This is a genomic window from Achromobacter aloeverae, assembly GCF_004121055.1.
GTDB lineage: Bacteria > Pseudomonadota > Gammaproteobacteria > Burkholderiales > Burkholderiaceae_B > Bordetella_C > Bordetella_C aloeverae.
The window spans coordinates 1-56,531 of the sequence record NZ_PYAL01000010.1 but is presented as its reverse complement, the minus strand read 5'-3'; the positions used below and the strand labels follow the sequence as shown (position 1 = coordinate 56,531).

General features: G+C 66.8%; 54 protein-coding genes (1 of these 54 running past the window's edge). 22 read left to right on the top strand and 32 right to left on the bottom strand.

Going from position 1 to position 56,531, the window contains the following annotated elements; translation table 11 throughout:
* The 5 genes from C7R54_RS27575 to C7R54_RS27555 all read left to right on the top strand — a co-directional run.
* Positions 1–155 carry the 3' end of an autotransporter outer membrane beta-barrel domain-containing protein gene (locus tag C7R54_RS27575; protein ID WP_158021289.1) on the top strand. The gene continues 3,034 nt to the left of window position 1, outside the view, so only the last 155 of its 3,189 coding nucleotides appear in the window; its start codon lies beyond the left edge, outside the window; its stop codon occupies positions 153–155.
* Between the two features lie 198 nt (positions 156–353).
* The gene (locus tag C7R54_RS27570) at positions 354–3,545 is read left to right on the top strand and encodes an autotransporter outer membrane beta-barrel domain-containing protein (RefSeq protein WP_129154129.1); all 3,192 of its coding nucleotides are present in this window, start codon (positions 354–356) and stop codon (positions 3,543–3,545) included.
* 117 nt (positions 3,546–3,662) lie between these two features.
* Positions 3,663–4,769: a hypothetical protein gene (locus C7R54_RS27565; protein WP_129154128.1), complete on the top strand. Its 1,107-nt coding sequence runs from the start codon at positions 3,663–3,665 to the stop codon at positions 4,767–4,769.
* A gap of 158 nt (positions 4,770–4,927) precedes the next feature.
* The gene (locus C7R54_RS27560) at positions 4,928–8,146 is read left to right on the top strand and encodes an autotransporter outer membrane beta-barrel domain-containing protein (protein WP_129154127.1); all 3,219 of its coding nucleotides are present in this window, start codon (positions 4,928–4,930) and stop codon (positions 8,144–8,146) included.
* 14 nt (positions 8,147–8,160) lie between these two features.
* On the top strand, positions 8,161–11,583 hold the full coding sequence (locus C7R54_RS27555) for an autotransporter outer membrane beta-barrel domain-containing protein (RefSeq protein ID WP_129154126.1): 3,423 nt from the start codon (positions 8,161–8,163) through the stop codon (positions 11,581–11,583).
* Positions 11,584–11,608: 25 nt separating this feature from the next.
* Here C7R54_RS27555 and C7R54_RS27550 read toward each other — a convergent pair whose 3' ends face one another.
* The 10 genes from C7R54_RS27550 to fba form a co-directional block, all read right to left on the bottom strand.
* Positions 11,609–12,610: a hypothetical protein gene (locus C7R54_RS27550; protein ID WP_129154125.1), complete on the bottom strand. Its 1,002-nt coding sequence runs from the start codon at positions 12,608–12,610 to the stop codon at positions 11,609–11,611.
* A 14-nt stretch (positions 12,611–12,624) separates the two neighbouring features.
* Positions 12,625–13,074 carry a MaoC family dehydratase gene (locus tag C7R54_RS27545; RefSeq protein WP_129154124.1) on the bottom strand — a complete coding sequence of 150 codons (450 nt, stop codon included), beginning with the start codon at positions 13,072–13,074 and terminating at the stop codon, positions 12,625–12,627.
* 80 nt (positions 13,075–13,154) lie between these two features.
* Positions 13,155–14,177 (bottom strand): amino acid ABC transporter substrate-binding protein, encoded by a 1,023-nt coding sequence (locus C7R54_RS27540; RefSeq protein WP_129154123.1) that lies wholly within the window; start codon positions 14,175–14,177, stop codon positions 13,155–13,157.
* 242 nt (positions 14,178–14,419) lie between these two features.
* A complete protein-coding gene (locus C7R54_RS27535; protein WP_129154122.1) occupies positions 14,420–15,454 on the bottom strand; it encodes an L-threonylcarbamoyladenylate synthase in 1,035 nt (344 codons plus the stop codon).
* A gap of 20 nt (positions 15,455–15,474) precedes the next feature.
* Complete coding sequence (locus C7R54_RS27530; protein ID WP_129154121.1) at positions 15,475–16,695, bottom strand: 5-(carboxyamino)imidazole ribonucleotide synthase; 1,221 nt, start codon at positions 16,693–16,695, stop codon at positions 15,475–15,477.
* Entirely contained in the window at positions 16,692–17,222 is a 531-nt protein-coding gene (gene purE, locus C7R54_RS27525) for a 5-(carboxyamino)imidazole ribonucleotide mutase (RefSeq protein ID WP_129154120.1), read from the bottom strand. The genes C7R54_RS27530 and purE overlap by 4 nt, the downstream gene beginning before the upstream one ends.
* A 63-nt stretch (positions 17,223–17,285) precedes the next feature.
* Positions 17,286–17,921 (bottom strand): disulfide bond formation protein B, encoded by a 636-nt coding sequence (locus tag C7R54_RS27520; RefSeq protein ID WP_240039749.1) that lies wholly within the window; start codon positions 17,919–17,921, stop codon positions 17,286–17,288.
* Between the two features lie 2 nt (positions 17,922–17,923).
* Positions 17,924–18,082, bottom strand: coding sequence for a DUF5993 family protein (locus C7R54_RS29010; protein WP_192903765.1), 159 nt, complete (start codon positions 18,080–18,082; stop codon positions 17,924–17,926).
* 252 nt (positions 18,083–18,334) lie between these two features.
* Complete coding sequence (locus C7R54_RS27515) at positions 18,335–19,216, bottom strand: phosphoribosylaminoimidazolesuccinocarboxamide synthase (RefSeq protein ID WP_129154119.1); 882 nt, start codon at positions 19,214–19,216, stop codon at positions 18,335–18,337.
* 12 nt (positions 19,217–19,228) lie between these two features.
* Positions 19,229–20,293 (bottom strand): class II fructose-bisphosphate aldolase, encoded by a 1,065-nt coding sequence (fba, locus tag C7R54_RS27510; protein WP_129154118.1) that lies wholly within the window; start codon positions 20,291–20,293, stop codon positions 19,229–19,231.
* 235 nt (positions 20,294–20,528) lie between these two features.
* Between fba and C7R54_RS27505 the strand changes: the two genes are divergently transcribed.
* Both C7R54_RS27505 and C7R54_RS27500 read left to right on the top strand, forming a co-directional pair.
* Positions 20,529–20,885 carry a hypothetical protein gene (locus tag C7R54_RS27505; protein WP_129154117.1) on the top strand — a complete coding sequence of 119 codons (357 nt, stop codon included), beginning with the start codon at positions 20,529–20,531 and terminating at the stop codon, positions 20,883–20,885.
* Between the two features lie 124 nt (positions 20,886–21,009).
* On the top strand, positions 21,010–21,543 hold the full coding sequence (locus tag C7R54_RS27500) for a hypothetical protein (RefSeq protein WP_129154116.1): 534 nt from the start codon (positions 21,010–21,012) through the stop codon (positions 21,541–21,543).
* A gap of 24 nt (positions 21,544–21,567) precedes the next feature.
* Here C7R54_RS27500 and C7R54_RS27495 read toward each other — a convergent pair whose 3' ends face one another.
* Positions 21,568–22,002: a hypothetical protein gene (locus C7R54_RS27495; RefSeq protein WP_129154115.1), complete on the bottom strand. Its 435-nt coding sequence runs from the start codon at positions 22,000–22,002 to the stop codon at positions 21,568–21,570.
* 274 nt (positions 22,003–22,276) lie between these two features.
* Between C7R54_RS27495 and yfiR the strand changes: the two genes are divergently transcribed.
* Genes yfiR through yfiB form a run of 3 tightly spaced genes read left to right on the top strand, consistent with a single transcriptional unit; the run spans position 22,277 to position 24,659 of the window.
* Entirely contained in the window at positions 22,277–22,876 is a 600-nt protein-coding gene (gene yfiR, locus C7R54_RS27490) for a regulatory sequestration protein YfiR (protein WP_192903755.1), read from the top strand.
* Positions 22,873–24,159 carry a diguanylate cyclase DgcN/YfiN gene (dgcN, locus tag C7R54_RS27485; RefSeq protein WP_129154113.1) on the top strand — a complete coding sequence of 429 codons (1,287 nt, stop codon included), beginning with the start codon at positions 22,873–22,875 and terminating at the stop codon, positions 24,157–24,159. Before yfiR ends, dgcN begins: the two co-directional genes overlap by 4 nt.
* Positions 24,156–24,659, top strand: coding sequence for an outer membrane lipoprotein YfiB (yfiB, locus tag C7R54_RS27480; protein ID WP_240039748.1), 504 nt, complete (start codon positions 24,156–24,158; stop codon positions 24,657–24,659). The genes dgcN and yfiB overlap by 4 nt, the downstream gene beginning before the upstream one ends.
* A gap of 116 nt (positions 24,660–24,775) precedes the next feature.
* Here yfiB and C7R54_RS27475 read toward each other — a convergent pair whose 3' ends face one another.
* Genes C7R54_RS27475 through phnG form a run of 7 tightly spaced genes read right to left on the bottom strand, consistent with a single transcriptional unit; the run spans position 24,776 to position 30,714 of the window.
* Complete coding sequence (locus tag C7R54_RS27475; protein WP_129154112.1) at positions 24,776–25,975, bottom strand: alpha-D-ribose 1-methylphosphonate 5-triphosphate diphosphatase; 1,200 nt, start codon at positions 25,973–25,975, stop codon at positions 24,776–24,778.
* A 3-nt stretch (positions 25,976–25,978) separates the two neighbouring features.
* On the bottom strand, positions 25,979–26,740 hold the full coding sequence (phnL, locus tag C7R54_RS27470) for a phosphonate C-P lyase system protein PhnL (protein WP_129154111.1): 762 nt from the start codon (positions 26,738–26,740) through the stop codon (positions 25,979–25,981).
* A gap of 2 nt (positions 26,741–26,742) precedes the next feature.
* Positions 26,743–27,531, bottom strand: coding sequence for a phosphonate C-P lyase system protein PhnK (phnK, locus tag C7R54_RS27465; protein WP_129154110.1), 789 nt, complete (start codon positions 27,529–27,531; stop codon positions 26,743–26,745).
* Positions 27,528–28,403 (bottom strand): alpha-D-ribose 1-methylphosphonate 5-phosphate C-P-lyase PhnJ, encoded by an 876-nt coding sequence (locus C7R54_RS27460; RefSeq protein WP_129154109.1) that lies wholly within the window; start codon positions 28,401–28,403, stop codon positions 27,528–27,530. Before C7R54_RS27460 ends, phnK begins: the two co-directional genes overlap by 4 nt.
* Positions 28,404–28,435: 32 nt before the next feature.
* A complete protein-coding gene (locus tag C7R54_RS27455) occupies positions 28,436–29,614 on the bottom strand; it encodes a carbon-phosphorus lyase complex subunit (protein ID WP_129154108.1) in 1,179 nt (392 codons plus the stop codon).
* Between the two features lies 1 nt (position 29,615).
* The gene (phnH, locus tag C7R54_RS27450; protein ID WP_129154107.1) at positions 29,616–30,233 is read right to left on the bottom strand and encodes a phosphonate C-P lyase system protein PhnH; all 618 of its coding nucleotides are present in this window, start codon (positions 30,231–30,233) and stop codon (positions 29,616–29,618) included.
* A gap of 13 nt (positions 30,234–30,246) precedes the next feature.
* The gene (gene phnG, locus C7R54_RS27445) at positions 30,247–30,714 is read right to left on the bottom strand and encodes a phosphonate C-P lyase system protein PhnG (RefSeq protein WP_129154106.1); all 468 of its coding nucleotides are present in this window, start codon (positions 30,712–30,714) and stop codon (positions 30,247–30,249) included.
* Positions 30,715–30,905: 191 nt separating this feature from the next.
* Between phnG and phnF the strand changes: the two genes are divergently transcribed.
* The 4 genes from phnF to phnN all read left to right on the top strand — a co-directional run bounded on the left by phnF (position 30,906) and on the right by phnN (position 34,434).
* Positions 30,906–31,628 (top strand): phosphonate metabolism transcriptional regulator PhnF, encoded by a 723-nt coding sequence (phnF, locus tag C7R54_RS27440; protein ID WP_129154105.1) that lies wholly within the window; start codon positions 30,906–30,908, stop codon positions 31,626–31,628.
* 123 nt (positions 31,629–31,751) lie between these two features.
* Complete coding sequence (locus C7R54_RS27435) at positions 31,752–32,942, top strand: alpha-D-ribose 1-methylphosphonate 5-triphosphate diphosphatase (RefSeq protein WP_129154104.1); 1,191 nt, start codon at positions 31,752–31,754, stop codon at positions 32,940–32,942.
* Positions 32,943–32,956: 14 nt separating this feature from the next.
* Positions 32,957–33,826, top strand: a complete 870-nt coding sequence (locus C7R54_RS27430; protein ID WP_240039747.1) for a DUF1045 domain-containing protein — start codon at positions 32,957–32,959, stop codon at positions 33,824–33,826.
* Positions 33,823–34,434, top strand: coding sequence for a phosphonate metabolism protein/1,5-bisphosphokinase (PRPP-forming) PhnN (phnN, locus tag C7R54_RS27425; protein ID WP_129154299.1), 612 nt, complete (start codon positions 33,823–33,825; stop codon positions 34,432–34,434). The genes C7R54_RS27430 and phnN overlap by 4 nt, the downstream gene beginning before the upstream one ends.
* Before the next feature lie 111 nt (positions 34,435–34,545).
* Here phnN and C7R54_RS27420 read toward each other — a convergent pair whose 3' ends face one another.
* From C7R54_RS27420 to phnC, 4 genes are all read right to left on the bottom strand, one after another.
* Positions 34,546–35,127, bottom strand: a complete 582-nt coding sequence (locus tag C7R54_RS27420; protein WP_129154103.1) for a phosphonate degradation HD-domain oxygenase — start codon at positions 35,125–35,127, stop codon at positions 34,546–34,548.
* 49 nt (positions 35,128–35,176) lie between these two features.
* Positions 35,177–35,974, bottom strand: coding sequence for a phosphonate ABC transporter, permease protein PhnE (phnE, locus tag C7R54_RS27415; RefSeq protein WP_129154102.1), 798 nt, complete (start codon positions 35,972–35,974; stop codon positions 35,177–35,179).
* A 13-nt stretch (positions 35,975–35,987) separates the two neighbouring features.
* Positions 35,988–36,962 (bottom strand): phosphonate ABC transporter substrate-binding protein, encoded by a 975-nt coding sequence (gene phnD, locus C7R54_RS27410; protein WP_129154101.1) that lies wholly within the window; start codon positions 36,960–36,962, stop codon positions 35,988–35,990.
* A gap of 83 nt (positions 36,963–37,045) precedes the next feature.
* Positions 37,046–37,888, bottom strand: a complete 843-nt coding sequence (phnC, locus tag C7R54_RS27405) for a phosphonate ABC transporter ATP-binding protein (RefSeq protein ID WP_129154100.1) — start codon at positions 37,886–37,888, stop codon at positions 37,046–37,048.
* Between the two features lie 325 nt (positions 37,889–38,213).
* On the opposite strand from phnC, the gene C7R54_RS27400 reads away from it, so the two are divergent.
* Positions 38,214–39,329: an acyltransferase family protein gene (locus tag C7R54_RS27400; RefSeq protein WP_240039746.1), complete on the top strand. Its 1,116-nt coding sequence runs from the start codon at positions 38,214–38,216 to the stop codon at positions 39,327–39,329.
* Here the strand turns inward: C7R54_RS27400 and mctP are convergent.
* Together mctP and C7R54_RS27390 are read right to left on the bottom strand one after the other, a co-directional pair.
* Positions 39,297–40,808 (bottom strand): monocarboxylate uptake permease MctP, encoded by a 1,512-nt coding sequence (gene mctP / locus C7R54_RS27395; RefSeq protein ID WP_377812837.1) that lies wholly within the window; start codon positions 40,806–40,808, stop codon positions 39,297–39,299. The genes C7R54_RS27400 and mctP overlap by 33 nt on opposite strands.
* Positions 40,805–40,984, bottom strand: coding sequence for a DUF3311 domain-containing protein (locus tag C7R54_RS27390; RefSeq protein WP_129154099.1), 180 nt, complete (start codon positions 40,982–40,984; stop codon positions 40,805–40,807). Before C7R54_RS27390 ends, mctP begins: the two co-directional genes overlap by 4 nt.
* A 572-nt stretch (positions 40,985–41,556) precedes the next feature.
* On the opposite strand from C7R54_RS27390, the gene infA reads away from it, so the two are divergent.
* Positions 41,557–41,829 carry a translation initiation factor IF-1 gene (infA, locus tag C7R54_RS27385; RefSeq protein WP_057653575.1) on the top strand — a complete coding sequence of 91 codons (273 nt, stop codon included), beginning with the start codon at positions 41,557–41,559 and terminating at the stop codon, positions 41,827–41,829.
* Positions 41,830–41,952: 123 nt separating this feature from the next.
* Positions 41,953–42,276 carry a hypothetical protein gene (locus C7R54_RS27380; protein WP_129154098.1) on the top strand — a complete coding sequence of 108 codons (324 nt, stop codon included), beginning with the start codon at positions 41,953–41,955 and terminating at the stop codon, positions 42,274–42,276.
* 36 nt (positions 42,277–42,312) lie between these two features.
* Here the strand turns inward: C7R54_RS27380 and C7R54_RS27375 are convergent, their stop codons facing one another.
* The 3 genes from C7R54_RS27375 to C7R54_RS27365 all read right to left on the bottom strand — a co-directional run bounded on the left by C7R54_RS27375 (position 42,313) and on the right by C7R54_RS27365 (position 44,351).
* Positions 42,313–42,651 carry a hypothetical protein gene (locus C7R54_RS27375; RefSeq protein WP_129154097.1) on the bottom strand — a complete coding sequence of 113 codons (339 nt, stop codon included), beginning with the start codon at positions 42,649–42,651 and terminating at the stop codon, positions 42,313–42,315.
* Between the two features lie 95 nt (positions 42,652–42,746).
* A complete protein-coding gene (gene mog, locus C7R54_RS27370; protein WP_129154096.1) occupies positions 42,747–43,391 on the bottom strand; it encodes a molybdopterin adenylyltransferase in 645 nt (214 codons plus the stop codon).
* A 21-nt stretch (positions 43,392–43,412) separates the two neighbouring features.
* Complete coding sequence (locus C7R54_RS27365; protein WP_129154095.1) at positions 43,413–44,351, bottom strand: DnaJ C-terminal domain-containing protein; 939 nt, start codon at positions 44,349–44,351, stop codon at positions 43,413–43,415.
* Between the two features lie 352 nt (positions 44,352–44,703).
* On the opposite strand from C7R54_RS27365, the gene C7R54_RS27360 reads away from it, so the two are divergent.
* The 4 genes from C7R54_RS27360 to yfcF all read left to right on the top strand — a co-directional run bounded on the left by C7R54_RS27360 (position 44,704) and on the right by yfcF (position 48,125).
* Positions 44,704–45,135, top strand: a complete 432-nt coding sequence (locus C7R54_RS27360; RefSeq protein WP_129154094.1) for an Hsp20/alpha crystallin family protein — start codon at positions 44,704–44,706, stop codon at positions 45,133–45,135.
* A gap of 25 nt (positions 45,136–45,160) precedes the next feature.
* Entirely contained in the window at positions 45,161–45,553 is a 393-nt protein-coding gene (locus tag C7R54_RS27355) for an Hsp20/alpha crystallin family protein (RefSeq protein WP_129154093.1), read from the top strand.
* 157 nt (positions 45,554–45,710) lie between these two features.
* Complete coding sequence (locus tag C7R54_RS27350) at positions 45,711–47,375, top strand: sensor domain-containing diguanylate cyclase (protein WP_129154092.1); 1,665 nt, start codon at positions 45,711–45,713, stop codon at positions 47,373–47,375.
* Between the two features lie 117 nt (positions 47,376–47,492).
* Entirely contained in the window at positions 47,493–48,125 is a 633-nt protein-coding gene (yfcF, locus tag C7R54_RS27345; protein ID WP_129154091.1) for a glutathione transferase, read from the top strand.
* A 230-nt stretch (positions 48,126–48,355) separates the two neighbouring features.
* Here yfcF and C7R54_RS27340 read toward each other — a convergent pair whose 3' ends face one another.
* The 3 genes from C7R54_RS27340 to tkt all read right to left on the bottom strand — a co-directional run bounded on the left by C7R54_RS27340 (position 48,356) and on the right by tkt (position 52,763).
* On the bottom strand, positions 48,356–49,549 hold the full coding sequence (locus C7R54_RS27340) for a phosphoglycerate kinase (protein WP_129154090.1): 1,194 nt from the start codon (positions 49,547–49,549) through the stop codon (positions 48,356–48,358).
* A gap of 143 nt (positions 49,550–49,692) precedes the next feature.
* Complete coding sequence (gap, locus tag C7R54_RS27335) at positions 49,693–50,703, bottom strand: type I glyceraldehyde-3-phosphate dehydrogenase (RefSeq protein ID WP_129154089.1); 1,011 nt, start codon at positions 50,701–50,703, stop codon at positions 49,693–49,695.
* A 14-nt stretch (positions 50,704–50,717) separates the two neighbouring features.
* The gene (gene tkt, locus C7R54_RS27330) at positions 50,718–52,763 is read right to left on the bottom strand and encodes a transketolase (protein ID WP_129154088.1); all 2,046 of its coding nucleotides are present in this window, start codon (positions 52,761–52,763) and stop codon (positions 50,718–50,720) included.
* A 242-nt stretch (positions 52,764–53,005) separates the two neighbouring features.
* Here tkt and C7R54_RS27325 point away from each other — a divergent pair, with 242 nt between their 5' ends.
* A complete protein-coding gene (locus C7R54_RS27325; RefSeq protein ID WP_129154087.1) occupies positions 53,006–53,740 on the top strand; it encodes a 16S rRNA (uracil(1498)-N(3))-methyltransferase in 735 nt (244 codons plus the stop codon).
* A gap of 75 nt (positions 53,741–53,815) precedes the next feature.
* Here C7R54_RS27325 and C7R54_RS27320 read toward each other — a convergent pair whose 3' ends face one another.
* Positions 53,816–54,283, bottom strand: a complete 468-nt coding sequence (locus C7R54_RS27320) for a barstar family protein (RefSeq protein WP_129154086.1) — start codon at positions 54,281–54,283, stop codon at positions 53,816–53,818.
* Positions 54,284–54,587: 304 nt separating this feature from the next.
* Positions 54,588–56,531, bottom strand: a 1,944-nt coding sequence (locus C7R54_RS27315) for an NADP-dependent malic enzyme (protein WP_129154085.1), incomplete at its 5' end; no start/stop codon positions are given.

Here is a 56,531-nt window from a genome sequence, read left to right as displayed (position 1 = left end):
TCGACGATCTCTCGGGTAATCGCATGCTGGTCGGCGCGGGCGTGGCCACGCAGATCAAGCAGAACCTGCAAGTGCATCTCGATGTCGACTATACGACAGGCGGCCCGGTCAACAATTCCGTGAACGTGAATCTGGGCGTGCGCTACGCCTTCTGACCGTATCGGCCGCGCGACTGCCGGGGAGTCGCATCGGCGCGGCCATCGATCAGATTTTTCCAATATGAACGCACGCGGGCAGCGATGAAAATCCGGCCTTTACGCCTCTTGAACCGCTCTCCCCACTGAAGCACCCAGGCACGATCCGGCCATCCCAGGACCGGTCGTGCCGGCACAGGGAGTCGTGTCATCCTCCCTATGCCTATCAAATCTTTCCGCCTGAAGGCCAGCGCCTGCCTGCTGGGAACGTCGTCCCTGCTGCTCGGCGGCGCCGCGCACGCCGTGCAGGACACATGCAGTCCCCAGTTGAACACCGGCGCCAAGATGGACAAGGCCGACCGTGTGGTGCCTCTCGGCGGCCAGACCCAGACGAGGCCTCAGGGTTGCCAGACTTGGGAAGCCGATGGCAATAACACCGACATCACCATCCGCAACGGCGGCCAGCTCGGCAACGTCATCCTGGACCTCGGCGCCGGCCTGTACGTCAGCGGCACCAGCGCCGGCGCGGGCGGTAGCGTCATCGGCTTTGTCGAGGCCGGTGGAGACTATAGCCCCGTCGCCGGCCCCTCGGGTCGCAAGGGCGGCAAGGGACAAATCTCGATCGAGTCCGGCGGGGCCATCGGCTACGTGCTCCTGGGGCCCGACTCGACGCTGAGATCCCTCAATACCGGCACCGACCCGGCCCGGATAGGCGTTGTCCAGACCGAAGGCACGGTCAACCTGGACAATGTGCGCCTGGACTATGCCCTGGTGCCGACCTATGCCGACACCAAGACCCGCGACTATGGCGTCATATTCCAACAGGGCGGCACGGTCACGCTCGCCAATTCGGTCGTCTCTGGCAACCACGGCGACGTCTTTGGCATGGGAATCTCCGCGAGCATGCCTCAGACGAACAAGCTGCTCACGACGAACGTGTCCAACACCACGTTCGTCGATCTCAACGACTCCGCCTTCTGGATCTTCGAGGCCGGGGGCTATGTCGATTACCAGCTGAACCTCGTCAACAACACCGTCAACGCCGGCCCCGGCGACGCGGCGATACACATCTACCAGGCCGGCACCGCCAACCCCGGGCAACTTGGCAGCATTACCGCCGACATCAGCGGCGGCGCCTACACGGGACCGCAGGGCGCGGCCATCTACGCCAACGGGAAGAAACCCGTCACCCTCACGCTCAGGGACAATGTCGTGCTGCGCGGCGTTGCCGGCGGCCCGTCACAGGATAACGGCACCGGCCTGCTCATCGCCGGCCACGCCAACGTATCCGCTACGCATAGCACCATCGACGGCGACACCTATGGGTTGAAAATCACCTCCAATCCAAACGCCCTCGTGGGCGCCACCGTGACGCTTTCCGACACGACATTGACGGGCCGGGGCAACGCCGCCATCTATCTCACCAAGAATGCCAACGACACCGCCAGGCGCGCCAACATCACCATCGGACAGGGCACGACGCTAAGCGGCGGAGATGGCAACATCATCAAGATGGACAACGGCGCCCTCGCCGATGTCACGATCGGCGGCGGCAATGCCAAGGTCGACCTCGCCGGCAATATCGACGTCGCCGGCGCCGGCACCGACCTGCAACTGGCCGTTGGGGATCGCGCCACCGTGGCCGGCGGCCTGTCCGTCAGCGACAACGGCTCCGTCACCGCCACCTTCGGCGGCGGCGGCGCCACCCTGGCCAACGCCAACGGCGCGGCCATCGCGGTCGACAACGGCAAGGCCGCGGTCACCCTGGACAACGGCGCGACGCTGGCCGGCAAGGACAGGCTGCTCGTCGATGTCCGCCATGCGGGAGAGGCCGCGGTGATCCTGGACAACACCGTGCAGGCCGGCGACATGCGCCGCGACGCGGACAGCACGCTGAACGTCACGCTGCAAAACGGCGCCCGCTACACCGGCAACGTCACGGCCAACGCCATGGCCGTGAACACCGGCGCCACCTGGTTGCTGGGCGATCCCCATGCCACCGTCATCGGCGGCCTGTCGCTAAACGGCGGTATCGTCGACTTCAACGCCGGCACGGGTCCCTTCAACACCGGTCCCTTCAAGACCCTGGCCACGCCCACGCTGGACGGCAAGGGCGGCCGCTTCAACATGGGCGTGGACTTCAACCCCGGCGCCGGCAACGACCTGCTGGTCGTCAATGGCAAGGTCGAGAACGGCAACCGCCTGCATATCAATGCCCAGGACCAAAGCGTGGCGGCCCCCCGCAATAACATCACCGTGGTCGAGTCCGGCGGCGGCAGCGGCCAGTTCGCGCTCGTGGCTGGCGAACAGGTCGACGCCGGCATCTATGTCTATACCCTGCAGCGCGACGGCGACAACTGGGTGCTGGTGAGGCAGGAACCCGATCCGGGTCCCGACCCCGGCCCTGACCCTGGGCCTGACCCCGGTCCGGAACCGGAACCCGAACCGGACCCCACCCATCCGGTCGACCCGCCGCAACCGATACCCGACGCCCATCACCTGTCGCCCGCGGCCAAGACGGCGCTGAACGTCGCCAGCGCCCTGCCCTTCGAGTTCTACGGCGAAATGGACACCCTGCGCCAACGCCAGGGCGACCTGCGCATGAACAAGACCGACAGCGGCGTCTGGGTGCGCAACTTCACCAACCTCAACGAGATCGGACAGGCCGCCGCCCCCGGCTACAGCCTGAACCAGTACGGCGGCGCCTTCGGCGCGGACAAACGCTTCGCCCTGCCCGCCGGCGACCTCTACGTCGGCGGCTTCGGCTCCTACAGCTACAACACCATAGGCGTGGACGGCGGCTCCTCAGGCCGCACCAACAGCTACGGACTCGGCGGCTACACCACCTGGATGTGCAACGACGGCTGGTATGTCGACGGCATCATCAAGGCCAACTCCTTCCAGAGCGACCTGCGCGTGGTCGGCAGCAACGGCGTGCCCGCCCGCGGACACTACAACACCCCCGGCTACGGGACCTCCCTCGAAGTCGGCAAGCACATCGACCTCGGCAGGAAGCGCTTCGTCGAACCCTATGGCGAAGTCGAGGGCTTCATCGCCAGCGGCGCCAACGACAAGCTCGACAGCGGCTTCAAGATCCATAACGGCGCCACCAAGTCCACCCAGGGCGAAATCGGCGTACTGGCCGGCACCCACTTCGAACTGGGCAAGGGCTACGAAGTCCAGCCCTACCTGAAGACCGCTGTCGTGCGCGAGTTCGTCAACGACAACAACGTCACCCTCAACGGCACCCGCATCAAGGACGATCTCTCCGGCAACCACGTCCTGGTCGGCACCGGCGTCGCCGTGCAGCTCAAGCAAAACCTCCAGGCCCACCTCGATGTCGACTACACCAGCGGCGGACCCATCAAGCACACCACCGACATCAACCTCGGCGTGCGGTACGTGTTCTGAGCCTGCGTCGAATTCTGTTGCATGAGTGCCTGTGAGCGGCAGGGGTCCTGTTCCAAACTGTGACCCGGCGGCACGCCCGTGGCCGCGGCATTTCACTTTCGTGCGACGAGAATCACCATGGCGACCTGGACCGTAAGTACACAGCCCGGCACTCGTAACATCATCTACACCGACGGGGACAACGGCAGCGGCATCCGGCTGGCGCTGGGCGGCGCCGGCGTCGCCTGGCGCGATGCCTCCAACATCAGCGCCACCCTCCCCCTGGACAGCGCCGGAATGGTGCCGCTGCCCTACAACCGGTACAAGATCACGCCCAGTACCTTCTCGTCCAACTTCGATGGGCACATCACCGACCTGATACGCATTGCCATCGATCCGGCCTCCCTTGCCACCGAGCCCTACCTGCAACTGGAAAATGGCGCCAGCCGAGGGACTTTTCAACTGAACGTCCAATTCGTCACGCAGGCCAGGATCGACAGCTCTCCCCAGAGAGTCACGGATGCCCAGCATCCCACACCCATCGTCGTCACGGCGACAGCGCTGGCGGACCCCGCCGGCGGCCCCCTGCCGGCGGGTATCCCACTGATCTGGACCACGGACTCGAGCAGCTATCCGACGATACTGCCGAGCCGGTCCGAGCCGGAGCAAACGAACGGCGCCGCAACGACGTTTTCGATGACCACCACGGCAATCACGGAAGCCGAACTCGCAAGGCGCGGACCGGGCGCGATCAGCTGCGCCCTCTACCTGGGCTATATGAACCAAGGCACCCTGCCCGTGGGCAGCGTCGTCACCCGCGTCATCCCTGGCCTGCTGGCGCCGGTCTATGCGGTGGAGGAGATTACCGGCACCAATCTCATCGACGACAAGATCTACCAGGAGGTCGGCGATGTCGGCCATCCTTTCCGCGTTCCCGTGAACAAGGACGACACTCCTGGAGACGGCATCGTGCTTTACGCCTGCGCGGCCGACGACAGCGCGCGCACAACCAAGCATATTCTCGGCCGGCACACGGTGGCGGACCACGACCTCGGTACCGACCTGGCCATCGCGCTGAATTTCACCGGCACGGTGACTCCCATGGCCGGAGACAGGATACAACCCATGCTGCACCTGGTCGGTTATACCGTTGCGAACTGGAATCGCGTGTATGACATCGCCGGCCCCGTGTATGAAATCACCCAGGCCGACATCGTGGATGTCGTACCGCCCTATTCCGCTTGAACCAGCGGACCAGATTTTTCCGATATGCCCTGGGGTAAGTCCGGATGAGAATCGCGTTTTTCACCTGAAAACCAGCGCCCAGCCTACCGTCAGTACCAAACGCGACCCGGTCTTCCAAGGACCGATCGTGCCGGCACAGGGGGCGTGTCATCCTCCCTATGCCTATCAAATCCTTCCGCCTCAAGGCCAGCGCCTGCCTGCTGGGAACGTCGTCCCTGCTGCTCGGCGGCGCCGCGTACGCCGTGCAAGACACATGCAACCCCCCGTTGAACACCGGCGCCAAGATGGACAAGGCCGACCATGTGGTGCCGATCAGCGGCCAGACCCAGGCGATGTCTCAGGGTTGCCAGACTTGGGAAGCCAGCGGCAACACCACCGATATCACCATCCGCAACGGCGGCCAGCTCGGCAATGTCATCCTGGACCTCGGCGCCGGCCTGTACGTCAGCGGCACCAGCGCCGGCGCGGGCGGCAGCGTCATCGGCTTTGTCGAAGCCGGTGGAGACTATAGCCCCGCCGGCGGTACGTCGGGCCTCAAGGGCAGCAATGGACACATCGCGATCGAGTCCGGCGGGGCCATCGGCTACGTCCTTCTCGGAAAGGGCTCGACGCTGGCATCCATCAATACCGGCACCGACCAGGCCCGGATCGGCGTTGTCCAGACCGCAGGCACGGTCAACCTGGACAATGTGCGCCTGGACCATGCCCTGGTGCCGATCTCCGCCGGCAGCAGCCCCGACCTTGCGGTCATATATCAGCAGGACGGCACGGTCACGCTCACCAATTCGGTCGTCTCCGGCAACCACGACGACGTCTTTGGCGTTTTCATGTCCGTGAGAGATCCCCAAGCGAACAAGCTGGTCACGCTGAACGTGTCCAACACCACGTTCGTCGATCTCAAGGATGCCGCCTTCTGGATCACCGAGGCCGCGGGCTACGCCGACTACCAGCTGAACCTCGTCAACAACACCGTCAACGCCGGCCCTGGCGACGCGGCGATATACATCGCCCAGCGCGGCACCGCCGACCCCGGCGAACTTGGCAGCATTACCGCCGACGTCAGCGGCGGCACCTACACGGGACCGCAGGGCGCGGCCATCTACGCCAACGGAAAGAAACCCGTCACCCTTACGCTCAAGGATGATGTCGTGCTGCGCGGCGTTGCCGGCGGCCCGTCACAGGATAACGGCACCGGCCTGCTCATCGCCGGCCACGCCAACGTATCCGCTACGCATAGCACCATCGACGGCGACACCTATGGATTGAAAATCACCTCCAATCCAAACGCCCTCGTGGGCGCCACCGTGACGCTTTCCGACACGGCGTTGACGGGCCGCGGCAACGCCGCCATCTATCTCACCAAGGAAGGCAACGACACCGCCAGGCGCGCCAGCATCACCATCGGACAGGGCACGACGCTAAGCGGCGGCGACGGCAACATCATCAAGATGGACAACGGCGCCCTCGCCAATGTCCTGGTCGGCGGCGGCAACGCCAAGGTCAATCTCGCCGGCAACATCGACGTCGCCGGCGCCGGCACCGACCTGCAACTGGCCCTGGGCGATCGCGCCACCGTGGCCGGCGGCCTGTCCGTCAGCGACAGCGGCTCCGTCACCGCCAGCCTCGGCGGCGCCGGCGCTACCCTGGCCAACACCAGCGGCGCTGCCATCGCGATCGACAACGGCAAGGCCGCGGTCACCCTGACCAACGGCGCCACCCTGGCCGGCAAGGACAAGCTGCTCGTCGATGTCCGCAATGCGGGAGAGGCCGCGGTGACCCTGGACAACACCGTGCAGGCCGGCGACATGCGCCGCGACGCGGACAGCACGCTGAACGTCACGCTGCAAAACGGCGCCCGCTACACCGGCAACGTCACGGCCAACGCCATGGCCGTGAACACCGGCGCCACCTGGTTGCTGGGCGATCCCCATGCCACCGTCATCGGCGGCCTGTCGCTAAACGGCGGCACCGTCGATTTCAACGCCGGCACGGGTCCCTTCAAGACCCTGGCCACGCCCACGCTGGACGGCAAGGGCGGCCGCTTCAACATGGGCGTGGACTTCAATCCCGGCGCCGGCAACGACCTGCTGGCCGTCAATGGCAAGGTCGAGAACGACAACCGCCTGCATATCAACGCCCAGGACCAAAGCGTGGCGGCCCCCCGCAATAACATCACCGTGGTCGAGTCCGGCGGCGGCAGCGGCCAGTTCGCGCTCGTGGCCGGCGAACAGGTCGACGCCGGCATCTATGTCTATACCCTCAAGCGCGACGGCGACAACTGGCTGCTCGTGCGGGACGAAACGAACACCAACCCGACGGATCCCACCAACCCGACAGATCCCACCAATCCGACGGATCCCACCAATCCGACGGACCCAACAAATCCGACGGATCCAACAAATCCGACCAATCCCACCGATCCGACAAATCCGACCGATCCGCATTCGATCCCCGACGCCCATCACCTGTCGCCCGCGGCCAAGACGGCGCTGAACGTCGCCAGCGCCCTGCCCTTCGAGTTCTACGGCGAAATGGACACCCTGCGCCAACGCCAGGGCGACCTGCGCATGAACAAGACCGACAGCGGCGTCTGGGTGCGCAACTTCACCAACCTCAACGAGATCGGACAGGCCGCCGCCCCCGGCTACAGCCTGAACCAGTACGGCGGCGCCTTCGGCGCGGACAAGCGCTTCACCCTGCCCGCCGGCGACCTCTACGTCGGCGGCTTCGGCTCCTACAGCTACAACACCATAGGCGTGGACGGCGGCTCCTCAGGCCGCACCAACAGCTACGGACTCGGCGGCTACACCACCTGGATGCGCAACGACGGCTGGTATGTCGACGGCATCATCAAGGCCAACTCCTTCCAGAGCGACCTGCGCGTGGTCGGCAGCAACGGCGTGCCCGCCCGCGGACACTACAACACCCCCGGCTACGGCACCTCCCTCGAAGTCGGCAAGCACATCGACCTCGGCAGGAAGCGCTTCGTCGAACCCTATGGCGAAGTCGAGGGCTTCATCGCCAGCGGCGCCAACGACAAGCTCGACAGCGGCTTCAGGATCCATAACGGCGCCACCAAGTCCACCCAGGGCGAAATCGGCGTACTGGCCGGCACCCACTTCGAACTGGGCAAGGGCTACGAAGTCCAGCCCTACCTGAAGACCGCTGTCGTGCGCGAGTTCGTCAACGACAACAACGTCACCCTCAACGGCACCCGCATCAAGGACGATCTCTCCGGCAACCACTTCCTGGTCGGCACCGGCGTCGCCGTGCAGCTCAAGCAAAACCTCCAGGCCCACCTCGATGTCGACTACACCAGCGGCGGACCCATCAAGCACACCACCGATATCAACCTCGGCGTGCGGTACGTGTTCTGAGCAGGAGGCGCACCATGTCGAATCGATTCAATCGGCGCGAACTCGCGCTCCTCGCGTCCCTGCTGGGCACGGGTCTCGTGTGCGCCGCGCCCGCGGCCCATGCCGCGACGGAGTGTCCCGGCGGGCAAAGCCAATTCTCCGCCGATGCGCTGGATCCGTCCAAGGTGCCTGCCGCGCGGCAAGCCACCGGCGGCCAGCCCGTCAGCGTGGCCGACGACGAAAGCTGCAACACCTACCTGTCCGACAACGGGCAGTTGACCGTCGAGCTCGGTGGCACCACGGGCAACATCCTGGTGCAGCAAGGCGGCAAGGTTGACGTCCAGGGCGTGGGCACGGTCGACGGCATCATCGCGGCCGGCAATAGCATGCAGCCCGAAACGGGAGCGCCATCGGCGATCCATGGGGGCAGCGGCGACGTCACGCTGGAAGTCTACGCCAACGCAGCGGGCGTGCTGGTCGGAGACCAGTCCACCCTGACCGCGACAGGCGCCGACATCGGCTGGGTCAAGTCGGCCGGCACGACCATGATATCCAACTCGCGGATCAATCCCACCGACTTCGGCCTGGGTACGCCCGGGCTCCAGTATGTAGCGGGGGTAGAAGTCAATGGCGGCCTCACCACGATACGGAACCACAGCTCCATCTATCTGTATGACCAGGCCATGATCGATCCGGACATCATGGGGGTCGACGTCCATAGCGACAACGCCTACAACATCGAAAATACGGTCTATGCCGAAATAGATGACTCGACCATCACCGCCGGCACCGCGCTAAGCGTTACGCGCACCGCCGATGAGCCCGACCATGAATACGGTGTCCTGGTCAGGAATTCCAAACTCAGTGCGGTTGGAGACGGCCCCAGCGGACCTGCCGCCTATGTGTCGGTGACGGGCGGAACCCAACCCGTCGTCGTCACCTCCTCGAGCAATATCTTCGAAGGGTCGAGCGGCCTGCAGTTCATCGCGCAGGATGACCAGACCCGGTTCATCGACACGGACAGCAGGTTCCAGGCCGACAATACACAGTCCACGCAAAGCGCCTACGGCGCCGGCGCCGGCATTTATGCAAGCGGCGGCGGCCAGGTGTCGCTGAGCGGATCCGACGTCCACGGGATGAACGACGGCATACTTCTCGACACGCTGGCAAACGGCAATGGCACGACCCTGTCCTTGACCGACGGGACCATCGCCTATGCCGGCAGGGGCGGGGCGGCCTTGCATATCGTCAACCACGGCGCCAACGCCGATGCGGTCGCGCACGTGCTGATCGCGTCCAAATCTGAGCTGGACGTCACCAAGGGCAATGGCGACATCATCCAGGCCGACGGCGGCGGCAAGGCGGACGTAACGGCCGACAATGTCATATTGGCCGGCAACATCGCGGCGGCGGACAACGGCACCGTGCTCAACGTCCATGCGCAGGACGACGCCTCCATCACCGGGGCGTTCACCGCCAGCAACGGCGCCACCCTGGGCATGGGCGCGGGCAACGCAACCTTGAACGGCAACGTCAGCGCTACCGGCGCGGGCGCGCAAGCGAACGTACAGCTCGACGCCAAGGGTATTCTCAACGGCGGCATGGTCCTGAGCGACAAGGCCACCGGCACGGTGAGCGTGGCCGGCGACGGTGCGCTGCTCGCGCGCGCGGACGGCGCCGCGGTCGACCTGGACGACAGCTCCGCGACGATAGCCGTGCACGATGGCGGTCACTTGCAGGGGCAGGGCGGCATGCTGGTGAACGTCGTCAATGGCGGCAGCGCCAAGGTATTCCTGTCCGACACGACGCAGCACGGCGACATGACGGCCTCCGCCGACAGCAACCTGGATCTTACGCTGGCGGGCAGCGCGGTGCTGGACGGCAACGTATCCGGCAAGAACGGCAATGTGGTCGTGCAGGACAAGGCCGTCTTCAACGGCGACGTGAGCGGCGCCTCCGTGGTCGTGGCCGGCGCGGCCACCCTGAACGGCAATCTGGACGTCGACTCGGTAACCACCGCTGGCGCGGGCGCCTGGAAACTGGGCAGCGCGCCCACGGAGACGGTGGGTACGCTGGTCATGAACGGTGGCAGCGTCGACTTCAACTCCGGGCCGGGCAACTTCAAGGTCCTGAACGCGGCCTCGCTGGGCGGTTCCGGCGGCACGCTTGCCATGAATGTCGATTTCAACCCGGGCGGCGGCAATGACGTGGTCAACGTCAATACCCTGGATGGCGCCCATGGCATCCATGTGAATGCCGACCAGGGCGTGGCGCATCCCCGCAATGACATTACCCTGGTGCAGACCGGCGGCGGAGGCACGGGCAGCCTGGGACTGGTGGGCGACGGCAAGACCGACGCCGGCATCTATGTGTATGAGGTCAAGCAGGAAGGCGATCAGTGGCAGCTGGTGCAGACCGGGACCGACACGCCCACGGATCCCACGAATCCCACCAACCCGACCGATCCGACGAATCCCACCGACCCGACCCATCCGTCCGATCCCGCCGGCCCGCATGGCGATCCCATCCCCGGGCCCAGGGATTTGTCTCCCGCGGCCAAGACGGCGTTGAGCATGGCAACGTCCCTGCCCTACGCCTTCTACGGCGAACTGGATACGCTACGCCAACGGGAGGGCGATCTGCGCATGAACAAGGCCGGCAGCGGCCTCTGGGTGCGCAGTTTCACCACCTCCAGCAGGATGGCTCAATCGGCGGCCCCCGCCTACGGCCTGGACCAGTATGGTGGCGCCTTCGGCGCGGACAAGCGTTTCGCCCTGCCTTCCGGCAGCGATGTCCATGTCGGCGGCTTCGGCAGCTACAGCTACAACACCTCCGATATCGACGGCGGCTCCAGCGGCCGTAACAACAGCGTCGGCGCGGGCGCTTACGCCACCTGGATGTCCCAAGGCGGGTGGTATGCGGACGGGACGCTCAAGGTCAACAGCTTCGGCAACGAATTGCACGTGGTCGGCAGCGATGGCAGTCGCAGCCGCGGCAAGTACGACAACGCGGGGTTCGGCGGGTCGATCGAAGTGGGCAGGCACATCGACCTGCCCCAAGGGGGCTATGTCGAACCCTACTCCCAGGTCGCCGCCTTCCAGGCCACCAGCGCCGACAAGACGCTGGACAACGGCTTCAGGATCCACGACGCCCCCACCCGCTCCGTGCGCGGACAGCTCGGCTTCCAGGTCGGCGCTTCCTTCGACACGGCCAAGGGGTATCTGGTGCAACCGTACATGAAGGCCGCCGTGCTGCGCGAATTCGTCAACACCAACCATGTCAGCCTGAACGGCACGACGTTCTCGGACAACCTGAACGGCAACCGCGCCCTGGTGGGATTGGGCGTGCAGGCGCAACTCAAGCGGAACCTGCAGGTGTACGCCGATGTCGACTACACCAGCGGCGGTCCTGTCGACCACAGCGTCGACGGAGACATCGGCCTGCGCTACGTGTTCTGAAGATGGCCCTCCCCCGCCGCCTGCCTCAACTGGGCGGCGGCGATGTGGGTTTCTGCACCGGTGCCGGTCCCACGCCGCGCAGCAGGAAGCGGCGGTAGACCGGTCCTTTCCCTTGGTCGACCACCACGGCGCCGCCGATATTCATGCGCGGCTCGGGCTTGCAGGAAGGGTCCAGCGTCCATAAGGCGGGCACGCTGCCGCGCGGCGGCACATCCGCCCACTGCGCGGGCAGGAAGCCTGCCGCCATGGGAATGTTCAACGCGTCAATGCGGGTGCACAAGCCCGCGAAGGACTGGGACGCCAGGAACGCCGCGCGCAGCGGCGTGGCGCCCTCATTGCTCACCAGCACCTGGACAGCGACGCGGTCGAGATTGCGCTGCCAGCCCATGATGGTGATGCGCACGGGCCGCTCCAACGCGGCCTGGCGCGGCCAGGTCCGGTCGGCGGGCGCCTCGCCCGCCAACACCTGGGCCGAGGTATCGGCCAGCCACTGGGCGCCGGCCCGCCATTGCGCCAGCGCCGGACTGTCGCAGCCGCCTGCGTTGGCCACGATGCGCCGCGCCTGCGCCGCCGTCATGAATATTGGCGGCTGTTGCTCGGCCTGGGCGCGCCAGACGTCCCGCGCCGATACCTTCAGGCGCGTCCGGGCGATGTTCTCCAGTTGCGTCGCGCGCGCGTCCTCGCGGCCAAAGCGTGGGCAGACCACAGCCACCTTCTCGAGCATGTCCAGGCCGGTGATGGCCTGGTTCAACACGTAGTTGCCGGAGTAGTTGCCGGAGTCGTTGCCGGAGTCGTTGCCAGGCCCGGCCGACGTGGCGGGAACACGTGTAACGGCAGGCATCGTGACAGGGTCGGCCGACCTTGTGCCAGGCAAGGCCGGCCCTTCGTCCTCCCACTGTTCCGCGGCATGCACCGCGGACCCGAAAAACGGGGAGAGTACGAGGGCGAACGCGACGGCCATGCCCGCGCCGGCGCCGCGCGCGGGAATCAGCGCAAGTACGGGCGCCGGCACGCCCCTGGACAGCATGGCGCGCGCCCCCATCACCCCGACTTGTCTTCGCTGAGATCGAACAGGATGGTCGCGTCCAGCTCCAGCACACCCTCGTCGTGCTGGTTCAGCACCACCCAGGTCCAGGAAGTGATGCCAAGATCCGGCCGGGATGACGAGGTGCGAACCGCCTGCACGCGGGCCTCCAGGCGCAACTGGTCGCCGGGACGGACGGGAACGCGCCAACGCACCTCGCCCAGGCCGGGCGAACCGAAGGATTCCGAATCATGGAGCGCGGCATCCACGGCCATGCGCATGGCCAGCGCGCAGGTATGCCAGCCGCTGGCGATGAGTCCGCCCCAGCGCCCCTGCGCGGCGCGGGCGGGATCGGCATGAAACCATTGCGGATCGTACTGGCGGGCAAAGGCCAGAATTTCGGCCTCCGTCACGGTGACCGGCCCTCCCTTGATCACCATGCCCTGCTTGAACTCGGCGAACTTCATCTGACGTCATCCTCCGGCAGCGGCCGCGCCCAACCGGCGCGGCTGCCTCCTAGGATAGTCCAAAGTCACATCGCCGGTGCTCAGCGTATCGGCCACGGATACATCGCGCCGCCATGGCTCCACAACGCGTTCGTTCCACGCGCCAGTTTCAGCTTGCTTTGCTGGCCGACATTGCGCTCGAAGATCTCGCCGTAGTTGCCCACCGCCTTGATGGCGTTATAGGCCCATTTTTCGTCCACGCCCATGTTCTTGCCCGCGCCCGGCGTGACGCCGAGGATGCGCTGGATGTTGGGATTGGGGCTCTTGAGCATGTCATCGACATTCTTCTGCGTGATGCCGTATTCCTCGGCCTCCATCAGCGCGAACAGCGTCCAGCGCACGACGCCCTGCCATTGGTCGTCCCCCTGCCGCACCATCAGGCCCAGCGGCTCCTTGGAGAAACGTTCGGGCAGGATCTCGTAATCGTCCGGCTTGGCGAGTTGCGTGGCGCGCACGGCGGCCAGTTGCGAGGCGTCGTCGGTGAAAGCGTCGCAGCGGCCCGATTCGAAGGCCCGCACGACTTCGGTGACCTTGTCGATGACCACCGGCGTGAACTTGATGCCGTGGGTGCGGAACCAGTCGGCCAGGTTCAGCTCCGTGGTGGTGCCCGGCTGCACGCAGACCGTGGCGCCGTCCAGTTCCTTGGCGCTCTTCACGTTCTGCGACTTGCGCACCATGATGCCCTGGCCATCGTAGAAGCTGGCCGCCACGGCCGCCAGCCCCAGCGAGGTATCGCGCGTCTGCGTCAGCGTGACGGTGCGCATCAGCACGTCGACTTCGCCGGACTGCAAGGCGGTGAAGCGTTGTTGCGTCGACAGCGCGGTGCCCTTGTACTTGGAAGCGTCGCCGAACATCGCCGCCGCGATCGCCCGGCAGATGTCGACGTCCATGCCTTCCCATTCGCCCTTGCTGTTGGTGGCGCTGAAACCGGATACGCCGTCGCTGAGGCCGCATTGCACATAGCCCTTTTTCTTGACCGCGTCGAACACCGTGCCAGCCATGGTGCTGGCGGACGCGCAGGCCAACGCCACGGCGGCGGCCAGAACGGACAAGCGTTTCTTCATGATGAGTCTCCCGGGTCGTGCTTTGTTCAAACGGATGGTTCAAACGCACAGGTCCGGGCGGATGGCCGGGACCGATGGCGGCAAGCGCGGCGGCGACATCATCGCGCCGGCCAGCACGCCAACTTAGGCTGCTCGCGCGCACCCGGCAATTAGGTACAACACTAGGAAGGCCGACCGGACAGAAGTGGTACAGGGGATGTGGTACAGGGGATGTGGCGCCATGGCAGGCGGCGCCTGGGCCGTCACCGTTCCGGCTGGAACGCCGCGGCGGCGCGGCCGATGCGGTCGTTGACGGCATCCCACTCGGGCGTGCGCGGCGGGGCCTCGACCAGAATCTTCGTATAGCCCCGGCCATCCAGCTCGCGCATCAGCGAATAGATCGCATGGGCGTATTGCGCGGGATCGGCGGACACCGGTTGCCAGGTCAGCGCCGGATCCATTTCGAGGGGACGCGGGGTATAGCCTATTACCACGCAACGGCTGCCGGCCGGCAAGCCCACGCCGACGACCAGCGCCTCCAGCGTCGCCCTGTCCACCAGCTCCAGCGGCGTTTGCGGCGCATAGTGCGCCTTCAGCGTGCCGGACGCCCGCGGCGCGGCCGCATCGGGCGCGGACGGCAATTCGCCCAGCACGCGCGCGATGTCCTCGGGCCGGATATGGCCAGGCCGCAACAAGACGGGCCCCACGCCTTCGTGCAGGCGCGACAGGTCCACGATGGTCGATTCGATGCCGACATCGGCCGGGCCGCCTTGCAGCACGGGCATGCCGGCGGCGACCTGTTCGGGAAACTCCCCCAGCACATGCTCGGCCCGCGTGGGCGACACATGGCCGAAACGGTTGGCCGACGGGCCCGCCACGCCGCCATGCCCGCCCTTGAGGGCGGCAAATGCACGCAGCAGGCGCTGCGCCACGGGGTGCGAGGGGCAGCGCACGCCGACGCTGTCCTGCCCGCCGCTGACCGCCGCGTCCACATGCGGGGCGCGCTTGAGGATCAGGGTCAGCGGTCCCGGCCAGAAGGCGTCGATCAGGGCGCGGGCTTGCGCGGGCATGTCGCGCGTCCAGTAACCCAGGTCGGCCTCCGGCGCGACGTGCACGATGACAGGGTGATTGGAGGGCCTGCCCTTGGCCGCGTAGATGCGCGCCACGGCCCGTGGATCCTCCGCGTCGGCGCCCAGGCCGTAGACGGTCTCGGTGGGAAAGGCAACCAGGCCCCCGCGCAGTAGTACGCGGGCGGCGTGGTCGATCTCTTCGTCGGTGGCGGCGTTGGCCTGGCTCATGACGCGTCGGTCTCCGCCGCTCATTGCGGCGCCGGCAAACCCAGCGCCGCGGCCACGCGCATGGCGTCGGCGCGAGCCTGCGCCATGGTGGCGGCGACGATGGTCACGTGGCCCATCTTGCGGCCGCGCCTTGCTTCGCGCTTGCCATAGAGATGCAGCTTGGCGCTCGGCACGGCCAGGGCGGCAGCCCAGTCCGGCTCGCGCTGCGCATCGCTGGCGTCCGGATACCAGATATCGCCCAGGATGTTCAGCATGATGGCGGGCGCCAGCAGACCGGGGCTGCCCAGCGGCAAGCCGGCCATCGCGCGCGCCTGCTGCTCGAACTGGCTGGTGACACAGGCGTCGATGCTGTAATGGCCGCTATTGTGCGGCCGCGGCGCGATTTCGTTGACCAGCAGGCGGCCGTCGCGCAGGACGAAGAATTCCACGCAAAGGACCCCGTGGTAATCGAGCCCCTGGGCGATGGCCAATGCGGATGCGCCAGCCTGCTGCTCCAGTTGCGCGTCGGGCCCCGACAAGGCGGCCAGGGCAACCGTCGACACGGCCAGGATACCGTCGCGATGCACGTTGCGCGCGACCGGGAACATCACGGTCGCGCCATCGAAACCGCGCGCAATGACCACGGAGATCTCGTGGTCCAGCGCCAGCAGCGCTTCCAGCACGCAGGGCACGCCGCCAAAATCGTCGAACGCGGCCAGCGCTTCGGCGCGCGTGGCGACACGGGCCTGGCCCTTGCCGTCATAACCCAGGCGCGCCACCTTGAGGATGCCGGGAAACAGCGCCTCGTCGGCCTGCTCCAGGTCGGCGCGCGCGCGCACCGCGGCATGCGGGGCCACCGCGATGCCTTGCGCCGCGATGAAGGCTTTCTCGGCGATGCGGTCCTGCACCACGGCCACGGCGTCGGCAGCCGGGCTGACGCGGCAATGCGCGGCCAGGCTGCGCAGGCTCTGCGCGGGCACGTTCTCGAACTCGGTCGTGACGGCACGGCACAGGCGGGCCAGCTCGGCCAGCCCCTGCTCGTCGTCATAGGCCGCATGGATATGCCTGTCCGCCACCATGGCGGCCGGCCCGTCGGCGGCCGGATCCAGCACCGCCACCTTGTAGCCCAGGCTTTGCGCGGCATGGCAGAACATGCGGCCCAGCTGGCCGCCACCCAGCAGGCCCAGCCAGTCGCCCGGCGCGATGGGCGTGAACGCGGCGCCGTCGGCCGGACGCGCGCAAGCCGTCTGCGCGCCGTTCATGCCGATGCTCCCTCGGGCGGGACCTTCATATTGCGGGCAGCCTCGGTCTGGCGCGCGCGGAACGCCACCAGCCTGGCGTGCAAGGCATCGTCGGTGGTCGCCAGGTTGGCGATGGCGTGCAACGCGGCGTTGGCGGCGCCAGCCTCGCCGATGGCGAAGGTGGCGACGGGAACCCCCCTGGGCATCTGCACGATGGACAGCAGGGAATCCTCGCCACGCAGGTATCGGGACGGCACGGGCACGCCGAAGACCGGCACCTCCGTCAGCGCGGCCATCATGCCAGGCAGGTGGGCCGCGCCGCCGGCGCCGGCGACGATGGCACGCAGGCCGCGGGCGCGCGCCTGCGCGCCGTACTCGGCCATGTCCTGCGGCATGCGGTGCGCGGAGATCACCCGCGTCTCGCAAGGCACGCCGAAGTCCTGCAGCATGGCGACAGCATGCTTCATGACCTCCCAATCGCTGGAGGAGCCCATGATGACGCCGACACGCGGCGCGGTCGGGGACGAGGTGATCGTAGAGGCAGTCATAAGCCGGAGCGCAGTCGTAAAACGAGGGATTTTAACCGGCCCCGCCCGCGAACCCCAGGCAGCCTATCGCGGCGCGCCGGCCAGGGGCGCCGGCGCCGCCCGGGCAGCGGGCTGCAAGTCGGCCAGCACGGGGACGGGCTCCCATTCCGGCGCCAGCCAGGCGTATCCCTCTCCAGGCGCCGGGCACGCGGAAACGCCGCAGCGCAGGCCGGCCGCCGTCGTCGCGGCCAGGGCCACGATCAGGAACAGCCACATGGGCAAGGCCGTCAGGACCCCGACGCGGCGCGGCATGGCGTTATCGCTGGCCTTGCGGTCGAGCGCCAGCATGAAGGTGCAATAGACCAGCAGGGCCGCGTAGCCGGCCAGTGCCCAGGTCGAGGCTTGCGGGCCGGACAGGGCCGGCGCCCCGGGGGCAAGGCGCGACAGCACCTGCGAGCCGGCGGCCACCGTGCCGCCCAGCGCCGCCGCGAGCACCAGGGCGTAGTGCACGGGCGACGGACCGAAACGCAGGTTCAGCAGCAGGCCGGCGCCGGCCAGCAGATAGGCCAGGCGCTGCAGCTGCCCGGACGAATCGGGCGCATGGCCATAGGCGAATTCCCACACGAGGGCGAGGCCGAGCATCACGCAGAGCGCCAGCAGGGCCAGGGCATTGAATACGACCGAGGCCGGCCGCGGCGCGCGCACGGAGAAGGTCATCATGATCAGAGTCGCAGTCCGGCGAGGGGGGCCGGGTCCCATAGCCCCGCGACAGTCACGACGAAGCAAATCACGGTCAGTATCCAAAACGCGAAACTCGCGCTGCGACGGCCCCGCAATCCGAACCAGACCGCCAGCGTGCCGAGCAGAAACGGCAGCAGCATGACCATATCCACGCCTCCTCTCTTGAGCCCCCTTCCGAGCGAATGCGCCGCACTATAAATGAAGAGCACGCAAAAGACGACTGCGGCGTCAAAAGGCGACGTAACCCGGGCTGGCGGGGAATGCCCTCACGCCGCGGGGCTATCGCCGACTGCTGCCCCCCCGAGGGGGCGATTCTGCCTTGCGGCAAAAAAACCAACGGCCACCCCTTGGGTGGCCGTCAGTCTTGTCCGCCAGCGGCGATCGCGTTGTGCTCAGGCCGTCAGGCGGTCCAGGGCCTCGCGATACTTGGCGGCGGTTTTTTCCAGCACGTCGGCGGGCAGGCGCGGCGCGGGCGGCGTCTTGTCCCAGGTCTGGGTCTCCAGCCAGTCACGCACGAACTGCTTGTCGAAGGACGGCGGGCTGATGCCCACCTTGTAGCCGTCGGCCGGCCAGAACCGCGACGAATCCGGCGTCAGCACTTCGTCCATCAGGTGCAGCGTGCCCTGGTCATCCAGGCCGAACTCGAACTTGGTGTCGGCGATGATGATGCCCTTGGTGGCGGCGAAGCTTGCGGCCTCGCCATACAACTTGAGCGTCACATCGCGGATGCGCTCGGCCATTTCCTGGCCCACTTCCTTGACCACATGCGCGAAATCGACATTCTCGTCATGCGTGCCGAACTCCGCCTTGGCGGCCGGCGTGAAAATGGGCTGGGGCAGCTTGCTGGCCTGCTGCAGGCCGGGCGGCAGCGCGATGCCGCACACCGCGCCCGTCGCCTGGTAGTCCTTCCAACCGGAACCGATCAGGTACCCCCGCGCCACCGCCTCGACCAGGATGGGCTTCAGGCGCTTGACCACGACGGCGCGGCCGCGCACCTGGTCGACCTCGTCGGGCGCGACCACATCCTCGGGCCGCAGGCCCGTCGAATGCGTGGGCAGGATGTGGCCCAGCTTGCCGAGCCAGAACTCGGTCAGCTCGGTCAGCACCTGGCCCTTGCCGGGAATGGGGTCGTCCAGGATGACGTCGAACGCGGAGATGCGGTCGCTGGCCACGATGAGCAACTTGTCGTCGCCCACCGCGTACATGTCGCGCACCTTGCCGCGCCCCAGCAGGGGCAGGGACTTGATGCTGGATTGATGCAGGGCGGTAGTCACGGGCGGGTTTCCTTACTGCACGACCTGGGCCAGCTTGCCCGCGGCATAGGCCTGGGCGACATCGGTCAGCGGCGTCGCCTTGATCTTGCTGGCGTTGCCCGCCGTGCCGAATTCCGTGTAGCGCTTGACGCAGATGCCCTTGGCGGCGGCGCGCGCCGGCTTCAGGTACTCCCGCGGGTCGAACTTGGAGGGATTTTCGGCGAAGAAGCGGCGCACGGCGCCGGTCATGGCCAGGCGGATGTCGGTGTCGATATTGATCTTGCGCACGCCGTACTTGATGGCTTCCTGGATTTCCTCGACGGGCACGCCGTAGGTTTCCTTCATGTCGCCGCCGAACTCGCGGATTTCGGCCAGCAGTTCCTGCGGCACGCTGGAGCTGCCGTGCATCACCAGGTGGGTGTTGGGCAGGCGCTTGTGGATTTCCTTGATGCGGGAAATGGACAGGATGTCGCCGGTGGGCTTGCGGGTGAACTTGTACGCGCCATGGCTGGTGCCGATGGCGATGGCCAGCGCGTCCAGCTGCGTCTTGCGCACGAAGTCGGCGGCCTGCTCGGGATCGGTCAGCAGCTGGTCCATGGTCAGCTTGCCGTCGGCGCCATGGCCGTCTTCCTTGTCACCCTGCATGGTTTCCAGGGAGCCCAGGCAGCCCAGCTCGCCTTCCACCGTCACGCCGACCTTGTGCGCCATGTCCACCACCTTGCGGGTGACGTCGACGTTGTACTCGTAGTCGGCGATGGTCTTGCCGTCTTCCTTGAGCGAACCGTCCATCATCACGCTGGAGAAGCCCAGGTTGATGGCGCCCTGACAGATGGCCGGCGACTGGCCATGATCCTGGTGCATCACCACGGGAATGTGCGGATACGATTCGACGGCGGCCTGGATCAGATACTTGAGGAAGCCCTCGCCGGCATACTTGCGGGCGCCGGCCGAGGCCTGCATGATCACCGGGCTGTCGGTTTCGGCGGCCGCTTCCATGATGGCCTGGACCTGTTCCAGATTATTGACGTTGAAAGCAGGGATGCCGTAACCGTGCTCGGCAGCGTGGTCGAGCAGCTGGCGCATCGAAACTAGGGCCATGAGAAAGATCCTCCAGGAGCTTATTGAAAAATGGCGGAAACCGGTGAATGCCGCGATTTTACCGGGGACCGGGGGAAAGTTCTTGCAATCGTGGATTTACGTCTTCCAGCGGATTGTTTCGGGGTTTGTCCCTACCGGGGCCGGCGCCGATGGTACGCTGGATCTCCAGCCCGCCTTGCCGGTCATAAGCGTAGCGGCTCGCCCCCCGGCGAACCGCCTCTTTGAAGGAAAGCCCATGAAAATCAAGATATCCCTTGCCTTGCTCGTCCTCGCCGCCAGCGCCGCCGCCCAGGCCCAGGTGCCGATCTCGGCCCAGACCGCGCCGCCCCCGGCCGGCGCGGGCAGCGTGCAGGAATACAGCTTCCCCTCCCAGCCCGGCAGCTATTCGCCCCCCTCCACCCTGCGCATGACCGTGTCGCCCGAAGCCGCGCCGGCGCAACAGCCGCCCGTCCGCGATACGCCGGAAAGCCTGCGCAAGTACACCGAATGCCGGGATGAAGCGGACCGAGCGTCCACATCGTCCGCCAAGATGCGGGAGGCAGTGGGCCAGTGCCTGCAGGACCTCAACGCCAGGCGAGCCCGGGGCGAATAGGGGCGTCCGGGCGGCGCCAGGGAGCGCCACGGGGCGGCGGGCAGGCGCGGGAACGGCGAGGCGAGTAAACTCCCATTTCGACGCATCAAGTTACTTTTCGTTTAAGCCGCGCGCCCGCCCCGCCATGACTGAAAACTCCAATTCCGCCCCGCCGACCATTTTTCTGTACACCGAGGAAAAGCGCGGCAATCAACTGGTCGAGTCGGTGGTCATCGGCCAGTTTTCCGATTTCTCCGGTTCCGAAAAGCTGATCGTGATACAGGATCCGCACACCCGGATCAATTTCGTGTATCGCATTGACGCCTTCAGCAATAACCTGGACGCCGTCTCGATCACGCACTACACGGAAGCGGATTTCAGCGCGCGCAAGAGCATTACCATCAACGGGGCGACGTTCAAGCTGGGTCCCCCGTCGGATGCCGTGAAGCTGCTGCGGGGCAAGAACCAGTGGATCCAGGACAAGGGAGCCATCCTGTCCGTGCTCCTGCAGGGCGCCGCCACCAACACCAAGAGCGTCGGATTCGTACGGCCCAAGATCCAGCGCGACCGCATCGAGAAGATCCCGCCAGGCGTCAACGTCGAATATCTGCGCGACCGCGGGCCCGAAGCCGGCGCCGAGGCGCCCAGCCAGGACGCGGCGGCTGATCCGGCGCCCTGATCCGGCCCGGATCCCGGCCCGGCCCTAGTCGTTCACCGAGCAGGCGACAGGCTCGCCGCCCTGGAATTCCACATCGTACGTGTGCTCGTCGTCCCAGGGCAGCGTGAACCACAGTTCGTAGTCCTCGGCGTCCTCATCGAACAGCCAGAGCGCGCGCAGCGTGGCCTGGCGGACCATGGCAGGCACCGAATCGCCAGGCGGCAGCTGGTCGGCCGGCACGCCGGCCTCCAGCCAATCGTCGCGGGAATAGTTTTCCAGCAGCAGCTCGGCAGCTGCCTCGATGCGCTGCTCCAAGCCGCCCAGCAGGGTCTTCAGGTTACGCAGGCCGTAGGCGGTCGGCGCCTCGCCGGCGGTCTGCATCATGATGTGGATCGGGGGCCGGCCGGGCGCATAGGACACCTGCTCGGCGGCCCACAATTCCGGCTCCTCGTGATCTTGAACAAAATAGGGGTCAACCATGGAACGCCTCCTAAAGGCAAAACACTGTTCTGTGCGTTCATTTTGGAAATTTTCAAAACGAAACGGGATGGCAGGGTTGCAGCCTGCATCGTAGCGTGTAATCTTTGCCGCCAAACAGGCGATGAAGCGTAACTATATTCCTACCGACTTCCGTTTTTAAGGCACACGGTTTCTATTTATTGGGCCGATAATAGATACACTTCATCAACAATAACCAACAAATTCCAACATCTAATTGTCACCGGTAGCAGCCAAACGCCTTCTGAGCTTTTTCGTGTCGCGCGTCGCTTCCCGCGGACTGAGCCCGGCCCCGTCGTGCGCCTCGTTGCGCGCCTTGTCGTGCGCTTTGTTGTGCGCCCTGTCGTGCGCCTGCGTGCCGGCCCGGGCGGCGGACGCGCCGGCTCATGACGCGCCGGCGCCGGCCACCTCCGCGGCGCGCGCCGTGGCGCAAGTGGTGACGGGCATCATCGGCTACGCGCGCTGGCCCACGCCGCCGCATCCCGAACCGCCGCTGCTGTGCGTAACGGGCACGTCGCCCTATTCGGCCGCGCTGCTGTCCGGCGACGACAGCATGGCCAGCGTGCGCGCCCATCGGGTTGCGCCCGGCGATGACCGTGTCCCGCAGATGTGCGAAGCCCTCTATATCGGCGACCTGCCGCAGACCGCCCTGACACGCCTGTTGCAAGGCGTCATCGGCAAGCCCGTCGTCACCATCCTCGAAAACGACCCCGACTGCAGCGCGGGCGGCATGTTCTGCCTGAACGTGCAAGGCACGCAGGTCGGCTTCCAGATCAACCTGGACATCATCGCCCGTAGCGGCGTGCGCATTCATCCGAGCGTGCTGCAACTGGCACGCCGCAAGCCTCATTCATGACAACCCCACCGACTCCCTCCGGTCCCCGCCTTCCCACGCTGCGCGATGCGCTGCGCCGCGCCCAGGTGTCCGTGACCGTCATCGCGGTAGGCCTGGTCGGCCTGGTGCTGACCATCATGGGCCTGGTCGCGCTGCGCGCCTACGCCGAACACAACACCGGGCTGATCGCCCGTTCCATGCTCTATACCGTCGAGGCTTCGGTCGTTTTCCATGACGCGCCCGCGGCGCAGGATGCGCTGGCCCTCATCGCGAACACGGAAAGCGTGGGCACGGCCATCGTGTTCGACAGCGATGGCCTGGTGCTGGCGCAATGGACCCGCCCGCGCGGCGCCGGCTTCGCCTGGATACAGCAGCCATTCGAAAGAATCTTCACGCCGCCGCCCATCGTCACGCCCATCGTGCATCGCGGCAATACCGTCGGCACGCTGCTGGTGACCGGCCATCCAGGCAGCGTGCTGGCCTTCCTGCTCAAGGGCGTGGCCGGCGTGCTGGCCTGCCTGGTGGCCAGCGCCATGCTGGCGCGCGCCATCGCGCGGCGGACCTTCGAGAACATCGTCGAACCCTTGCGCAACCTGGCGCGCGTCGCGCATGCCGTCCGCAACGAACGCGCCTTCGGCGTGCGGCTGCCGCCGGCCGATATCGCCGAGCTCAATGCGCTGGGCGAGGACTTCAATGCCTTGCTGGACCAATTACAGGCCTGGCAGAACCAGTTGCAGCACGAGAACGCGACGCTGGCGCACAAGGCGGCGCACGATAGCCTGACCGGCCTGCCCAACCGGGCGCATTTCCAGGAAAGACTGGAGCGGGCCATCCATGACGCCGGCGTGCTGGGCCAGCGGGTCGCTGTCCTGTTCATCGACAGCGATCGCTTCAAGGAAATCAATGACCAGCAGGGCCACGCCTCCGGCGACGCCGTGCTTGTGCATACCGCCGCGCGCGTGCGCAACCAGCTGCGCGAAACCGACCTGGTGGCCCGGCTGGGCGGCGACGAATTCGCCGTCCTGCTGTCGCCGCTGCGCGACATCGATACGGCCCACCACCTGGCCGGCAAGATCCTGGCGAGCATGCGCGACCCCATACGCCTGCCTGGCGGGACGGAGGCCGTGAGCTCGCTGAGCATAGGCATCGCCGTCTATCCCGATCACGCCAAGGACGCCCGCGATCTCTTCGAGGCCGCCGATGCGGCCATGTATCGCGCCAAGCGGCAGGGCGGCGACAGCCAGGCCACGGCGGGAACGCCGCCCGCCCCCTCCCCCACCTATCCCAAGGAGATACCCTCGTGATTGCGACGTGCCCCTTCCTCGCCCGCACGGCCGGCGCCCTGGCCATCGTGATGAGCGCCCTGTTGCTGGCGGCCTGCCAGACCGTGCCGAAGGGGCTCACGCCCGCCCAGATCGCGGTGCTGAAGGACGAAGGCTTCAGGCAGACGGATGAAGGCTGGGAGTTCGGCATGTCGGACAAGGTTCTGTTCGATACCGACCAGGCCGTGGTCAAGCCGGACAGCGCGGCCAATATCAAGCGCCTGGCAGGCAGACTGCTGGGCGTGGGCCTGGACCGCATGCGCCTGGACGGACATACCGACAATCGCGGAAGCGACGCGCACAACCAGCAGTTGTCACTGCGCCGCGCGCAGGCCGTGGCGGATATCGTCGTGGCGGCCGGCATGCCGGCCGCGAATGTCCAGGTGCGGGGTCTCGGCGCGGCGCGGCCCGTGACCGACAATGGCAGTGCCGCCGGGCGCGCCGAGAACCGGCGCGTGTCGGTGGTCATCGTGACGCCATAATGCGCCGGCGGCGCCGGTCACGAATCAGCGCCAGCGGCGCGAGTCACGGATCAACGCCCGAGGCACCATCCACCGATCAACGCCGGCGGCGCCGATCCCTCGGTCACGTCAACCCTTCACGCCGCCACTGCCTGGACGCGCGCGGGACGCGCGGGCGCGGGGGTCGCCAGGGGATAATGCGCGGCGAACACCAGCCGGCCGCCGCTCCAGGTATGGCTGACCAGGGGCATGCCGTTGACCACGTTGACGGCGATCAGGTCGGCCCTCAGGCCGGTGCGGATATGGCCCCGGTCATCCAGGCCACAAGCGCGCGCCGGATTGCCCGCCACCAGGGCGCTGGCCTGCGACAAGGTCAGGCCTGCCTGCTCGGCCGCCGCGAACGCGGCCGCGATCAGCGTCGACGGCTGGTAGTCCGAGCACAGGCAGCTTGCCACGCCGGCGCGGATCGCGTCGATGGCGCGCATCGACCCGCTCTGGCTCTGCCCCCGCAGGACATTGGGCGCGCCCAGGATGGTGGGCAGGCCGCAGGACACCGCTGCCTTGGCGGTGTCCAGGTTGATGGGGAATTCGCTCATCGACACGCCCAGGTTGCGCATGGCGGCGATGCGATGCACCGAGTCGTCGTCATGGCTGGCGGTGGGCACGCCGGCGGCGCGGGCCTGTTCCAGCAGAAGCTCCACGCGCTGCGCCGAACCTTCCATGCCGGCCAGTTTCGCGCGCGCCGCTTCCTCGGCCTGTTCGCGGCTGAAGCCGTGGTTGCCCATCACATAGTCAAGATAGGCTTCGAGCGTCTTGAACTGCCCCTGCCCCGGCGAATGATCCATCACCGAGAGCAGGTCCACCATGCCCTCCTCGATCAGGAACCGCAGATGCGGCATCGCGGTCTCGTCGCTAATCTCGTAGCGGCAATGGATACGGTTGTCGACCAGGCCATGCTGGCGGAATGCATGCACCGCGCGGATCAGTTCGGCGACGGTCTCGTTGTTGCGCACGCCCCATTCGCGGTTGGCGAAGGACAGCGCGTGATAGGGCGTGCTGATGCCCGCGGCGGCATTGCGGCGGTCCACCTGAGCCACCGCGAAATCGAAGGGAAACAGCACGCGCGAGCGCGGCTCTGCCTCTTTCTCTATCGCGTCGCAGTGCAAGTCGACCAGGCCCGGCATGAGGATCTGTCCGTGCAGGTCCACTTCCCGCGCGGCGCGCGCGTCCACGGGATCGATGGCGGCGATGCAGCCGTCCTCGATCAGCACGGCGCCGTTCTCCAGCACGGCATCCGGCAGCACGACGCGGGCGTGGGTCAATAACGTGGCGGTCATGGTCTACTCCGTCAAGGCGGCGGCGCCGGCCGGGGCGGCGGGTTTGAGAGTGGGTTCGAGGGTGGGTTTAAGCGTGGGTTTAAGCGTCAACACGCGGCTGGCCACCGCATCCCGCACCGCTTCATCATGGAAGATGCCGACCAGGCAACGGCCTGCGGCCATCGCTTCGCGGATCAGTTCGACCACCACGGCGCGATTGTCGGCGTCCAGCGAAGCGGTAGGCTCGTCCAGCAGCAGCACCGGATGGCCGCCGATCAGGCCGCGGGCGATGTTCACGCGTTGCTGTTCACCGCCCGAGAAGGTGGCCGGCGGCAGGCGCCACAGGCGTTCCGGCAGGCGCAGGCGCGCCAGCAGCACGGCAGCGCGCTCGCGCGCCTCATCGAGGGCGACGCCGCGCTGGCGCAATGGCTCGGCCACCACGTCCAGCGCGCCGACGCGCGGAATGACGCGCAGGAACTGGCTGACGTAGCCGATGACATCGCGGCGCAGGCGCAGGATACGCTGCTCCGGCGCGCCGGTCAGGGTCACCCATCCAGCGCCGTCGCGCACGCGGATGGTGCCGGCGGTCGTCAGGTAATTGCCATAGAGGCAGCGCAGCAGGGTGCTCTTGCCGGTGCCGGACGGCCCCGCAAGCACCAGGCATTCGCCGCGCGCGGCGTCGAAATCGACGTTCTCGAACACGGGCAGGCACACGCCGCCCTGGTTGTGCAGGGTGAACATCTTGCCGACCCCGCGGACTTCTATCATCGTCTGTGCTTGCGTCATGATCAGCTCTGCAGGATGGAGGAAACGAGCAGCTGGGTATAGGGATGCTGCGGATCGTCCAGGATCTGGTCGGTCAGGCCGCTTTCCACGACATGGCCGCCGCGCATGACCAGCGTGCGATGCGCCAGCAGGCGGGCCACGGCCAGGTCGTGCGTGACCACGATGGCCGCCAGCCCAAGGTCGGCGACCAACTGGCGCAGCAGGTCCAGCAGGCGCGCTTGCACCGACACGTCCAGCGACGCGGTCGGTTCATCCATGAAGACCAGGCGCGGATGCGTCACCAGGTTGCGCGCGATCTGCAGGCGCTGCTGCATCCCGCCCGAGAACGAAGCCGGCGCGTCGTCCAGGCGGCCCACGTCGATCTCCATCTTCTGCAGCCAATTGCCGGCGACCTCGCGCAGGTCGCCGTAGTGGCGCTGGCCGACGGCCATCAACCGTTCGGCGATATTGGCGCCGGCGCTGACCTGCATGCGCAGGCCATCGCGCGCATGCTGCCGCACATAACCCCAGTCGGTGCGGGCCAGCAGGCGGCGCTGGGCGCCGGACAGGGTCGCCAGGTCGGTCGGCCCCTGCCCGCGCAGGTCATAGTGGACACTGCCATGCTGGGCGTCGACCTGGCAGGACACGGCTTGCAGCAGCGTGCTCTTGCCGGAACCGGACTCGCCGACGATGCAAAGGACTTCGCCCGGATAGAGATCGAAGTTGATTTCGCGGCAACCGTGCACCCCATCCCAGGTATGGGTCAGGTCGCGCACCGACAGCAGCGGCGGGTCGATATCGCTTGCGTTCATGCCTGTTCCTCGCGCCGCGTGGCGCAGTATTCCGTATCGGAGCAGACGAAGCTGCGGTTGCCTTCGTCGTCCAGGATGATTTCGTCGAGAAAGCTTTCTTGCGAGCCGCACAGGCTGCAATGATGCGACCAGCGCTCGATGGTGAAGGGATGGTCGTCGAAATCCAGGCTCTTCACCTTCGTATAGGGCGGCACGGCGTAGACGCGCTTCTCGCGTCCGGCGCCGAACAACATCAGGGCCGGGCTGTCGTCCATCTTGGGATTGTCGAACTTCGGGATAGGCGACGGGCGCATCATGTACCGGTCGTTCACCAGCACCGGGTAGTCGTAGGTGGTGGCGATGTGGCCGTGGTGCGCGATGTCCTCGTACAGCTTGACGTGCATGCCGCCGTACTCGGCCAGGGCATGCATGGTGCGGGTCTCGACCTCGCTCGGCTCCAGCCAGCGCAGCGGCTCCGGGATCGGCACCTGGAACACCATGATCTGCCCGGGGCGCAAGGGGGTTTCCGGAATGCGGTGGCGGGTCTGGATGACGGTGGCGGCGGTGGTCGTCTCGGTGGTGCGTACCCCCGCGACACGCCCGAAGAAGCGGCGGATATTGACGGCGTTGGTGGTGTCGTCCGACCCCTGGTCGATGACCTTTAGCACATCGTCCGCGCCGATGATGGCGGCGGTCACCTGGATGCCGCCGGTGCCCCAGCCATAGGGCAGCGGCATTTCCCGGCTGCCGAACGGCACCTGGTAGCCGGGAATGGCGACGGCCTTGAGCAAGGCGCGGCGCAGCATGCGCTTGGTCGATTCGTCCAGGTAGGCGAAGTTATAGTGCGGATCACGCGCCACGGTGGCGGCGTCCTGCGGAACGGGAGTATCCATGGAAATCCTGCGAGCCTCGTGTTCGTGGGGAGTCATGCCTGCTGTGCCTCGGCGTCCGCGCCGACCAGGGCGGCGGGAACGTCCGGGACGGCACCGGTGTCCGCGCGCGGCCCAGCATCCTGCGCGGCCGTGGCGCCCTGGGCGCGCTCGGCCTGGATGCGGCGCAGCAGCGCCAGGCTGGACTGGAAATCGACGTAGTGCGGCAGCTTCAGGTGCTGGGTGAAGCCGGATGCCTCGACGTTGTCGCTGTGATAGAGCACGAACTCGTGGTCGTTGGCGGGTGACGTCGCCGCCTCGCCCAATTCCTGGGCGCGCAGCGACCGGTCCACCAGCGACATGGACATGGCCTTGCGTTCGCCGTAGCCGAACACCAGGCCGTAGCCGCGCGTGAAGGTCGGCGCCTGGTGGGCCTTGCCGGTGAACTGGCTCACCATCTGGCACTCGGTGACATCGATCTCGCCGATGGTCACGGCATGACCGAGCTCCTCGACGAACAGCTCCACCTCCACCGATCCATAGCGGATTTCCGCCACGAAGGGATGGGTGTTGCCGTAGCCGCGCTGCGTCGAATACCCCATGGACAGCAGGAAGCCTTCGTCGGCCCGCGCCAGGTTCTGCAGGCGGGCGGCGCGGGTGGCGGGGAAGGACATGGGTGCGCGGGTCAGGTCGAACGGAGCGGGATCGCCCGCCGGAATGGCTTCCGGCTCCATCAGGGACTCGCGCTCCAGCAGATCGGTCACGCGCGGCATGCTGGCGGCCAGCGGCTCCGCCGCGGGCGGCAGGGGCGTGGGCACGGGCGCCGCGTCGTCCTCCAGGGAGAAATCCAGCAGGCGCTGCGTGTAGTCATAAGTCGGTCCCAGCACCTGGCCGCCCGGCAGGTCCTTGAACGTCGCGGAGATGCGGCGTTGCAGGCTCATGCGCGTGGTTTCCAGCGGCACGCTGTAGCCGAAGCGCGGCAGCGTGGTGCGATACGCGCGCAGCAGGAAAACCGCCTCGACGACATCGCCGGCCGCCTGCTTCAGCGCCAGCGCCGCGAGTTGCGGATCGTAGAGCGACCCTTCGGCCATCACGCGATCCACCGCCAGCGGCATCTGCGCGCGTATCTGCGCCAGCGTGAGCGTGGGCACCGAGGGATCGCCACGCCGGAAGCTGTCCAGCATGCGATAGGAATTCAGGATGGCGCGTTCGCCTCCCTTGACGGCTACGTACATGTCAGGCCTCCACCCGCGTCGTGCGCGGAAGACCGCAAATCTCGCGTCCGTGCGTCAGCAGCACGTCCACGCCTTGCGGGAAACGACGGTGATTGACGGCCCACTGCCGCCAGAAATCGGCCGGCAGCCCGGCGGGCGCCAGCGCACGGGCATCCGCGATGCCAGGCCCTGTCAAACGCACGGCGGTCCCGGCCTGCCAGTCCTCGACCTCGATCAACAGGGTGGTCGAACGGTCCGGATAGGCGGGGTCGCCGGCGTTGCAGTCGGCCAGCGCGGGCGCGGCATGGCCGGCGGGCGCCACCACGAAGACCGCCTCGGCTGGCGTCGCCACCAGGGGGCAGCCACAGTGAAAGCGCAGGAAGGCGGCGACGGCGTCGTCCAGGCCGGCCGGCAGCCAGACCGGCGTGTCCACGTCGGCCAGGGTCAGCAGCAGGGCCGCCAGGGCCGGCGACAGGCCGGCCGGCACGCCACACTCGGCCGCCAGCACACGCGGCTGCCCGGGTTCGGACAAGGCCTGCAGGGCGACACGGAAAACCGCCTGGGCCTGTGCGACCGGATCGGCAAACCCCGGCAGCAGGTTGATCGTGGGCGCCGTGGCGGCGCGCTGGACTTGGGTCATTGCGGGGGCCATCTCAATTCTCTCCACGCACCATCGTGAAAAACTCGACGCGCGTCTGCGCGGCCTCGGCCGCGCGGCGGGCGCGGCGCTCTTCATGGACGCGGGCCAGCGGCACGATGACCGCGGCCCGCACCGATTCGTGCCAGTCGTCCATTTGCAGCAGGCCGTCCAGGACCGCGGCCTGCTCGGCGTGGCGCAAGGAACGTCCCTGCACATAGGCCGTGCCGACCACGCCTCGATCGAAGGCCACGGCGCAACGCGTCACCGACATTTCGCCCAGGTTGAACTGTTCTCCGGTGCCGCCCGCGCGTCCCCGCACCATCGTCATGCCGACCTCGGGCGCGCGCAGCGGACGGAACGCCGGCAAGGGCCCCAAGGCCTGATAGGCCCGATCCAGCGCGGCGCCGTCGGCCAGGGCCAGCACCCGCATCCATGCGGCCCGCGCCGCCCGTGACCCGTTCTCGGAAGTCTGCGTATCCATGCGTTTCCTCTAAACGTCTATACGAATAGATGCTAGTATGGGCTTCCGCGCCAGGCAGTTCAACATGGCGACGATGAATTTTTGATGACAAGCGCCACTCGCGGGGAGCGCCCGGCTGGGGCAAAATCCGGCATTCCTTCATTCACATTCAGAGACGCGCCCTTGTGTAGCGCGTCGAACAGGAAGTCAACATGTTCGAACGACGATCGGGCATCGCGGTCTGGCGGCAGATCGGAGAGGCGCTGGCGATGGATATCCGCAACAAGCTCTACAACCCGGGCGAGCAGTTGCCGCCCGAGCCGGAGCTGGCGGCGAAGTTCTCGGTCAACCGGCATACGATCCGGCGCGCCATGGGCGAGCTGGAGCAGATCGGCCTGGTGCGCATCGAACAGGGACGCGGCACGTTCGTGCAGGAACACGCCATCGATTACGCCATCGGCAAGCGCACGCGATTCTCGGAAAACCTGCGCAGCCAGGGGCTGCTGGGACATGTGGAAGTGCTGGGCAGCCAGGCGGAACGCGCTGCCGAAATCGCCATGCAGCTGGGGCTGCCACGGTCCACCACCCTGTTGCGGGTGCAGCTTCTAGGCAAGGCCGAGAACCGCACGATCAATGTGTCGGACCATTATTTCGAAGAGCGGCGCTTTCCCGGCTTCGCCAACAAACTGAAGGAAGCGAAGTCCATCTCCAAGGTGTACAAGCAGTTCGGCATACAGGACTACACCCGCAAATGGTCGCGCATCACCGCCACCCTGCCGGATGAAGCCAACGCCCGCCTGCTCAACCAACCCAAGACGCGTCCCATCATCCAGGTCGAGTCGCTGAACGTCGACGCGGAGGGGCGGCCGCTGCAGTACGGCATCACGCGCTTCGCCGGCGATTGGGTGCAGTTGATGGTCACCGGCGACGACTGAGCGCCCCAAGACGCATACCGCGAAGCGCATACCGCAAAATATACGCCGCAAAACGTCTAGACATCTGTTCGTCATCAAGCGAGCATATATTCTTTCCTTCCGGCCCAACATTCAGCCCCCGACATGAATACGCCCGCATCCCCCCTTTCCGTCCTGCCCGGCATCGCCGGCCGCCGCGTACTGACCTCCGACGGCCTGCGCGCGACGCGCCTGGGCTTCACCGGCGACCGCATCGCTGCCGGCGCGGGCGCCACGCCGCTGCTGGACGCGGGCGACCTGCTGGTCTTGCCCGGCATCATCGACTTGCACGGCGACGCCTTCGAGCGCGCCGTCATGCCGCGGCCGGGCGTCACGTTCCCCTACGACAACGCCCTGCACGATGTGGACCGGCAATTGCTGGCCAACGGCATCACCACCGAATTCCACGGCGTCACCCTCTCATGGGAAGGCGGCCTGCGCGGCGAACCCTATGCGGAACGCATGTTCGATGCGCTGGACCGCATGCGTGCGACATTGGGCGCGCGGCACAACGTGCACCTGCGCTTCGAGACCCACCACGTCGGCGGCGTCGATATCGCCCGTGAATGGATACAGGCCGGCAAGGTGCAATTCCTGGCCCTGAACGATCACCTGCCCAGCATGGCCAAGCGCCTGGGCAACGACCGCAAGCTGCTGCAATACGCGGAACGCGCCGAATGCGACCTGGACACTTTCCAGGATCGTATCCGCGCCGCCATGGGCTGCGCCGACGAAGTGGCCGGCGCCATGCGCCAGCTGACCGAATGCGCGAAGCAGGCCGGCCTGGAGGTGGCCTCGCATGACGACCCCGATCCCGCGACGCGCCGCTACTACCACCAGCTGGGCTGCCGCATCGCCGAGTTCCCGCTGACCGCCGAAGTAGCCCGGGTAGCGCACGACCTTGGCGATTTCACGGTCTTCGGCGGCCCCAACGTCGTGCGTGGCCGCAGCCACACCAATGCGCCCAACGCCACGGAAATGATCCAGGCCGGGCTGTGCGGCATCCTCACGTCCGACTACTACTACCCGGCACCGCTCGCCGCGGCGATGAAACTGGTCGATAACGGCGTACTGCCCCTGGCCCAGGCCTGGGCGCTGGTATCGCGCAATCCGGCGCGCGCCGCCGGGCTGCGCGACCAGGGCACGCTGGAACCGGGCATGCTCGCCGACGCCATCATCGTCGACGACAGCGTGCCGGGGGTGCCGCGCGTGTGCGCCGCCATCGTCGCCGGCCGGTTGCGGTATGCCGCCCAGCAGTTCGACATGGAGTTGTTGCAGCAGGCCCAGGCCGCCTGAACCGGAACGCCATCATGCCCCAGGACTCGCAACGCATGCAGAGGCAGGACACACCGGATGCGCGGACGCGTCCGGCAGCCGCCTCCTCCTCGCGGCAAGCGCCCAGCCAGCACGCGTATCGCTACGCCGTCTACCTTGCCCCGGTGGGCGCCTGGCGCGACGTGGGCAGCCGTTGGCTGGGTCGCGACGAAGAAAGCGGCGCGCCGCTCGCGCGCGCTGCCGGTGACGATCCACGGCTGGACGCATGGACCGAGGCGCCGCGCCATTACGGCTTGCATGCCACGCTCAAGCCGCCGTTCCGCCTGGCGCCTGGCGCCGATGCCGCGGGCCTGGACCGGGCCATGCGCGCCCTCGCGCGGGACCACCAGCCCTTCGGCATCGCGCTGGAGCTACGCACGCTGCGCGGCTTCCTCGCGTGGTGCCTGGCGGAGGACGAACCGGCCTGGGGCGCCGGCCGCGAGGATATCGCCGCGGGTCGCGCCGCCCTGCGCGCCCTGGCCGACGATGCGGTGCGCCGTATCGATCCGTGGCGCGCGCCACCCACGCAGGACGAACTGGCGCGCCGCCTGCGCGCCGATCTCGATCCCGCGCAGCGCGCCATGCTGGAGGCCTGGGGCTATCCTTATGTACTGGACACCTTCAAGTTCCATATCACGCTGACAGGCAATCTCGCCGACGCCGACCTGGCGACGGCGCGCGCGCGGATCGAGTCCCTGGGCGCGGGCAGGCTGGACCGCCCCATGCCCGTGGACGCCGTTGCCGTCTATGTGCAACCGGCGCCCGATGCCCCCTTCCTGGTGGCGCGCCACTACGGCTTCGACGGCGCCACGCGCGACGGGGCGGGCGCATGCTATCTACCGCCGGCGACGGACGGGGCGCGATGACCGCGCCAGCCTCCCGCGAACGTGACGCATCGCGCCGGGACCTGCGCCGCGATGGCGGCCGCCTGGTCTACATCATGGGCGCGTCCGGCAGCGGCAAGGACACCCTGCTGCGACTGGCGCGTGCCCAGCTCCAGGGCCAGGACCGCGTCCTGGTCGCGCACCGCTACATCACTCGTCCAGCCGGCGCGGACGAGGCATCCGTCTATCTGGAAGCCGCCGAACATGCGCGCCGCGCCGCGCTGGGCTGTTTCGCGCTGCACTGGGCCAGCCATGGCCTGGCGTACGGAATCGGCGTCGAAATAGACGCCTGGATGGACGCCGGCATCACCGTGCTGGTCAATGGCTCGCGCGCCTATCTATCGCAAGCCTGCGACCGCTACCCGGGCCTGTGCGCCGTCACCATACGCGTGAACGCGGAGACCTTGCAAAGCCGCCTCGCCCACCGAGGCCGTGAAAGCGCGGACGACATCGCCGCCCGCCTTGCGCGCGCGCAAGCGGTCTTCGATATTCCTCCAGACTGCGAACAAGTCAGCGTGGACAACAATGGCGACGCCGCCGACGCGGCCGCCGAACTGCTCGCCATCGCGCGCCGGCGCTGCCACGCCTGAGACGGCGCGTCATGTGCGGCCGCAGCGCGACCCCCTGGCCCCTTTTTGGCCCCTTGACCCCTGGCCGCTTACCCGTATTCCTTCCAGGCAACAACAGCCAGGGCCGCGGCGTCAGGCGCGCCCGCGCATTACGCGCGTGCATAGCTGAAGATAGTGCGACAGGTCGGGCGTGCGCGCGCCGACCACCTTGGCCAGGTCGTCATAACGGCGCAGGCGTACGGCCGCGTCGAAATGGGGCAGCCTTTCGAAGCCTGCCAGCTCGTCCGGCGTGAAAGGACCACCCTGCAAGGCCAGGCTATCGCGCGAGGCCTGCGACAAGGTGTCGTAATAGGCCGCGTCCACCGCGCACAGATATCGCTTGGCCGGCACGTGCAATCGTATGGGCGCCAGCACGTCCTCGCCGAAGATGCCTTCGAGGGCGCGGGCGCCCACGTCCTGGTGGCGACGGTCCTCGCTGGCGCTCTCCGCCATGACCAGGTGCCCGACGTCGTGCAGCAGGCTGGCGACGATGACGGCCGGCGTCTCGCCGGCCGCCTCGGCCAGCGCGGCGCATTGCAGTGCGTGCTCGGTCTGGGTGATGGCCTCGCCGCCGTAGAACTCCGAACCGTAGCCGGCGAACAGGGCCTGGATGCGCTCGGCCTCCAGCTTGGCCGCCGATACGGACGCGGGGGTGGAAGAAGAAGATACCGTCATGACGTCATATCCTGGATCGAACGGCCGGGCGGGGCAAGCCCGCCCAGGTTCAGACCAATACGCGGCGCACGCGCGCCGACAACATATCGATGGCGACGACGAACACGATGATGATGATCATCACCGCGCAGGTCTGCGCATACTGGAAGCTGCGGATGATGTCCCACAGCACCATGCCGATACCGCCCGCGCCCACGATGCCCACCACCGAGGCGGAGCGCACGTTGGACTCGAAGCGGTACAGGGAAAAGGAGATCCACAGCGGCAGCACCTGCGGAATCACGCCGAAGACGATTTCCTCGATGGCGTTGGCGCCGGTCGCCCGCACGCCCTCGACCGGTCGCGGATCGATGGCCTCCACGGCCTCCGAGAACAGCTTGGCCAGCACGCCCAGCGTATGCACCCACAAGGCCAGCACGCCGGCGAAGGGGCCCAGCCCCACCGCGACGATGAACAACATGGCGAACACCATTTCGTTGATCGCGCGGCAGGCGTCCATCAAGCGCCGCACCGGCTGGTAGACCCAGGCCGGCACGATGTTCGACGAACAGAGCAAGCCGAAGGGCACCGCCATGACGATGGCCAGGAAGGTGCCCCAGATGGCGATCTGGATCGTGACCAGCATCTCGTCCAGGTACATGCGCCAATCGCGAAAGTTGGGCGGAAAGAAGTCCTTCGCGAATTCGCCCATGTTGCCGGAATCCCGCAGCAGGTCCAGTGGGCGCATATCGGCGCCCTTCCAGGAAGCCACCAGCAGGGCCAGGATCACGGCCCACATGATCAGCATGGGTAGGGAGGTCCGAGGCGGGCGCGCGGGCACGTTACCGGTAGAGAGGGTCACGCTCATGATGCCGTCCTGATTACTTGGCGGAAGCCACTTGCTTGGCGAGGTCGGCCAGCTTCGCGTCGATGTCGGCGATCTTCTTCTGCTTTTCCTCGGCGCTCAGCGTGGTGTCGCTTTCGACCTTGGCGCGCAGGCCCGCCAGGTTGATCTGGCGGATGGGGATCAGCTGGCCGTTATCCGACTTGGTGAAACCCTTGTATTGCAGGACCGCCAGCTTCTTGGCCTGGTCCTCGGTCTTGCCGTAGTTGGCGAAGAAGTCCTGGATCCTGGTCTTCAAGTCCGCCGGCAGGTCCTTGCGGTAGACGATGGGATCGGCCGGGATCAAGGGCGACTTCCACAGGATGCGGATCTGGTCGTCGGGGTTCTTGCCGGTGTTCTGGCGATAGCGATCGATCGCTTCGGTGTTGGTGATGGCCACGTCGACCTGCTTGTTCATGGCCGACATCAGGTTGGTTTCGTGATTGGCGACGCGGAAATTCTTGAAGAAGGTCTTGGGATCGATCTTGTTGGCGCCCCACAGGTAGTAGCCCGGCACGGCGGTGCCCGAAGTGGAGTTGGGATCGCCCGCGCCGTAGCTCATGGTCTTGCCGTTCTTCAACACGTCGTCCACGGACTTGACCGGGCCGTCCTTGGCGGTGACCAGCACCGACCAGTAGCCGGGGCTGCCGTCCTTGGCAATCACGTGCGCGAACACTTCGCCCTGCGCGCGGTCCACGGCTTCGATGGCGGACAGGTTGCCGTACCAGGCGATCTGCACCTTGTTGAAGCGCATGCCCTCGATGATGCCGGCGTAGTCGGACGCGAAGAAAGGCTTGACCTCGACGCCCAGGGCCTTGCTCATGTCGTCGATGACGGGCTGCCAGCCGGACTTCAGGTTGGTCGAGGATTCGGTCGAGATGATGCCGAAGTTCAGGGTTTTTCCGTCCTGCGCATGGGCCGTGGTGGACAGGGCCGCGGTGGCGATCAGGGCGAGAAACGTTCTGCGTAGCATGGTAGCTCCGGGAGCAAACAGGTAAAAGGGGACTGCGAAGGACAATCAGGCCTGACAATCGGGCCTGACAATCGGGCCAACAATCAGGCCGCGATCAATTGCGGCGCGGCGGCGGCGAGCCCAGGCGCCGGGTCGGCATCCGCCACGTCATCGACGCCAGGCATCAGTTCATTCAGGTCCGCGCCATACAGGTCGCGCAACATGGCGGCGCTAAGCTCGGCGGACGGGCCGTCGTACACCACCTTGCCGCGCCGCAGGGCAACCACGCGCGGGCAATAGCGCATGGCGACGTCGACCTGGTGCAGCGACACCACCACCGCCACGCCACGGCTGCGGTTGATCTGCGCCAACGTGTCCATCACGCGGCGGGAAGACTCGGGATCGAGCGACGCGATAGGCTCGTCGGCGAGTATGGTGCGGGCGTTCTGCACCAGCGTGCGGGCAATCGCCGCGCGCTGCTGCTGGCCGCCGGACAGCGTCGAGGCTCGCTGAAATGCATAGCCGTCTATACCAACTTGAGCCAATGCCTGGAGACCGACCTGGATCTCGTCGTGGCGAAACCAGCGCAGCAGGCTGCGGTACATCGGCACGCGCGGGAGCATGCCGGCCAGCACATTGGTGATGACGGGCAGGCGTCCCACCAGGTTGAATTGCTGGAAGACGAAGCCGATGCCGGCGCGGGCGCCGCGCACGCGCTTGCTGATGCGGCCCTGGCTCTGGATCACCTGGCCGTTGACCGTGATCTCGCCGCGGTCGCCCGCCACGAAACCGGCCAGATGGCGCAGCAGCGTCGACTTGCCCGAGCCCGACGCACCCAGCAGCGCCACCATTTCTCCGGGGGCGATGCGCAAGCTGACATCGTCCAGCGCCTTGTCGGCGGAACGGAAGGACTTGCTGAGCCCCTTGACTTCGATCGCGTAGGTCATGCGCGTTCCTGTTCATTCAAAACTCGCGGTAGTGTGTGCAAGCGCGATGACAGGCTGATGACGCGAAAAATGGCGCTGGAGCAAGATTTACCGACGGAAACGGGCCGATGTCATGCCATTGAAATATTCCCGGCCCCCGCGGCGCCGCATGCCGGCGCCGCGCCAGGGGCGCGCCCGTCCCCAAAGGCTCGTCAAGACGATCTCGACCCGCCCGATGCCCTGGCGATCTAGGCCATAGAGATAGCGGGCCATATGGCCGACGCGCCGGAATGCGGGCTCGCGCAGAATTTCTCCTGCCTGGGCCGAGCGCCACGGGCGGTACAAGATGAGAGACAAACCCATGGGCCTGCTCAGAACCCTCTTCGCCCTATCCGTCGTCCTCGACCACTCCCCTTACAACGGCGGCAACGTGTTGGTGGGAGGTCGCCTGGCGGTCCAGCTCTTCTATGTGATCTCGGGTTTCCTGATTTCCTACATCCTCAACGCCAACGACACCTATCGCAGCACGACACGCTTCTACGTGAACCGCATGCTGCGCATCTATCCCACGTATCTCGCGGTGGCGTGCATCGCGCTGGTGGCCAACCTGGCGGCCAACCCGGCGTTCATGGCGGTCTACGACCGTATCCCGCCGCTGGCGGACCTCTGCCTGATGCTGGCCAACCTCTTCATCTTCGGCCAGGACTGGATCATGTTCGCCGGGATCAAGAACGGGCTGCTGACCTGGACGGGGACGTATATGAACAGCGACGTCCCGCTCTACGACGGCCTGCTGGTGCCGCAGGCATGGACCCTGGGCGTCGAGCTGAGCTTCTACCTGATCGCGCCCTTCATCCTGCGCTCGCTGCGCGCGGTGCTTTGCCTGCTGGCGGCATCGCTGGCCTTGCGCGTCATGCTGCTGGCGCTGGGCGTCGCGCAGAGCGATCCCTGGTCATACCGTTTTTTCCCGCTCGAACTCGCGCTGTTCCTCGGGGGCGCCCTATCTCATCGCCTGTTGCTGCCCTTTTTCGAAAGGCTGAGCCAGCGCGTGCGCTATTTGCCGGAACTCGTGACAGGGCTGTTCGTGCTGTACACGCTGTTTCACTTCTCGGTGGCGCTGAATCACAACGTGCGCGATGCCTTGGCGCTGCTGGTCTTCACCGCCTTCCTGCCCTTGATGTTCATTTTCCAGTCGCGCTATCGGCTGGACAAAAAAATCGGGCAGCTGAGCTACCCGATCTATATCTGTCATGCCGTCGTGATGCTGTTGGTCCGCGAGATGGCCGACCTCCTGGGCATCACCGACGCGCTGGCGATTTCCAGCCTGAACGCCCTGTTCTCGATCGCGGCGGCGTGGCTGCTGTACCAGGCCATCGACCGCCGCATCGAGCGCTTGCGCCAGCGGGTCAAGACGGAAGCGCCCGACTCGTCAGGCGCTGCCGCCGACGCGCTGCGCGCCTGAGGCGGGCTTGGCCATGCCGATGATCAGCTGCGCGATCACCGCCACGATGATGTTCACCACCAGCGCGAACAGCCCCGTGTACATGGCGTAGGTGTCGCCGCCGATCACGAAGGCGTGCACCGGCTTGACCCCGTCGGAAACCGCCAGCCAGGTACCGACGCCCAGGCCGGCCGCCCAGCCGATCAGCAGCGACGTGCCGCGGAAGCAGTTCAGGAACAGGCCGAAGACCACCGCGGGGAAGGTCTGCAGGATCCACAAGCCGCCCAGCAGCTGGAGGTCCAGCGCGTATTGGGTCGGAATGAACAGGATGAACACCAGCGCGCCGAACTTCACCACCAGCGACACCACCTTGGCGACCTTGGCTTCGCCGGCCGGCGTCACCCCTGGATTGACATAGGCCTTCCAGAAATTGCGCGTGAACAGGTTGGCCGCGCCGATGGACATGACGGCCGCGGGCACCAGCGCGCCGATGGCGATGGCCGAGAACGCGAAACCCGTGAACCAGCTGGGGAACAGCGCATTGAACAGCGCCGGCACGGTGTCATTGGGCGTCTGCGGATGGATGTTCGCGGCCCAGGCCATGTAGCCCAGCAAGGCGATCAGGCCCAGCAGCAGGGTATAGGCTGGCAGGAAGATCGCATTCTTGCGGATGGTATTCCCGCTGTTGGCGGCGAAAATGCCGGTCAGCGTGTGCGGGTACATGAACGCCGCCAGCGCCGAACCCAGCGCCAGGGTGGCATAGGGCAGGAACTGCGAAGGCTTGAGCAAGAGGCCCGTGGCGCCGCCCTTGGCCGCATAAGCGTCGTTCGCCTTGGCGAAGACCGCGCCGTAGCCGCCCAGCTTCAGCGGCACCAGCACCACCGCCACCAGGACCACGATGTAGATCATCAGGTCCTTGACGAAGGCGATCAGCGCCGGGGCGCGCAGGCCCGCGGAATAGGTGTAGAGGGCCAGGATGACGAAAGCCGCCGTCAGGGGCAGTTCGCCGGTCAGGCCCAGGGCCTTGATCACCACCTCCATGCCCACCAGCTGCAAGGCGATGTAGGGCATGGTGGCCAGCACGCCGGTGGCGGCAATGGCCAGTTCCAGCGGACGCGACTGGAAGCGGGCATAGACCACGTCGGCCGCGGTCACGTGCCCCGCCTTGTGCGCGACACGCCACAGGCGCGGCATGATGCAGAAGACGATGGGATAGACCAGGATGGTATAGGGCAGCGCGAAGAAGCCATAGGCGCCCACGGCGTAGACCAGGGCCGGCACGGCGATCACGGTATAGGCGGTATAGAAATCGCCGCCCACCAGGAACCAGGTGATCCAGGTGCCGAAGCGGCGGCCGCCCAGGCCCCATTCGTCCAGGTGGGCCTCTCCCGACCCGCGCTGCCAGCGCGAGGCGAGGAAACCCATGACGGTGACGAGCGCGAAAAAGAAAATGAAAACGCCCAGCGCGGTCCAGTCGATATGTGTAGCGGTGCCCATCATTCGTCCCCCTCGCCGCGCGTCGAGCGGAAGACGATCCAGGTCAGCACGGCGGTCACCGGCACCCAGAGCAGTTGATACCAGTAGAAGAAGGGGAAACCGAACAGCTCAGGGGTCGCCTGGTTGTAGAACGGTACCCAAAGCAGGCCGATGAACGGCAGCAGTAATAGGATCCTCATGGGGCCTTGACTCTTATAAGAAGGGATAGTGTCTCGAATTGTCAGGCCGCCCCTGCGGCGGTTGGTAGCCCGCTGCACGTGCGACGGGCGGAGAATACTCGCCCCCCGCGGCTGTCGCAAATAGTCTCTGTAGTGACCTTAGGGGTTTTCCATTAGCTAATGCGCTGTTAAACTATCATGTAGAAAAGCCTGATAGACAGGTAACTTACGCTGTGCTGAAGTGAACTGGCCATCATGGCCCAGCACGACATCACGCATCTCATCCCCGCCCGCGATGCAGTCCGTCCGGGCGAGTCCATGCCGTAGGACGGTTCGCCGTCGCGCGGTATCCCTGGGAACCGGATATCCGGCCCCGTCCGCCAGGACGCCGCCGCCTCCCTCTGCTCCCTCCCACGCCTCGGCGACCGCACGCCGCCTTGGTCATTACGTTACCGGCGGCACCGGCACTGCCGCGCTTGGTTCACGCGTCGCTCGCGCTTGGCTGGCTGCCTGCGCCCGCCCCGCATTTCTGTTTTGCCCGGCCACTGCCGTGTCGCCACGCGTGGTATTCGGGCCCATTAGGAGATATACGCATGGCTAAAGAAGAACTGATCGAACTGGACGGCATCGTCGACGAAGTGCTGCCCGATAGCCGCTATCGCGTCAAACTGGACAACGGCATCGAAGTTGGCGCCTATGCCTCCGGCCGTATCCGCAAGAACCGCATCCGCATCCTTGCCGGCGACCGCGTCACGCTGGAGATGTCGCCCTATGACCTGACCAAGGGTCGCATCAACTTCCGCCACAAGGACGAACGCCCGCAGCAGGCGCCCCGTCCCCGGCAGCAGTACGGCGCCCGCCGCTAAGCCGCGGGCCCCTCGCCTTGGGGATGCCGAAATGCGTTCCCCGAGCCGGAACCGGCCATCAATTCCGCCGTTTGAAAAACGTAAAAACAAGGTTTAATTTACGCGTTTCATTGGCGGTTTTTTTTGCTGTCTGGTTTTTTGGCTTTCTATCTGTACGCGATGTCGACGGACGACCAACTGCGCAAGGCGATGGATCGGCTCACCCGAACCGAGAAAATGCAGGCCCGGGCCGAGAAGGTCTGGAAGAGCCTGGACACCTCGCGCGCGACCTTCATCAACAGCCTGCGCAACACGGGCCTGTCCTACGCGCACGCGCAGAGCAAATTCGACGATTTCGTGGAAGAGCAGCGCCGCCTGCGAATACGCCTGGCGCAGGAAGTCGAGGCGGCGCAGCGCGAGTACCTGGCATTGGCCGACGGCGGCGGCGTCCAGGCGCGCGCCGCCTGAGCCGCGCAGGCGGACAGACGCGGCTGCCCGCCTGCGTTACATGCAGAGATTGGCGGCTTGCACCTGCTCCTGGGAGCCCCAGGACGAACGGGCCGCCATGCGGATCTGCACGCTGCCATTGGACCAGCGCTGCACCCGTAGCGCCGACGTCATGCCGGTAACGCTGCTGGTCGTCACATCCACCCCGCCATCGATATTCGTCACCTTCACCTCTTCGCCCTGGCGGCGCCAGGAATCCGCCACGCAGGCCGCATAGGCCTCCGGCGTATGGTCGGTATGGCCGTAGAAGACCGGGTCTTTCTTCAGCAGGTCGCTGGACGTCGTGCAGCCCGCCAGGAGCGCCAGGGCGGCGATGGCCAAATAACGCTTTTTCATTTTTCCGCTCGAACAATAAGACGAAGCAGGACTATAGCGCCATCATTCAATGGCGCGCCTGAAAGGAACAAGGAGAAGGCAAGGAGACCGGCCCTTCAGGCCCGGGGTGCGCGGATGGCCGACTTCGGCCGGAACGCCTTGACCACTTCTGGCCGCGTTTCCATATATGGTCCGCCGATCAGGTCGATGCAGTACGGGACCGCCGCGAAAATGCCCGGCACCAACGGCGCGCCGTCGGCATCGCGCAAGCCTTCCAGCGTCTCGCGGATGGCCTTGGGTTGGCCGGGCAGGTTGATGATCAATGCGGCATGGTCCGCCGTTTCGCGGATCACCGCCACCTGGCGCGACAGGATCGCCGTCGGTACGAACTTCAGGCTGATCTGCCGCATCTGCTCGCCGAAGCCGGGCATCTCCCGCGTGGCCACGGCAAGGGTGGCTTCGGGCGTTACATCGCGCCGCGCGGGGCCGGTGCCGCCGGTGGTCAGGACCAGGTCGCAACCCATCGTGTCGACCAGCTCGACCAGCGTGGCTGAAATGCCGGCGGCTTCGTCGGGAATCAGGCGCTCCGCCCCTTGCCAGGGCGTGGACAGCGCGCTGTGCAGCCACTCGCGCAAGGCCGGCAGGCCCTGGTCCTGGTAGGTGCCGGACGAAGCGCGGTCGGAAATGGAAACCAGGCCGACGAGCAGCTCGTCGGGGTCGCGGCGAATCAAGCGGGATGGGCGTGTGGCGGCGGTATTCATGCCGCAACTATACCGCCCCGTTCATCGTTCCAGGCCGGCGCGCGGATTGAAGGGGATGTCGCGCGCCATCCTGCGATACGCCTCGCGCGCGGCTTCGTTGTCGGCCGGCGGCCAGACCACGTCCAGGTGCAGGTAAAGGTCGCCCGGATGAGCCCCGGGCAAGCCCTTGCCCTTCAGGCGCAGCTTGCTGCCCGGCCGCGAGCCGGGTGGGATGGTGACCTCGACCGGACCGGTCGGCGTGGGCGCCTGCACCTTGCCCCCCAGCGCCGCTTCCCAGGGCGCGACAGGCAAGGTCAGCGTCAGGTCGCGCCCCTCGACGCGATAGAGGCGGTGCGGCTTGATCCGCACCTCCAGGTACAGGTCCCCAGGCTGGCCGCCGGCATAGCCGGCCATGCCCTGCCCCGCCAGGCGGATACGCTGGCCCTCGCGCACGCCCACGGGGACACGCACGCTGAGCTTGCGCTCTTGCAAGCGCGGACGGCCCTGCGCATCCATTTTCATGGACCGCAAGCTGATCTCGCGTGTCGCGCCCAGCAGGACATCCTCCAGCTCGACCTCGATCATGGCGTGGTAGTCCTCGCCCCGCGCATGGGCTTCCCGCGCAGCGCCGCCACGGCGCCGCTGCGCGGCGCCGAACAGCGAGGAAAAGAACTCGCTGAAGTCGGCTTCCTCGCGCGGATCGCCGCCGGAGAATTCGAAGCCCTGTTCCCAGCCGGGCTGCGGACGATAGGCGCCGCCGGCGGAGACGCCGGCCGCCAGGTCGTCGTAGGCGGCACGCTTCTCGGGATCGCGGAGTACGTCGTAGGCTTCGTTGACGTCGCGCATGCGCGCTTCCGCATCAGCTTCCTTGCTGACGTCGGGGTGGTACTTGCGCGCCAGCTTGCGGTAGGCGCGCCGCAGGTCGTCGTCGGAAACACCCCGCTCGACGCCTAGCGTGTCGTAGTAGTCCTTGAACTCCATGCTCGCTCACAGAAATGTGTCATGTCCGCAACGTCGATTGCCGCCCTTCAAGAGCGTCGATGCCCTGGGACGGCTCGTCCCGCGGCAGTGGGTGCGGATAAATGGGGTGAGGCTCGCCGCGTCGGGCGCAGCCCGCCACGCGAGACCGGGAATAGCGTCTAGATAGGGCCGATCGCCCGATTTTCAATACGTGAACCGCACCCGCTTGAAATTGTCAAGACCCTCCCTACATACGAGCCATGCAGCACCGGCTGCACCCGAAAACCGACGCCAGGCCCTTGCGCCGCATCCCCGCGATGCGTTTCGCGCGCCGCCCCGGGCGTCACCTATCCCCCGACGGAGGACGTTCGAGATGTTTCAATCCCTGCTAGACCTGCCCAACGGCCTGTTCGCCGAATTCGACCGCCTGCAGCGCACCCTCACGCCCGCCGCCGGCAGCATCCGCGCCGTGCCGCGCGCCTTCCCCGCCATCAATATCGGCCAGAACGCTGAATCGGTGGACATCGACGTCTTCGTGCCGGGCATCGCCCCCGCCCAGCTCGACGTCCAGGTCGACCGCGGCCTGCTGACCATCAGCGGGGAACGCCGCGACACCACGCCAGCGGACGGCTCCAAAGTCAGTATCTACGCCTCCGAACGCTACACCGGCCGGTTCAAGCGCGCGATCAGCCTTTCGGACGACCTGGACACCGACAAGGTGTCGGCGCAATACCGTGACGGCGTGCTGCGCATCTCCGTCCCCCGCCGCCAGCCCGCGCAACCGCGCCGCGTGGCGATCCAGTAATCATCGAGATCCCGAGGACCAGACCATGACCGTAGCCGTATCCCAACCCGCCGACACCCGGGAAACCGCCGTCCGCGCGGCCGGCAGCTCCGCTGCACGGCCCCTGCTGCCCCGCGTCGATGTCACCGAAGATGAATTGGGCCTGACCCTGCTGGCCGACCTGCCGGGCGTGCCCCGCGACAAGCTGGACATCCAGGTCGACGGCACCACGCTGAAGATCGAGGGCGTAGTGGTCCCGTTCAGCACCTCCGCCACCCATGCCGAGGTCACCGCCGACCGCTATCTGCGGGCGTTCACCCTGAGCCCCGAGCTGGACGGCGCGGGCATCGTCGCCGAACTGGCCAACGGCCTGCTCAAGCTGCGTATTCCCAAGCGGGAAAAGCCCCAGCCGCGCCGTATCGATATTTCCCTGAGTTGAAATGCCTGGTTGATATGCAATAAGCAATAGGAAAATTGGGCAGGCCCCGGATAAGCGTCCAGGGGCCTGCCTTTTTCCAACAGTGGGGCCGAATAAGTAGCGCCGAGAGGGGGTTTGCGACAGAATTGGCCCCATTCCAAATTCGCCGGGTACCCGCTTGTACCGACGCCGCACCCTCACCATTCAGCAGCAGATCACCTTGCTGGCGGGGACGCTGTGCCTGGCCCTGGTCGCCGCGGCGGCGGGCGGCGCTGCCTATATGGGCAAGCGCCAGACGCGCGAGCTGATCGAAACGCACGTCACCGATATGGCCACCGTGATGGCGCACACGCTGGACCGCGACATGTACGAGCGCTTCCGCGAGGTGCGCATCCTTGCCGAATCGCGCACGGTCCGCGGCATGGAGCCCGACGCCCTGCGCGCCCTGCTCACCCGCCGCCAGAGCTCGATGATCGATTTCGCCTGGGTCGGCGTGGCCGACCCGGCGGGCAATGTGGTGGCCTCCACCCAGGGACAGCTCGAAGGGAAGTCGGTGGCCAACCGTCTCTGGTTCAAGCATGGCCTGGAAAGCCCTTATATCGGCGACGTCCGCGAATCGAAGTTGCTGGGCGAGCTGCTCGGCCGCGACCAGCGGCAGGCCTTTCGCTTCGTTGAAGTCGCCGCGCCCGTCGTGGCCGGCGGCAGGACCGTGGGCGTCCTCGGCGCCCACCTGAGCTGGACCTGGGCGGCCGAGGTACGCCGCGCCATGCTGGAAAACGACACCGCGGGCGGCATTCGCGATCTCTGGATTCTTTCCTCGGACGGCACCATGCTGCTGGGCCCGCACCTGGGCAGCAAACCCTTCGACGACGCGCGCATCGCCGCCATGCTGCGCAGCCGCCAGGGCGTCTTCGAAAGCGACAGCGAAAACGGGATGATGCTGACGGGCTACGCCATCGCCTCCGGCTACCGGGACTACCCCGGCCGCAACTGGCTGATCATCGCCCAGCAACCGGCTCGCGACGCCTATGCGGCGGTGCGCCGGCTCGAATGGGGCGCGCTGGTCCTCAGCATCCTCATCGCGATCGCCGGCGTCACCCTGACCTGGTTCATCGCCCGCCGTATCGCCTCGCCGCTGCGGGCCTTGACGGCCGCCGCCCGCGACCTGGGCCGCGATCATTCCGTCACCATGCTGCCGCGCCTGGCAGGCGCGCGCGAAATCGTCGACCTGTCGGCCGCCTTGCGGTCCTTGATGCGCCGCCTGGGCGTGGAGCAGGAACGCGCCGACCTCGTACAGCGCCAGGCGCAGCAGGAGGAAAAGCGCTACGCCCAGGAGATCAGCGAACTGCGGCGGGCCGCCGGCATCGATCCCCTGTCCGGGCTGCTGAACCGCCGCGCTTTTCTCTACGCGGCGGCCATGATGATGGCCGACGCCAATGCGCGCCACCTGACCGTGATCATGGCGGACATCGACTTCTTCAAGCAGGTCAACGACAACCACGGTCATAGCGCGGGCGACGCGACCATACGGAAAGTGGGAGAAATCCTCACCGCCTGCGTGCGGGAGACCGACCTGGTGGCGCGCTTCGGCGGCGAGGAGTTCGTCATCCTGCTGGCGGGCACGCCGCCGGGCGCGGTGCTGGCGTTGACCGAGCGCATGCGCCGGTCGGTGCAGGAAACCCCCATCACGCATGGCGCGGCCACGATACGCATCACGATCAGCCTGGGTGTGGCGATTGCCGATCCCGAGGACCGCGACATCCAGAACGTCATCGAAGGCGCCGATCGGGCGCTATACCGGGCGAAACAGCGAGGCCGCAACCGCGCGGTGCTGTCGGCATGACGGCCCGCCGCGGCCCGCCCGCCGGGCCCGCCGTCGACACCCCCGGCAAGCGCCTGCTAAGCTATGGCGACGCCGGGGCCCCGTTTTTCCCCTTTTTTTGCAGATTCGGAGCCAAACGTGGCAGTACCGCTCACCCTCTATATCGACAGCCGCCTGCTCAGTCCCTACGCCATGGCCGCCTATGTGGCCCTGGTTGAAAAAAACCTGGACTTCGAACTGCGCCTGATCGATCTGGAGCAGGGGGAACAGCGCATGGCGCCGTTCCTCTGCCGCTCGCCGACGGGCAAGGTACCGGTGCTGGCACACCACGATTTCTACCTGAACGAATCCAGCGCCATCGTCGAGTACGTGGAAGATACGTTCGCCGCGCCCGACTACGCGCCGATCTGTCCGGCCGACACGCGGACGCGCGCCCGCATGCGCCAGGTGCAGGCCTGGCTGCGCAGCGACCTCGCCGCGCTGCGGCGGGAACGGCCGACCGAAGTCGTCTTCGAGGGCCTGCAGCCGGGCCCCCTCTCCGACGCCGCGCAGCTGGACGCCACGCGGCTGGTGCGGGTCGCCAACTGCCTGGTGCCGGTTGGACAAAAACACCTGTTCGGCGATTGGTGCGTCGCCGATGCCGACCTGGCCCTGATGCTCAATCGCCTGATCTTGTCGGGCGAGGACGTCCCCGCCCGCCTGCGCGACTACGCCGCCGAACAATGGGAACGCCCGTCGCTGCGCCACTGGCGCGACCGCCGCGCCAGCTGACGCGGGCATCAAGCCCTGCCGATCGGGGGCACAGCGGAGCCGGCTTTGCCGGTCCGCCAGCGCCGCCCCTGGAGGGGGGCGCGCGCAGCGCGCTGGGGTGGACCCGCCCTCCGGTCCGCCGGTGCCGCCCCTGGAGGGGCGCGCGCGCAGCGCGCTGGGGTGGGCCCGCCCTCCGGTCCGCCGGTGCCGCCCCTTGAGGGGCGCGCGCGCAGCGCGCTGGGGTGGGCCCCTTACGCCCGTTCCTGCAGGACCTCCACGGCAGGTAGCGTCTTGCCTTCCAGAAACTCCAGGAATGCGCCGCCGCCGGTGGAGATGTAGCCCACCTTGTCGGTAATGCCGAACTTCGCGATGGCGGCCAGCGTGTCGCCCCCGCCGGCGATCGAGAACGCCGGCGACTCCGCGATGGCGCGGGCGATCGTCTCGGTGCCATGGGCGAACTGCTCGAACTCGAACACGCCCACCGGACCATTCCAGACGATCGTGCCGGCCTGCTTGAGGATGTCGGCCAGGGCCTGGGCGCTCCGCGGCCCGATATCCAGCACCATGTCATCGTCCGCCACGGCATCGGCCGATTTCACGGTGGCCGCGGCATCCGCGCCGAAGCGCTGGGCACATACCACGTCCGTGGGTATCGGCACGTCGGCGCCGCGCTTGCGCATGGCGTCCATCACCGCCACGGCTTCCTGGACCTGGTCGGGCTCGGCCAGCGACTTGCCGATCGGCTTGCCGGCGGCCAGCAGGAAGGTATTGGCGATCCCGCCCCCCACCACCAATTGGTCCACCTTCGACGCCAGCGATTGCAGGATGCTCAGCTTGGTCGAGACCTTGGAGCCACCGACGATCGCCACCAGCGGCCGCTTGGGCTCGTGCAGGGCGCGGCCCAGGGCATCCAGTTCGGCCGCCAGCAGCGGGCCGGCGCAAGCCACGGCAGCGAACCTGGCGATGCCGTGCGTGGTGGCTTCGGCGCGGTGCGCGGTGCCGAAGGCATCGTTCACGTACACGTCGCAAAGCGCCGCCATCTTGCGCGACAGCGCTTCGTCATTCTTCTTTTCGCCGGCATTGACGCGGCAGTTTTCCAGCAAAACCACCTGGCCGGGCGCGACGTTGACGCCGTTCTCGACCCAGTTTTGCACCAGCGGCACGTCCTGCCCCAGCAGCTCGGCCAGGCGCTTGCCCACGGGCGCCAGCGAATCCTCCGGCGTCAGCACGCCTTCCTTGGGACGTCCCAGGTGCGAGGTGACCATGACGGCCGCGCCGGCCTGCAAGGCCAGCTTGATGCCCGGCACCGAGGCGCGTATGCGGGTGTCTTCGCTGATGTTGCCGTTATCGTCAAAGGGGACGTTCAAATCGGCGCGGATAAAGACGCGCTTGCCCTTGAGCGCACCGGACTGGGCCAGCGCGGACAGCGTATTCACCTTGGACATGGATGCTTCTCCTCTGGGGTACAACGCCCCACAAGACGAAGGGGACGGTGCGTCCCCTTCGTATGGTTCTTCATTGGAGCCATGTCCGCGCGGGACATGGCCCTGGCCGGCGGCCGGTCCCCACCGGGACGCCGGCGGCGTGCTTACTTCGCGGACATCAGGGCCACGGTGGTGTCCAGCATGCGGTTGCTGAAGCCCCACTCGTTGTCATACCACGACGAGACCTTCACCAGCGTGCCCGTGACCTTGGTCAGGGTGGCGTCGAAGGTGCTGGAAGCCGGGTTGTGGTTGAAGTCCACCGACACCAGCGGTTCGGTGTTGTAGTTCAGGATGCCCTTGAGCGATCCCTCCGACGCCTTCTTCAGGATGGCGTTGACTTCCTCGACGGAGGTCTCGCGCTTGGCGATGAAGGACAGGTCGACGATGGAGACGTTGATGGTCGGAACGCGGATGGCGTAGCCGTCCAGCTTGCCGTTCAGCTCGGGCAACACCAGGCCCACCGCGGCGGCGGCGCCGGTCTTGGTGGGGATCATGCTCATGGTGGCCGAACGGGCGCGGCGCAGGTCTTCGTGGTAGACGTCGGTCAGCACCTGGTCGTTGGTGTAGGCGTGCACGGTGGTCATCAGGCCCGAGACCACGCCCAGCTCGTCGTTCAACGGCTTGACCAGCGGGGCCAGGCAGTTGGTGGTGCACGAAGCGTTGGAGATGACGGTGTCGGTGGCCTTCAGGACATTGTGGTTGACGCCGTAGACGATGGTGGCGTCGACGTCCTTGCCGCCGGGAGCGGAGATGACGACATTCTTGGCGCCGCCCTTCAGGTGGGCGCCGGCCTTTTCCTTGGTGGTGAAGAAGCCGGTGCATTCCAGCACCACGTCCACCTTCAGCTCGCCCCAGGGCAGCTCGGCCGGATTACGGTTGGCCAGCACGCGGATGCGATCGCCGTTGACCACCATGTATTCGCCATCGACCTCGACCTTGCCGGGGAACGGGCCGTGGGCCGTGTCGTAGCGGGTCAGGTGGGCGTTGGTCTTGGGGTCGCCCAAGTCATTGATGGCGACGATTTCGATATCGTGCTTCTTGCCGCTTTCGTAGTGCGCGCGCAGGACGTTGCGGCCGATACGGCCATAGCCATTGATGGCAACACGGATGGTCATGTCTGGATCTCCTTTTACAAAACCTGTTTGACGGCCTCGGCCACCTTCTCCGGGGTCAGTCCGAAATACGTGAACAGGGCGCCGGCCGGGGCCGATTCGCCATAACGATCAATGCCGACCACGGCGCCTTCGAGGCCGACGTACTTGTGCCACAAGCCGGTGGTGCCGGCTTCGACGGCAACACGGGGCAAGCCCTTGGGCAACACGCTGGCGCGCCATTCGGCGTCCTGCTTGTCGAAGACGTTGGTGTTGGGCATGGAGACCACGCGCACCGGCACGCCGTCCTTGGCCAGCGCTTCCTGCGCGGCCAGCGCCAGGCCCACTTCCGAACCGGTGGCGATTATCACGGCGCGCGCCTCGGGCGCGTCGCGCAGCACGTAGCCGCCGCGCGCGATGGCGGCGGTGGTGGCGGCGTCGCGCGGCACGAAAGGCAGGTTCTGCCGCGACAACAGCAGCGCGCTGGGGCCGCCGTCATGCATGTCCATGCCGATGCTGGTCGGGCGCGACACCGACTCGATCCAGGCCACCGCGGTCTCGACGGTGTCGCAGGGACGCCATACGGACAGGTTGGGAATCAGGCGCAGGCTGTTGGCGTGCTCGATCGACTGGTGGGTGGGACCGTCCTCGCCCAGGCCGATGGAATCGTGCGTAAATACATGCACGACGCGCTGTTTCATCAGCGCGGCCATGCGTATGCCATTGCGCGAGTAATCGGAGAAGGTCAGGAACGTGCCGCCAAAAGGCAGGTAGCCGCCATGCAGCGCAACGCCGTTCATGATGGCGGCCATGCCAAATTCGCGCACGCCGTAGTTGATGTGGCGTCCGAACTGGATGCCCTTTTCGCCGGCGCGCACCGGCGCCACGCCCTTCCAGTCGGTGTAGTTGGAGCCGGTCAGGTCGGCCGAGCCGCCCAGCAGTTCCGGCAAGGCCTGGGCCAGCGCGGCGATGGCGTATTGGGACGCCTTGCGCGTGGCGACCGTCTCGGCCTTTTCCTGGGTGGCGGCGATATAGGCCTGGGCCTTCTCGGCGAAATCGGCCGGCAGGTCGCCCTTCATGCGGCGCAGGAACTCCTTGGCTTCGGCCGGAAACTGCGCGGCATAGGCGTCGAAGCGTTGCTGCCATTGGGCCTGCGCCTTGGCGCCGCGCGGGCGGGCATCCCAGCCGGCGTAGATTTCGGCGGGCACTTCGAAAGGCGGATAGTTCCAGTTCAGGGCGGCGCGGGTGGCGGCAATTTCGTCCTTGCCCAGCGGCGCGCCGTGCACGTTGTGGGTGCCTGCCATATTGGGGGCGCCCTTGCCGATGACGGTACGGCAGATGATCAGCGTCGGGCCGCCGTGGCTGGCCGCGTGGCCGTGCGCCTGGCGGATGGCGGCGTCGACCGCGTTGGCGTCATGGCCGTCGATGGCGCCGATGACGTTCCAGCCGTAGCCCTCGAAACGCTTGGCGGTATCGTCGCCGAACCAGGCGTCGACGTGGCCGTCGATGGAGATGCCGTTGGCGTCATAGAAGACGATCAGCTTGGACAGCTTGAGCGTGCCGGCCAGCGAGCAGGCTTCGTGCGAGATGCCTTCCATCAGGCAGCCGTCGCCGACGAAGGCATAGGTGTAGTGGTCGACGATGGCGTGGCCGGGGCGGTTGAACTCCGCCGCCAGCAGCGCTTCGGCCAGCGCCATGCCCACGGCGTTGGTCACGCCCTGGCCCAGCGGGCCGGTGGTGGTTTCCACGCCCGGCGTGATGCCCACTTCCGGATGGCCCGGCGTGCGCGAATGCAACTGGCGGAAATTCTTCAGCTCTTCGATCGGCAAGTCGTAGCCGCTCAGGTGCAGCAGGGCATACAACAGCATGGAGCCGTGGCCATTGGACAGCACGAAGCGGTCGCGGTCCGCCCAGGCGGGATCGGCCGGATTGTGGCGAAGATGGCCAGTCCACAGGGCCTGGGCGATTTCCGCCATCCCCATCGGAGCCCCCGGGTGTCCGGAGTTGGCCTGTTGCACGGCGTCCATCGCCAAAGCGCGGATCGCATCCGCCAAGGAAGGTTGACGGGCTGTCGGATTGCTCATTCGTGAGGGCTCTCTCGCCGGCTGCAACGTAACAACGCGCCGGTAGGGTTGCGAAAGCTCAAGATTTTAGCACCGCGGGATTACCCTGCCGGCCCAGGGCGATCCCCCGGATGGATGATGGGCCGGCACGCCGGATGGGCGGTGTCGCTGCATGGCTGGGGCGGAATGCGGTCAAAATAGCGCCGTTGCAGGCACAAGGTCGCCGCCAACGCCGTCTTTTCCGTTCACCTCGATCCGTCACCATGCCCATGCCGCGCTTTTTCGTCGATCTGCCCCTGGCCGCCAACAGCCGCATTACGCTGCCCGAGGCCGCCGCGCATCACGCCGTGCGTGTGCTGCGCTTGCGCCATGGCGAAAGCCTGTCCCTGTTCAACGGCCACGGCGGCGAGTATCCCGGCGTACTGCATGTCGAAGGGCGCGCGGCCGCGGTGGAACTGGGCGCCTTCGATCCGCGCGAAGCCGAACTGGCGGGCGCCATCACGCTGGTGCAGGGCCTGCCGGCCGGCGACAAGATGGACTGGATCGTTGAAAAGGCGGTCGAGCTTGGCGTGAGCGCCATCGTGCCTGTCGCCGCCAGGCGCAGCGTGCTGCAATTGAGCGGCGCCCGACAGGACAAGCGCGTGGCCCATTGGCGCCGCATTGCCGTGTCGGCCAGCGAACAATGCGGCCGCAACCGCCTGCTGCGCGTCGCCGAGCCGGTCACGCTGGAGCAATGGCTGACGCAGCCCGCCGCGGGCCTGCGCGTGTTGTGTCACCCTGAAGACGGACAGCCCTACGCCGATGCCCTCCATGCTGCCGATGGCCTGCGCGCCCTGGAATTGCTGGTGGGGCCGGAAGGCGGGTGGGACGACCAGGAACTGGCGGCGGCCCGGCGGGCGGGCGCGCGCGCCGTCACGTTCGGGCCGCGCGTCCTGCGCACGGAAACCGCCGGCCTGGCCCTGACGGCCGCCGCGGCGGCCGTGCTGGACTGGATCTGAGGAAAGTCGCGGCAGATAAATGAAGCACAGGCAGGCGGGAGCCAGATTCGCAGTAAGCGGGCCTGAGGCGCAGGCTCAGTCGCTCTCGCCGTAGGGCGCGGCCGCGACGCCGGGTTCGGCCATCGGATGCGCGCCCGCATGTTCGATCACGTAGGAAAAAAGCCGGCCGTTCTCGCGGGCGAATTCCGCCGCGTCGGCGCAGACGGTCTCGATGCGGCCCGCGTCCTCCTCCAGCACCGGATCGCCCGAGTGCAATTTTTGCAGGCACAAGACCACGCCGACCTTCTGGTCCAGCACGGTGTCGCACAGGCAGTCGTAGAGGGCGTCGAAATTGCCGCCAAAATACATGGGGAAGTCGACGGCTTTCGCGATCGCGCGCAAGACCGCGGAGCGGCTACGGGCGCGGTCGCAATCGGCCACGAATACGCTGGCGCCCAAGGCACGCGCGGCATCGGCCAGCGACGTCGGGTCCAGGGACGCGGGATCCAGAGCGCCACCGCGCTGCAACTGCCGCTGCAAGGCGGATTGACCGGAATTGGCCATGCTGGGGACCTCCTGGGTAACACGCCCATCGGGGACAGTCAGCCGGCCCCGGAGCTTTCACGCTGCATCGTATCGGCATATGCCGGCTCAATCAATCGTTCGCGCGAGAATCGCTCCACCAAGGAATTCAAAAGGCGGAGGCCCGCGCGACACGCAACGGACAATACACTGAGTTCGGCAAAAAAACCAAGAGACCTTGTCATCGAATGGTGACATTGCATACGAACCGTGGCCGGCACGTCCCGTGCCGGCCCCGCGTGCGTGCAATCAACGTGCCATGGCCTGCCTGGTCGGTCGGCGCGGATCAGGCCGTCCTGGGCGCGCGGCTGTTCGCGTCGACGACCGTCAACGCCGTCATATTGACGATGCGGCGCACGGTCGAGCTCGACGTCAGGATGTGCACCGCGGCGTTGGCGCCCAGCAGCATGGGACCCACCGCCACGTTGCCGCCCGCGGTGGTCTTCAGCAAGTTGTACGCGATGTTGCCGGAATCGACGTTGGGGCAGACCAACAGGTTGGCGATGCCCTTGAGCGTGGACGACGGCAGGATGCGCATGCGCAGTTCCTCATCCAGCGCGCAGTCGCCGTGCATTTCACCATCGATCTCGATGTTCGGCGCGCGCTCGCGCACCAGGCGCAAGGCCTCCCGCATCTTGGCGCCGGACGAAGAACTGCCCGAGCCGAAATTCGAACGCGACAGCAGCGCCACCTTGGGCGCGAGATTCATGCGTTCCATTTCCGCGGCGGCGGCGATGGTGTATTCGGCGATCTGCTCGGCGCTGGGCTCGTCGTTGATATGTGTATCCACCAGCACCACGGTGCGCTCGGCGAGCAACAGGATGCTCATGGCCGCGTAGGTGTTGGCGCCCGGTTTCCGGCCGATGACCTCGTCGACGAAGCGCAGGTGGTCGGCGTAGGCCCCGACGGTTCCGCAGATCATGCCGTCGGCATCGCCCAGGTGCACCATCATCGAGCCGATCAGCGTCAGGCGGCGGCGCATTTCCACGCGCGCCATTTCCTTGCTGATGCCGCGCCGGCACATGATTTCCCAGTACGTGGTCCAGTAGCGATGGAAGCGCTCGTCGTAATCGGGGTTGGTGACTTCCACGTCCTGGCCCAGGCGCAGGCGCAGGCCCAGCTTCTCGATGCGCGCGGCCAGCACGGCCGGGCGGCCGACCAGGATGGGACGGGCCAGGCCCTCGTCGACCACCACCTGCACCGCGCGCAGCACGCGCTCGTCCTCGCCCTCGGTGAAGACGATGCGGACCTTGCCGCCGTCGCGCACGTACTGCTTGGCGGCCGCGAACTGCGGCTTCATGAAGGCGCCGGAGTGATAGACGAATTGCTGCAGCTGGGCGACATAGGCGTCCATGTCCGCCAGCGGCCGGGTGGCCACGCCTTCTTCCATGGCGGCCTGGGCCACGGCCGGCGCGATGCGCACGATCAGGCGCGGGTCGAAGGGCTTGGGAATGAAGTACTCGGGGCCGAAACACAGATCGTAGGTGCCGTAGGCCGCGGCCACGACTTCGCTCTGCTCCTCCTGCGCGAGCGCGGCGATGGCGTGGACCGCCGCCTTCTCCATGCCGCGCGTGATGGTGGTGGCGCCCACGTCCAGCGCGCCGCGGAAGATGTACGGGAAGCACAGCACGTTGTTGACCTGGTTCGGATAGTCCGAACGGCCGGTGGCCATCACGGCGTCGTCGCGCACGCTCTTGACCACTTCCGGCAGCACTTCCGGCGTCGGGTTGGCCAGCGCCAGGATCAGCGGGCGCGCCGCCATCTTGCCCACCATCTCGGCCTTGAGCACGCCGCCGGCCGACAGGCCCAGGAACACGTCGGCGCCCTCGATCACCTCGGCCAGCTTGCGCAGGTCGGTCTTGCGCGCGAAGCGCTGCTTGTCCGGGTCCATCAGTACGGTGCGGCCCTCGTAGACCACGCCCTCGATGTCGGTGACCCAGATGTTCTCCAGCGGCAGGCCCAGGTCCACCATCAGGTCCAGGCAGGCCAGCGCGGCCGCGCCGGCGCCGGAGGCCACGACCTTGACCTGGTCGATGGGCTTGCCGACCACTTTCAGGCCATTGATGAAGGCGGCGCTGACGGTGATGGCGGTGCCATGCTGGTCGTCGTGGAAGACCGGGATTTTCATGCGCTCGCGCAGCTTGCGCTCCACGGTGAAGCATTCCGGGGCCTTGATGTCTTCCAGGTTGATGCCGCCGAACGTGGCTTCCAGGCCGGCGATGATGGTGAC

Bases quoted from the DNA above. Each gene is read 5' to 3' on its own strand.
- C7R54_RS27570 (WP_129154129.1), top strand. From the start codon at position 354: ATGCCTATCAAATCTTTCCGCCTGAAGGCCAGCGCCTGCCTGCTGGGA.
- C7R54_RS27565 (WP_129154128.1), top strand. From the start codon at position 3,663: ATGGCGACCTGGACCGTAAGTACACAGCCCGGCACTCGTAACATCATC.
- C7R54_RS27560 (WP_129154127.1), top strand. From the start codon at position 4,928: ATGCCTATCAAATCCTTCCGCCTCAAGGCCAGCGCCTGCCTGCTGGGA.
- C7R54_RS27555 (WP_129154126.1), top strand. From the start codon at position 8,161: ATGTCGAATCGATTCAATCGGCGCGAACTCGCGCTCCTCGCGTCCCTG.
- C7R54_RS27550 (WP_129154125.1), bottom strand. From the start codon at position 12,610: ATGCTGTCCAGGGGCGTGCCGGCGCCCGTACTTGCGCTGATTCCCGCG.
- C7R54_RS27545 (WP_129154124.1), bottom strand. From the start codon at position 13,074: ATGAAGTTCGCCGAGTTCAAGCAGGGCATGGTGATCAAGGGAGGGCCG.
- C7R54_RS27540 (WP_129154123.1), bottom strand. From the start codon at position 14,177: ATGAAGAAACGCTTGTCCGTTCTGGCCGCCGCCGTGGCGTTGGCCTGC.
- C7R54_RS27535 (WP_129154122.1), bottom strand. From the start codon at position 15,454: ATGAGCCAGGCCAACGCCGCCACCGACGAAGAGATCGACCACGCCGCC.
- C7R54_RS27530 (WP_129154121.1), bottom strand. From the start codon at position 16,695: ATGAACGGCGCGCAGACGGCTTGCGCGCGTCCGGCCGACGGCGCCGCG.
- purE (WP_129154120.1), bottom strand. From the start codon at position 17,222: ATGACTGCCTCTACGATCACCTCGTCCCCGACCGCGCCGCGTGTCGGC.
- C7R54_RS27520 (WP_240039749.1), bottom strand. From the start codon at position 17,921: ATGATGACCTTCTCCGTGCGCGCGCCGCGGCCGGCCTCGGTCGTATTC.
- C7R54_RS29010 (WP_192903765.1), bottom strand. From the start codon at position 18,082: ATGCTGCTGCCGTTTCTGCTCGGCACGCTGGCGGTCTGGTTCGGATTG.
- fba (WP_129154118.1), bottom strand. From the start codon at position 20,293: ATGGCCCTAGTTTCGATGCGCCAGCTGCTCGACCACGCTGCCGAGCAC.
- C7R54_RS27505 (WP_129154117.1), top strand. From the start codon at position 20,529: ATGAAAATCAAGATATCCCTTGCCTTGCTCGTCCTCGCCGCCAGCGCC.
- C7R54_RS27500 (WP_129154116.1), top strand. From the start codon at position 21,010: ATGACTGAAAACTCCAATTCCGCCCCGCCGACCATTTTTCTGTACACC.
- C7R54_RS27495 (WP_129154115.1), bottom strand. From the start codon at position 22,002: ATGGTTGACCCCTATTTTGTTCAAGATCACGAGGAGCCGGAATTGTGG.
- dgcN (WP_129154113.1), top strand. From the start codon at position 22,873: ATGACAACCCCACCGACTCCCTCCGGTCCCCGCCTTCCCACGCTGCGC.
- C7R54_RS27475 (WP_129154112.1), bottom strand. From the start codon at position 25,975: ATGACCGCCACGTTATTGACCCACGCCCGCGTCGTGCTGCCGGATGCC.
- phnL (WP_129154111.1), bottom strand. From the start codon at position 26,740: ATGACGCAAGCACAGACGATGATAGAAGTCCGCGGGGTCGGCAAGATG.
- phnK (WP_129154110.1), bottom strand. From the start codon at position 27,531: ATGAACGCAAGCGATATCGACCCGCCGCTGCTGTCGGTGCGCGACCTG.
- C7R54_RS27460 (WP_129154109.1), bottom strand. From the start codon at position 28,403: ATGGATACTCCCGTTCCGCAGGACGCCGCCACCGTGGCGCGTGATCCG.
- C7R54_RS27455 (WP_129154108.1), bottom strand. From the start codon at position 29,614: ATGTACGTAGCCGTCAAGGGAGGCGAACGCGCCATCCTGAATTCCTAT.
- phnH (WP_129154107.1), bottom strand. From the start codon at position 30,233: ATGACCCAAGTCCAGCGCGCCGCCACGGCGCCCACGATCAACCTGCTG.
- phnG (WP_129154106.1), bottom strand. From the start codon at position 30,714: ATGGATACGCAGACTTCCGAGAACGGGTCACGGGCGGCGCGGGCCGCA.
- phnF (WP_129154105.1), top strand. From the start codon at position 30,906: ATGTTCGAACGACGATCGGGCATCGCGGTCTGGCGGCAGATCGGAGAG.
- C7R54_RS27435 (WP_129154104.1), top strand. From the start codon at position 31,752: ATGAATACGCCCGCATCCCCCCTTTCCGTCCTGCCCGGCATCGCCGGC.
- C7R54_RS27430 (WP_240039747.1), top strand. From the start codon at position 32,957: ATGCCCCAGGACTCGCAACGCATGCAGAGGCAGGACACACCGGATGCG.
- phnN (WP_129154299.1), top strand. From the start codon at position 33,823: ATGACCGCGCCAGCCTCCCGCGAACGTGACGCATCGCGCCGGGACCTG.
- C7R54_RS27420 (WP_129154103.1), bottom strand. From the start codon at position 35,127: ATGACGGTATCTTCTTCTTCCACCCCCGCGTCCGTATCGGCGGCCAAG.
- phnE (WP_129154102.1), bottom strand. From the start codon at position 35,974: ATGAGCGTGACCCTCTCTACCGGTAACGTGCCCGCGCGCCCGCCTCGG.
- phnD (WP_129154101.1), bottom strand. From the start codon at position 36,962: ATGCTACGCAGAACGTTTCTCGCCCTGATCGCCACCGCGGCCCTGTCC.
- phnC (WP_129154100.1), bottom strand. From the start codon at position 37,888: ATGACCTACGCGATCGAAGTCAAGGGGCTCAGCAAGTCCTTCCGTTCC.
- C7R54_RS27400 (WP_240039746.1), top strand. From the start codon at position 38,214: ATGAGAGACAAACCCATGGGCCTGCTCAGAACCCTCTTCGCCCTATCC.
- mctP (WP_377812837.1), bottom strand. From the start codon at position 40,808: ATGATGGGCACCGCTACACATATCGACTGGACCGCGCTGGGCGTTTTC.
- C7R54_RS27390 (WP_129154099.1), bottom strand. From the start codon at position 40,984: ATGAGGATCCTATTACTGCTGCCGTTCATCGGCCTGCTTTGGGTACCG.
- infA (WP_057653575.1), top strand. From the start codon at position 41,557: ATGGCTAAAGAAGAACTGATCGAACTGGACGGCATCGTCGACGAAGTG.
- C7R54_RS27375 (WP_129154097.1), bottom strand. From the start codon at position 42,651: ATGAAAAAGCGTTATTTGGCCATCGCCGCCCTGGCGCTCCTGGCGGGC.
- mog (WP_129154096.1), bottom strand. From the start codon at position 43,391: ATGAATACCGCCGCCACACGCCCATCCCGCTTGATTCGCCGCGACCCC.
- C7R54_RS27365 (WP_129154095.1), bottom strand. From the start codon at position 44,351: ATGGAGTTCAAGGACTACTACGACACGCTAGGCGTCGAGCGGGGTGTT.
- C7R54_RS27360 (WP_129154094.1), top strand. From the start codon at position 44,704: ATGTTTCAATCCCTGCTAGACCTGCCCAACGGCCTGTTCGCCGAATTC.
- C7R54_RS27355 (WP_129154093.1), top strand. From the start codon at position 45,161: ATGACCGTAGCCGTATCCCAACCCGCCGACACCCGGGAAACCGCCGTC.
- C7R54_RS27340 (WP_129154090.1), bottom strand. From the start codon at position 49,549: ATGTCCAAGGTGAATACGCTGTCCGCGCTGGCCCAGTCCGGTGCGCTC.
- gap (WP_129154089.1), bottom strand. From the start codon at position 50,703: ATGACCATCCGTGTTGCCATCAATGGCTATGGCCGTATCGGCCGCAAC.
- tkt (WP_129154088.1), bottom strand. From the start codon at position 52,763: ATGAGCAATCCGACAGCCCGTCAACCTTCCTTGGCGGATGCGATCCGC.
- C7R54_RS27325 (WP_129154087.1), top strand. From the start codon at position 53,006: ATGCCCATGCCGCGCTTTTTCGTCGATCTGCCCCTGGCCGCCAACAGC.
- C7R54_RS27320 (WP_129154086.1), bottom strand. From the start codon at position 54,283: ATGGCCAATTCCGGTCAATCCGCCTTGCAGCGGCAGTTGCAGCGCGGT.